Raw genomic sequence first — 57,671 nt, 5'->3', positions numbered from 1 at the left:
GGCAGCTGGAACGGGTCGATCACCGGACGTTCGGCGCGTGCCGGATGCACGCCGACGACCGCGTCGAACGACAGGGCGAGAGCAGTGAACGCCGCAATGACGATCGTTCGCTGCCTGCGCGGCGTCACAGCCCGCGGACGACGCTGTACAGACCGCACACCCACACTGCGATCGGAATGACCAGGGCGATGGTGGCATATTCGAGCAGTTCGGCCGACCGGCGCATCACCGGCGAGTACGTGCGTGTGGGCACGTATGCCCCGAAGATCGATGCCGTCACCGCACCGGCCAGTGCCACACCGAACAAGGCAAGAGCATTTTCGGGTAACGCAACGACCGCACCGACGACAAGCGCCAGCAGAATCGTCGTTCCGCCTGCGACCAGCGGGACAGCGTGTGTTACCACCGCATAGGTGCGTCCACGCAGCAGCAGGACGAGCGCACACAATCCCGCGAGCGCGACCGCAGGCCACCGCACGCCACCGTCGGAATCGGCTGCCGCCGCAACGAGCACGCCCGCCACCACGGCGACGGTGAACGCCGACAACAGGCCGGTCAGATAGCTACGCGCTCGGGCTGCGGCGACTTGCAGATCGGCGAACGAGATCGCGTCGAGTTCGGCTTCCTCGACCGTGTCCAACGGTGCTCCTGCGGTGGGAACCGGGGGAAGCGGCAACTTGGCCTGCATCATCGACACTCGGGCAGAGAGCGCAATTCCCGCCAGGCCGGTGAGAGCAGCCGCAGTGCCGATGGTCGGCTGCGGCATGGTGGTGAACAGTGTGCACACCGAAGCAGCGAACGTCATGAGTGCGAGCACGATCGCAGCGGTGAACACAGCGAACCCGGTCCCGCCGATACGAAGGGACAGCAGAGCAACAGCGCCGGCCATGGCCGAACCCAGCATCAGCTGAGCTGCACCGAACTGCCCGGGCACCAGCACAGTTCCGCCGGTGAACATCAGCGCGACGGCACATCCGCCGAAGAGGACAGCGACGGCGTACTGGTGATACACCCGCCCCAGAATCACCCCCGCAATCGCGAAGAGAATCGACGCAGTGACGGCAGCAAGCCCCTCGACGAGACTGCCGACGTGCTCGGATCCCGCCTGGATCGGCCCACGCAACACCACCGCGCACGCCAGCAACACCAGCAGACCGGTGACCACCGAACCCACTGTGCGCGCCGTACGCGCAGTCCAGTGCGGAACATCGTCACTACCCGACCGCGCAACGGAATACATGAGGTCGTCGAACAGCGGAACCGGCGCGGGCCACTCGGCCACACCCAGCACGAGCAACTCCCCGTCGCGCACCGACAGCTCGGCCAACGTCGCAGTCGGCGACAACGGTGGAAACCCGATCCGCGCGAGCGTCCACGCAACGGGCAACCCGTCCGACGCGGGATCCCCGTCGCTCGGCTCACCGCGCCCCGAACCGGGCAGGACTCCCGCTCTCATGGGTCGTTCCGCGGGCTCCACTCCCGCCGCAATCATGTCGACGATTCCCGGAACGAGAAGCGATACCGGAACGTCCACCGGCAGCGCCATGTCCACTTGCGTGGACCTGGCCAGCACCGTCACCCGACAGACTTCCTGCGCGAAGACGGCCTGTGCACCCGATGCCCGCCGACTCGCGTCCGCCGCGGCGGGTGACTGTGTCGGATCGGCAGGTGCCGTGCGTGACGGCGCAATGCCGGCCGATGGACGGCTGTCGGCGCGTGTCATGAAGATCCCCCCGGATACGTGCGATTCGCGTGCCGATGCCCGCCCCAGTGGGCATCGGTGTCCAAACCTTACGACATCGCGGCGACAAGCAATCGCCCGTCGGGATCTGCCGATGTGCGCAGCTCTCAGGCAGGAACCAGATCACTCACCTGTGCGAGCAACTCGAACGAGCGAAGCCACGATGCGCGGTCGGACACACCGGACGCGACGATCAGCTCGTCGGCCCCGGTGCGTTCGGCGAATCGATCGAGGTAGTCCTTCACCATGTCCGGAGTGCCGACCGCCGAGTACTTGGTCATCTTCGCGATCTGTTGGCCCGCAGGCGCTTCGAGGACCATGTCGGCTTCCTCGTCGGTGAAGGTCCGACCGCGGCCAAGCAGCAGGCTCACGCGACTGCGCTTGGTCCGCAGGAACTGCGCCTGTGCCTCGGCCAGCGAATCGGCCGCGATCACGTTGACACCCACGATCAGGTGCGGCTCCGACAGTTGCGCGGACGGTCGGAAGTCCCGTCGATAGATCTCGACGGCTTGTTCGAGGGCGTCGGGTGCGAAGTGCGAGGCGAAAGCAAAGGGCAGGCCGAGTGCTGCGGCGAGCTGCGCGCCGAAGAGCGACGACCCCAGGATGTACAGCGGCACCTCGGTACCTGCGCCGGGAGTCGCGCTCACTCCGGGGATCAGGGACTCGGACGACAGGTAGCCCTGCAGTTCCTGAACGTCCTGGGGAAAGCGATCGGCCGACGCGGGATCGCGCCGCATCGCCCGCATCGTCACCTGGTCGCTGCCGGGGGCGCGGCCCAGACCCAGATCGATTCGTCCCGGGTGCAGCGTTGCCAAGGTGCCGAACTGCTCGGCGATGGTCAGCGGCGCGTGATTGGGAAGCATGATCCCGCCGGATCCGAGCCGGATTCGCTCGGTGTTGGCAGCGACGTGTGCGATGAGAACCGACGTGGCCGACGACGCGATCGTCTTCATGTTGTGGTGCTCGGCGTACCAGATGCGTCGGTATCCCCAGTTCTCGGCATGCTGAGCGAGTGTGACGCTTGCATCGAAGCTGTCGCGGACTGTTTCGCCCTCGCCCACATGAGCGAGATCGAGGATGGACAGGGGTACGGACACGGTTGGGGCCAGCCTTTCGTTCGTGGAGCACGCAGCCGGAAAGCCACATCAAGGTGCAACGGCGTCGGGCAGCGTTCTATTTCTCGTCGGACCGACCGGCAGTTCGTTCTTCCGACGGACGCGACGGCAGCTGTGGACCGCTCGGTCTTCGATGCGTTAGCCTGTCGTCCTGCGGCCTCGGGGGGAGGCTGCCGCGATGCAGTTCTGGGGGCGTAGCCGTGGGGGCGGATCGATGAGTACCGTGCGTTTCGTTCGCGGTGCCCGACGGGAAGTACCTCGATCTCCTGGCGGGGAAGTCACCCTTCAGCCGCCGCCCGAGATCCCGCGCGCGGTGCCGGGCAACCTGCTGATGAAGCTGATGCCGCTGGTGATGGTTGCCGCGATGGTCGGGATGGTCGCGCTGATGTTCACCTCCGGTGCAGCGGCTAACCCGATGATGTTGATGTTCCCGGCCATGATGCTGATGTCCATGGTGGGGATGATGGCCGGCGGCGGGAAGTCGGGCGGCGCGCGCACGGCCGAGGCGAACGAGGACCGCAAGGACTACCTCCGCTATCTGGATCAGCTCCGCCGCGACGTCGCCGAGACCGAGCGCGCTCAACGCAGAGCCCTCGAATGGAGTCACCCGGCCCCCGAGACGTTGTGGTCGATCGCCGGAACCGAGCGCATGTGGGAACGGCGACTGGCGGATCCGGATTTCGCGCACGTACGCGTCGGCCGTGGGGATCAGCGGCTTGCCACTCGACTGGTTCCGCCGGAGACCGGGCCGGTGGAAGAACTCGAACCCGTCTCGGCCGTGTCTCTGCGCCGATTCGTGCGGGCGCATTCGGTGGTTGCCGCACTGCCGACTGCGGTGTCACTGCGGGGATTCGCGGCGCTGTCCATCGCGGGAGATCGAGACGACGCCCGGGCGATGGTGCGCGCGATGTTGGCCTCGCTGTGCAGCTTTCACGGACCCGACCACGTCGCTGTCGCGATCGTCTGCGGTCCGGACACCGTGCAGCAGTGGGAGTGGGCAAAGTGGCTTCCGCACACCCAGCACGACGCTCTGCGCGACGGGGCCGGGTCCGCTCGGATGATCTTCGGCAGCTTCCTCGAACTCGAGGGCGCGCTCGGCGACGTGCTGTCGATGCGAAATCGGTTTGCGCGCGGAGCTGTGCCGGTTGCAGGCGTCGTGCAGTTGGTGATCGTGGTTGACGGCGGGCTTCTGGACAACCGATCGACCGATCTCACCGACACGGGCCTCGATTCCGTCACGATCATCGATCTGTCCGGCCTGTGCCCAAGACTCGCTGCATCGCGTGGCCTTCAGCTGTTCGCCGAGAACGGATCGATCGGGGCGGTCAGCGGAACCACGGTCGAGGTGTTCGCCGTCGCGGATTCCATGAGCACCACCCAGGCGCACACCGTGGCTCGACGCCTGTCGCCGTATCGTGCGCCGTCGTCTTCGTCGGTGGTCGACGTCGTCGACGACGGCGGAGTCCCGATCTCGGGATGGAACAGCCTGGTCGGTATCGCCGATGTCGGTGCACTCGACACGGACCGCGCGTGGACGATGCGGCGCGGACGCGAGAGGCTGCGGGTACCGATCGGGGTCGCCCCCGACGGCAGCGCCGTCGAGATCGATCTGAAGGAATCCGCCGAGAACGGTATGGGACCTCACGGATTGTGTATCGGGGCAACGGGTTCCGGAAAATCGGAGTTTCTTCGCACGCTCGTGCTGGGCTTGGTGTCGACTCACTCGCCGGAACAGCTGAACCTGGTGCTCGTCGACTTCAAGGGCGGAGCGACGTTCGCGGGCCTGGAGTCGGCACCGCACGTGGCCGCGGTCATCACCAACCTGTCCGAGGACTTGGCGTTGGTGGATCGAATGCGCGACGCGTTGGCCGGCGAAATGAACCGGCGGCAGGAGTCGCTGCGCTCGGCCGGCAACTTCGCGAACGTTTCCGACTACGAGAGGGCGCGAGCCGCGGGAGCGGATCTGGCACCGATGCCCGCCCTGTTCGTGGTGGTCGACGAGTTCTCGGAATTGCTCAGTCAGCAACCGGAATTCGCCGAGCTGTTCGTCGCGATCGGCCGACTCGGACGTTCTCTGCACATGCACCTGCTGCTCGCCAGTCAGCGCCTAGAAGAGGGAAAGTTGCGCGGTCTCGACAGTCACCTGTCGTACCGAATCGGCCTGAAGACGTTCTCCGCGAACGAGTCTCGATCGGTGCTCGGAGTTCCCGACGCCTATCACCTGCCTGCGCAACCGGGTGCGGGCTACCTCAAGTGCGATTCGGCCGAGATCGTCAGGTTCGCTGCGGCGTACGTTTCCGGTCCGTACTCGCCGCCGCGTTCCGGTCCTGGCGCGCGGCCCTCGCTCGGAGGCGATATCAGGCCGAAACCCTTCACCGCCTACGCGGTACCGCTCGACTCCATCGACCTCGGGCGCATCGAGGCTGCCACTGTCCCCGAAACAGAACCCGATCCGGTCGACTCCGAGGGCACCGGTGCGACGGTGCTCGACGTGGTCGTCGGACGAATCCGGGGTCGCGGAATGCCGGCCCACGAGGTGTGGTTGCCGCCGTTGGACACCGCACCGACGTTGAACCGGTTGCTGCCCGGATCGGTTCTGACCGAGCGCATCGGTCCGCTCGCCGCCCTGCGTGCCCCGATCGGCATCATCGACCGGCCTTTCGATCAGCGCCGCGATCTGCTGACCGTCGATCTGTCCGGTGCTGCGGGCCACGTCGCCATCGTCGGTGCCCCGCAATCGGGAAAGTCGACGGCGCTTCGGTCCTTGATTCTGGCTCTCGCGATGACGCATTCACCCGCGCAGGTCCAGTTCTACTGCTTGGATTTCGGCGGCGGAACGCTGGCCGGGCTGGCCGATCTGCCGCACGTCGGATCGGTGGCCAACCGGCTCGATGTCGATCGGGTTCGGCGGACCGTGGCCGAGGTCGCCGGCATCGTTCGGCAGCGAGAGAAGACATTCCGTGATCGCGGGATCGACTCCATGGCGGAATTCCGACGTCGACGTGCAACGCAACCCGTCGACCCCGAGGATCGGTTCGGCGACGTCTTTCTCGTCATCGACGGTTGGCCGTCCATCAGGTCCGATTTCGAGAGCCTCGAACAGCAGATCGCCACCTTGACGACGCAGGGCCTCGCCTTCGGTCTGCATCTGATCCTCACCGCGTCTCGGTGGGCGGAAGTTCGGCCTGCGACCAAGGACCTGATCGGCACCAGACTGGAACTGCGGCTGGGAGATCCGTCGGATTCGGACATGGGCCGAGCCAAGGCGGCGAGCGTTCCCGAGGGGCGGCCGGGCCGGGGCATGACCAGAGACGGACTGCATCTGCTGATCGCACTTCCACGGGTGGACGACGTCTGCTCCGTCGACGACCTGTCTCGCGCAGTCGGTGAGTCGGTCGCCGCGATCGCGGCCGCATCTGCGGGAACCCCAGCGCCGCCGGTGCGGATGCTGCCGGAGCTGCTCGAACGATCCGCGGTTCTCGATCAGCTCGGTGATGCGTGGCCACGAACCCGTGGCGGTATCCCGGAGCTCGGAGTTCCCATCGGCATCGACGAGGCCGAACTGGCACCGGTCGTGGTCGATTTCGCGGAGAATCCACACTTCGTCGTGTTCGGCGACAGCGAGTGCGGCAAGACTTCTCTGTTGCGCGGAATCTGTCGATCGCTCGTCGAGGCGAACTCGTCCGACAGCGTCAAACTCATCGTCGCGGACTACCGCCGAACTCTGCTCGGCACCGTCGATTCCGAGCATCTGGCCGGGTACGCGGCCTCGCAGGCGACGCTGACGGCCATGCTCGTCGACCTCGCCGGCCGGATGTCCGATCGCATGCCAGGTGCAGACGTGACCCAGCAGCAGCTTCGCGAGCGGTCGTGGTGGAGCGGCCCCGAGGTGTTCGTCGTCGTCGACGATTACGACCTGGTCGCCACATCGTCGGGAAATCCGTTGGCCCCGTTGGTGGAACACCTTCCCCACGCGCGAGACATCGGGCTACACATCATCGTGGCGCGTCGTTCCGGCGGAGCAGGCCGGGCGCTGTTCGACCCGGTGATCGGACGGTTGCGCGATCTGGTGACGCCGGGACTGGTCATGAGCGGAAGCCGCGACGAGGGGAACCTGCTCGGGACGGTCCGTCCCAGTGCCATGCCGCCCGGACGTGGGGTATTCGTCGACCGCTCGGGCCAAGCACTCGTTCAGCTCGGACATTCGAGTTGACGAGCCCCTCGTGGCGTTATGCCGCAGTGCATCTGGGCTACACGGAGATCTCCGTCGTCGCCACGGGCGGAGCCTTCGAGGGTCCGAGAGAAAGCGTCGGATCGGCGTTCGCCACGGTGGAGGGTGGCCGTCTGGTGTTCGGCCTGAGCACGGCGGGGGACGAGATTCCGCCTCTGCTCTGCATCGACGATGCGTCGATCCCGGTGGGGAGCACGGTGTGGGACCGGGAGGCGGTACTCCACGGAATCGTGTGGTCGGCCCTGCAGGGTGCCGGGGTGCACGACCGACTCGACGTGCTCGAGATCGCGTATCCGTCGACCTGGGGTGAGCAGCGCTCGGGCATCGTTCGCGCGATGTTTGCGACCTCGGCGAACGAGGTGGTGCTCGTGGAGACGGCCGAGGCCGCCCTGTCGTGGTCGGGTGAACGCGCGCCGTCCGCCGCAGTGGTCGTCGAAGTCGGGGCTCTCGATACGTCCGTCGTCGTCCTCGACGAATCGGGGGCGCACGGCGGAGACACCGGCGCGATCCTGCCGTTCGGTACGGGCGACGACGACGGTTGGCGACGAGCGGTCGGGGAGTACGTTCGGTCGTCGGTCACGCACTGCCCCGACGAGGTGTACGTGGTGGGGGCACCCCGCGCCGGAGCGGATCTCGTCGTCGATCACCCCACGCAATGGCTGACCGGACTCGATGTCGCCAAGTCGCTGTACCGGCGAGCCGGGGCGGATCTCGTCCCGGCACCGTCGGTCCGTGCGGCGACGACGCGATCGGCGGCATGGCTCGACGACGTCACCGCACCGCCGCGGCCGCGGGAGAAGCGACGTCCACCAGTGCTCGTGGCAGTGGGCGCCGCGGCAGCGGCTATCGCAATAGTCTGCGCAGCTGTGTATTTCACCGGACAGCCTCCGAGTAGTTTCGATATTGCTGCGGCGCAACCCTTTTCGTCTGTCGAGTCCCCGGGTTCTACGCCGTCCCTCGTCGAACCGCCACTTTCAACGACGACCGCTGTGCCGACGCCGGTCGAGACGATGACGTTCGTGTCCGGGCGGGTCTCGATGCGGTTGCCGGGTACCTGGACGAAGGTGGACGACCCGGACCGCATGGTGCTGATTCCGCCGACCCCGCCCGAGCGTCGGATCGTCGTCACCGTGGCCGACCTGTTGCCGGGTTCGACACAGGAGCAGGTTGCCGACGAGCTTCGGTCGGCCATCGATGCACGTGGGCCGGATTCCACCATCGGATCTCTCGAACCCACCCGCGATTTCGGCGGCCGCGTCGGGATCGCCTACACCGAGAGACCGATCGACGACTCGACGGTGCTCTGGCGCGTGTTCGTCGAGTCGGACCTACAGGTCAGCATCGGTTGCCAGTTCGAGGGAGAGGACGCGACGGTGATCGACGCCGAATGCGGGCAGGCAACGCAGACGTTGGAGATCGTCCCGGCGTCGTGAGAGCCGCCCACAGTTTTTCGCGTACGGCCGGAACCGAATCGAGGTGTCGTTGCGTCAAAGGAGATGTAGGGGAGTGAGCGGGCCGACAGTGGCCTCTCGGTCGAGCAGCACGTGTACCGCGGGTGCATGTGAATCGAGTATCGAAGACAAGGAGTCGAAGTGGGATATCCAGGGGGACCGGAAGCTACGGGTTCGTCGAACGGCGTCACGGTCACACCGCAGGAGCTCGTCGCTGCCGGAGCCACGATCGAAGGTCTGAGCGTGTCGTTCAACGCGTCCAATTCGGCCGTCCGCTCGATCGTCGAGCAGACCGCCGAGGCGTGGGTCGGCAAGGCAGGCAAGTCCTTCCAGGACGTCATGGCCCAGTGGGACACCAGTGCGCAGAAGATGCGGAGTGCGCTCGAGCAGATCTCCGCGGACATCAAGACCAACGGCCACGGTTACTCGGACGCCGACGACGACAACGTGTCCGCCGTGAACCAGGTGGCCGGATCCCTGAACTCGGGACTGTCCTCGTTCAAGTGAACGTCGCATCCGGTGACCACACGACAATCCACACGACCACGCTCGACCAAGGAGACCGATCCGACATGAAATACGACTTCGCGCAGATCGCGGCGCTGACCGAGGCGATGAACAAGCAGGCGAACGTGACCAAGGACCTGCTCGGGGACGTGGACAGCACCGCGAAGCGGCTCTACCAGTCCTGGGAGGGTGACGCGATGACGTCCTACTACGAGCTGCAGCGTCAGTGGACCTCTGCATCCGACGAGCTCAACCTCATTCTGTCGAGCCTGGTCGCGGCCGCCCGCACCGGTGGCGAGACGATGCACGGCGTCGAGATGGCCAACAAGGCGCGGATGGCTCGCTGACCTGTCTCGACAACAGGCATCTGCCCCGGCCGAGAACATCGGTCGGGGCAGACGTCGTTTCGTCGCATGCCGGTCCGTCGCGGTGTCTACTGGTGCGGTGACGGACTTCGGAGCAGTACTGGGGGTCGAGCGGTCTCGTGCCGAGCATCGACTGGCGTCTCTTCGGGCCGAACTGGCGTCGGTGATCGAAGGATCGCGGCTGACCACCGACGACGACGAGCACGATCCCGAGGGGTCGACGATTGCGTTCGAGCGAGCGAAGATCGCGGCGCTCATCACCGACACCGAATCCGAGATTCGCGAGATCGACGCGGCGGTCTCGCGGCTCACGGCCGGGACGTACGGTTCCTGTGAGCGGTGCGGAAGCGAGATCCCGGCGATCAGGCTCGAGGCGCTGCCCGCTGCCCGTCGATGCATGCAGTGTGTGCGCCTGCGCTGACGACGTCGGCGAGCGGAGGGGTCGGCGAGCGGAGGCGTTTTGACCTGGGCGTCCGCTCCCGGTATCGTTCCCCGTTGGCGTGTATGGGCTCGCCGCGTACTGATGTGCGTATCGAGCCCTTGTCCTCGGGTCTCAACTGGCCGCCGAGGGCATCCACTCGTCTTGGCCAGCAGCGACATCATGAAGACAGGAATTTTCTGTGTCTACTTACGCCCCGAAGGCCGGGGACACCACCCAGACGTGGCATGTGATCGACGCCACGGACGTCGTGCTCGGACGCCTCGCCGTCCAGGCCGCGACTCTGCTCCGCGGTAAGCACAAGCCCACCTACGCACCCAACGTCGACGGTGGCGACTTCGTCGTCATCATCAACGCCGAGAAGGTTGCCATCAGCGGCAACAAGCTCGACGGCAAGTTCCACCACCACCACTCCGGCCATCCGGGCGGTCTGAAGTCGCGCTCGACCCGTCAGGTCCTCGAGAGCAACCCCGATCGTCTCGTGGAGAAGGCCGTCGTCGGCATGATCCCCAAGAACAAGCTCGGTAGTGCCATCGCGAGCAAGCTGAAGGTCTACGCGGGACCGAACCACCCGCATGCCGCTCAGCAGCCCGTTCCGTTCGAGATCAAGCAGGTGTCCCAGTGACGGCGCCGGAGGGAAATGACGTGACGTCGCAGGAGAACATCGAAGAGATCGCCGCCGACGAGTTCGTGGCAGTCGAAGATCCCGAGGTGGTCTCGGACATCGAAGCTGCGGCCGCTCCGGCCCCGATCGTGTTCGATCGCCCGATCCAGACCGTCGGTCGCCGTAAGGAAGCCGTCGCTCGCGTTCGGTTGTCCTCGGGCACCGGCGGATTCAAGCTCAACGGCCGCACCCTGGAGGATTACTTCCCCAACAAGGTGCACCAGCAGCTGATCAAGGCTCCGCTCGTTCTGGTGGACCGCGCAGAGTCCTTCGACATCGTCGCGCTGCTGCACGGTGGCGGACCGTCGGGACAGGCAGGCGCACTGCGTCTGGCCATCTCGCGCGCACTGATCGAACTCGCACCCGACGATCGCCCGCCGCTCAAGGCCGCGGGCTACCTCACGCGTGACGCGCGTGCAGTCGAGCGCAAGAAGTACGGCCTGAAGAAGGCCCGTAAGGCGTCGCAGTACTCCAAGCGCTGACGCGTCTTACCCGTTTCATCCTCGAGGGCAGGCATCCAGCAGTATCGGACGCCTGCCCTCGAGGCATTTCCCACCACATTCTCTCCCTCGAAGGGGTTCTTGGTTCATGGCGCGATTGTTCGGCACCGACGGAGTTCGGGGACTGGCGGGCGGGGTTCTGACCGCTGAGCTGGCGTTGAGGATCGCGCGCGCCGCAGCCGCCGTGTTGGCACCGAACGTCGACGGCGTCAGGGCTGTGGCAGTGGTCGGTCGTGATCCGCGAGTGAGCGGGGCGATGCTGAGCGCAGCCGTTTCCGCCGGACTCACCGCATCGGGGGTCGACGTGATCGACGTCGGAGTACTGCCCACACCCGCAGTCGCCTACCTCACCGCCGAATACGACGCGGCGCTCGGTGTGATGATCTCTGCATCCCACAATGCGATGCCCGACAACGGAATCAAGATCTTCGCCGCGGGCGGGCACAAGCTGGACGACGACGTCGAAGACCGGATAGAAGCTGCCCTCGATCCCGAGGGGCGCTCCCGGAACGACGCACAGCCATTCGACGCCACCGGTGCCGCGATCGGCCGTATCGAGCTCGCGCACGACGCCGCGGCGCGCTACATCGAGCATCTCGCCGGATCGGTGTCGCATCGACTCGACGGTGTGACCGTCGTGGTGGATTGCTCGCACGGTGCCGCCTCGGTCGTCGGGCCCGAGATCTACCGGCGGGCCGGCGCGACGGTCGTGGCGATCAATGCAGAACCCGACGGTCTGAACATCAACGACGGGTGCGGGTCGACGCACCTCGAGGGCTTGCAGAAGGCCGTCGTGGAGCATGGCGCCGACCTCGGTATCGCGCACGACGGAGACGCAGACCGATGCCTTGCCGTCGATGCGTCGGGTTCCGTGGTGGACGGCGACGCGATCATGACGGTACTGGCCATCGCGATGCACGACGCCGGCCACTTGACCGACGACACGTTGGTCGCGACGGTGATGAGCAACCTCGGTCTGCACATTGCGATGCGCGAGGCCGGAATCACGTTGCGTACCACAGCAGTCGGAGATCGGTACGTGCTCGAGGAGCTGCGCCGCGGCGGCTTCGCGCTCGGCGGCGAGCAGAGTGGACACGTCGTGCTGCCCGCGGTCGGAACGACCGGAGACGGGATCGCCACTGCCCTGCGACTGATGGAGCGGATGGCGCAGACCGGGCGTTCGCTCGCGGATCTGGCGTCGGCCATGCGGACATTGCCGCAGGTGCTGATCAACGTGCGCGTCTCCGACAAAGCAGCGGTGGCGTCTGCACCGTCGGTATCGGACGCCGTGGCGTCGGCCGAGCGCGAACTCGGGGAATCGGGTCGAGTTCTGTTGCGCCCCAGTGGTACCGAACAGTTGGTGCGGGTGATGGTCGAAGCGTCCGAACTCGACGTCGCGACCCGGCTCGCCGAAGAGCTGGCGGGCCGGGTCGCGTCGGTCTGACGTCTCAGGCGGTCAGTTCGCGCAGTGCGGTCAGCTGCGCGACGCGTCCTGCGGTGTTGTCGGCGAGCGGCGCGACATTGAGAGTGGTGACACCTGCTTCGGCGAAGGCTGCCACTCGCTCCTTGACGAAGCTTTCCGGTCCGATGAGGTTGACCGCGCGTGCGAGCTCGTCGGGAACTGCCGCAGCGGCCTCCTCCTTCTTGCCGGCCAGGTACAGGTCCTGGATCTTCTCGGCTTCGGCCTCGTACCCGTATCGCTGAGCCAGGGAGTTGTAGAAATTCTTGCCCTTGGCTCCCATGCCGCCGATGTACAGCGCCAGGTGTGGCTTGACCCAGGGGAGGTACTTCTCCGCATCCTCGCCGATGGCGAGGGTGGGACTGGCGAAGACCTGGAGTTCGCCTAGTGACGGGTCACGCTTGGCCTTGCCTGCGGCGAGCGAATCGCCCCACACGTCGGCGGCTTTCTCCGGGAAGTAGAAGATGGGCTGCCAGCCTTCGGCGATCTCGGCGGTGAGTTCGACGTTCTTGGGTCCGAGTGCGGCAATGACGACCGGAATGCGATCGCGCACAGGATGATTGATCAGCTTCAGTGGCTTGCCCAGGCCGGTTCCCTTGTCGGCCGGCAGCGGGATCTGGTAGTACTTGCCCTGGTGCTGCACCTTCTCGCGGCGCCAGACCTGGCGGCAGATCTCGATGACCTCGCGGGTCCTGGCGATCGGTGCGTCGTACTTGACGCCGTGGAAGCCCTCGACGACCTGCGGTCCCGATGCACCCAGTCCGAGTACGAACCGGCCATCGGAGACGTAGTCGAGACCGGCGGCGGTCATCGCGGTCAGTGACGGTGTCCTGGTGTAGATCTGGAAGATGCCGGACGCGATCTTGATCGTGCTCGTCTTGGCCGCGAGGAATCCGAGTTGGCTGACGGCGTCGAACGAGTAGGCCTCGGGCACGAAAATGATGTCGAGACCTGCCTTCTCGAGCTCGGCGACCTCGGCAACGGTCTCGTTGAAACCACCGCTGTAGTTCAGCATCGTTCCGATGTGCATGGGACTCCTCGTTCGGTGAGCAGCTGGTGCAGCCACTTCAGGTACCTGTTACGGACATTTCACATCGGGACGTTACCGCTCCCTGGGGAACCGATGTGAGTCGGCGCACGTCATAGTGAGATAGGGGCACTTCGAGGGGGGAACGGGAACGTATGAGCGACGGAGTTCGGGTGGACGCAGACCGAGTTCGCGGCGTGGCAGATGCATTGGCGGTGTCTGCGGAGGCGCTCGGCGACGCCGCCGATTCCGTTGCCGACGCAGGCTTCGGTACAGCCGGGGCCGGACGGAACTACGGTGACCTCGGCGCTGCCTACTCGCAGGCGCACCTCGGGCTCGGGCGTGCCGTCCGGGCATGGAGGTCCTCGGTCGACGACATTTCCGATGCCCTCACCACCGCGATGAACGAGTACGAGCAACAGGACGACGCCACCGCGTACGCGATCGAGTCACACCGGTGACACCTCCTCCGGCCTCGTCCGGCGACGAGGCGTCGATCGACGAGATTCTCGATGCGAACGCAGAAGGACTGCTGTATTTCGAGCGCTTCCTGCCGCTGGCCGGCCGTGTTCCGGGCGTCGACGTCCCGCAGTATCAGGACGTGTGCGCCAGGTACGACGAGCAGCGCGGACTCAACCTGGGTGCGCTCGGAGACGATGCCGACGCCGTCGGGGCGGTGTCCGCAGTACTCGCCGATCAACTCGAGGAGCAGATTCAACTTCGCCGGGTCCTGCAGTTGCGCTGGCACGGTGATGCGGGGGAGGCGGTGCAGACCTATCTGTCGGCCGAACAGGAAAAGGCTTCGCAGTTCCTCGCGTCGATCGAAGATTCTCATCAGACGATGTGTGCGGCCGTCGACGTGCTCCGTGACGCGGTGACCGAGAAGGCGGAGCTCGTCGGCGGCATCGACATCGACCTGGTGGACGGCAAGGATGTCGACCAGATCGACGCCATTCTGGTTGCGTCGGGAATCGACTGCGTCCCGGTCGATCGAGAGTCGGTGTTCCCACGATTGGCGTCTGCCTTCGAGGATCTGAACGCCAGGGCGCGCGGCGGCGATGTCTCCGACGAGTTCGCTGCCGAGGTGGCCGAACGCTGCAGGCGCTGGATCGACACCGAGTTCGTTCCGCGGGTGCAAGGTACGTGCGAGGCGGTCCTCGGAGCATGTGGAGCCACGGACACCGCTGTCCGAAGCTGTCTGGCATTGGTGGTGGACGTTCTGGGCAGTGTCCACGAGCCATCGTTCGGCGAACTCGACGAGGGCGGTTGGGCGATTGGACCTGGAGTATCAGCGCTGTGGCCGGGGCCGGACGGCTCGCCCGCAGACCCGGCTTCGGCCGAGATCGGTTCGGCACCCACCGGTTCCGGAGCCGCACCGGCGGCTGTCGGTTCGGCAGCGGTCGGGGACGCAGCGGTCGGACCGGCGGCGTCACTCCCCGGCGGCCACGCGCCCGTCGGAGCAGACGGCGTGGATCCGTCCGGATCTGTCAACGAAGACGGTCCCGTCGGTGACCAGCTGGAGGATTCTCTGGACGGGCTCGTGGATCGAGTGGTCGCCGGCATCATCGACCGCGTCGACGATGCGCTGACCGAGACGATCGACGGTCGAGATCTCGAAAGCTCCGGCGACACCGCAGACGACAACCGGGCCAGTGACGACAACACGATGGAGGCTGCTCCGGACGGGAGCGGCGACCAGAGACCCGAGTCGGCACCGCTGCCGCAGCCCGGGCAGCCGTGGCCTGCGGCCACCGACGAGCGTGGTCATCTCGAGGCCGAGCTCGATGGGCATCGGGCCCGCATCGCGCTGACGCACGACGGTGCGGTGACCCTCGAACTCGAGACTCCTGGACTCGGAACACGCTCGTTCGAGCTCGGAATCGGACCGTTCGGCCTACCCGAGATCGTCGAGGTTCCCGGTGGCACCGACGCGGTGGACGCACCGGCTTCTGCTGCAGCGTTACCGTCCGATTCGGTACCCACGGCCGAATCCGTCGCTGCAGCGGAACCCGTCCCAGCTGCCGAACCTGTGGTTGCCGCCGAACCCGTGCCCATGCCTGCGACGGAACCAGCGCCGCCATCCGAAGCCGATTCGAATGCACAGGAGCAGTGCCCAGCCGAATCACCCGACATCGAGCCGCCAGCGGTGCAGCATCCGGTAGTTGCGGACCGGCCGGTCACCGATGCGCAACCCGCCGACACAGGAACCGGTGCGGGCCTGAGTGAAGCAGGGGAGCTGTGAGCACCGACAGCGGGTGGCGTCGGGAATTGCATCGAATACGCGACGAGCATCGAATCGCGATGTCGCGGGCGGCCGAGGCGTTGAGTCGGGCCCAGGCTCCTGGAGTCGACCGAGCCGGACGGAATTCAGTCGATGTGAGCGGCGCGGACTCCGACATCGAGCCGGTGTCGGGCTCGGTGCTGCAGCCGGCTCACCTGGACCGGCGAGAACCCACTCCGCATGTCGAGACCGATCCCGACGAACGGCCGAGGTCCTGGCTGGTGTGACACCGGTCGGTGACGATCGGGACTAGCCCCGTCCGAGCAGCGCCTTGATCGACGCTGTGGCTTTGGGCTTGGGCTGCTCGTCGAGCGGAGCGTGCGGATCGACCGCCCTGGTGCCGTCGATCTCTCCTGCTGTTCCGGCCAGCTCCTCGTAGTCGGAGTCACCGGTCAGGTGGAACAGCAGGAATGCGGTCAGGACCGCGCGGGTGCGTTGCTGAGTCTTGCGGTCGGGCTTGTTGATACCGAGTGCGCCGAGGATCCGGCGGCCCTCGACGAATCCGTCCGCGGTCGAGCCGTCGATTCGTCGCAGGATGGACGGTCCGTTCCAGGCCTGGGCGAGCGCGAGCGAGTTGTCGGTGAGCGAATCCGCGTTCGAGTTGTCTCCGACGACGAGTCCCGGCACGGTGAGGCCCGCGGCGGCGTCCTCGGACGAGGGTGCCGTCGGTGCGGGGAACAGCGCGGCGACGGCCTTGATGTCGGATCGCCGGGAGGCGGCAAGAACCGCAGTGCCTGCACCCATTGCGTGGCCTGCTGTGGCGAGTTTGTCCGGATGCACGCTGATGTTGCCGGGGCCGAGACGCACGCCGGTCATGATGTCGAGCACAGTGCCCAGATCGGTGGCGAGGCCGCGATGGGACGGTACGAGACCGCGCTCGGTGTCCGGTGCCGCAACCACGATGCCCCAGGACGCAAGATGCTTCAGGGTGTCGGTGTAATGGCTGGGACGCAGCATCCAGCCGTGTGCGAAGGCCACGCCGGGCAGTCCGAAGCCCTCGGCGGGGGTGTAGACGACACCGGGTTGCCCGGCGAGGGCCAGGTCGCCTCGGAGCACCTTGTGCGGGCCGCGCTTGGAGAGAGCAGATGCCAGCTTCTTCGGTTTCGCCACGAGAGATGACGCTACCGAATCGATGCGCATCAGGGGGACACCGGACACGTCGACCCGAGCGAATGGGTCGTGCGCGCCCTGCCGAGTACCCTGGTTGTCCATGTGCGGAATCGTGGGTTACGTCGGCCACCGCCCAGCTCTGGGTGTGGTGGTCGAGGCGCTTCGGCGTATGGAATATCGGGGTTACGACTCGGCGGGCATCGCCATTCTGGACGGCGAGGGAGCGACGGCAGTCGAGCGCAAGGCCGGTCGCCTGGCGAATCTCGAGGCGGAACTGGACGACATCGGCACCGACACGTTCGTCGGCACCACCGGAATGGGTCACACCCGGTGGGCGACGCACGGCCGTCCCACCGACCGCAACGCTCACCCGCATCGGGACGCGTCAGGAACCGTTGCGGTGGTGCACAACGGAATCATCGAGAACTTCGGTCCGCTGCGTGCCGAACTGGAAGCAGTCGGCATCGAATTCCTGTCCGACACCGATACCGAGGTGGCCGTCCATCTCGTCTCGCGTGCCTACGCCGAAGGCCCGACTGCGGGCGACTTCGTGGCCAGCGCGAAAGCAGTTCTGCGTCGTCTCGAGGGTGCGTTCACCCTGGTGTTCACCCATTCCGATCACGCGGACACGATCGTCGCGGCTCGTCGCTCCACACCCCTGGTACTCGGTGTCGGCGAGGGCGAGATGTTCCTCGGGTCCGACGTCGCTGCGTTCATCGAGCACACCCGCGACGCCGTGGAACTCGGCCAGGACCAGGTCGTCGTGATCACCGCCGACGGCTACGACATCAGCGATTTCGAGGGCAACGAGGCGCAGGGGCGTCCGTTCCGAATCGACTGGGATCTGGCAGCCGCCGAGAAGGGCGGCCACGACTACTTCATGCTCAAGGAGATCCAGGAGCAGCCCGCAGCGGTGGCGGACACATTGCTCGGTCACTTCGACAACGGTCGAATCGTGCTCGACGAGCAGCGACTGTCCGATCAGGAGCTGCGCGACGTCGACAAGGTGTTCGTCGTGGCCTGCGGTAGCGCGTACCACTCCGGCCTGCTCGCCAAGTACGCGATCGAGCACTGGACCCGGCTGCCGGTCGAGGTGGAACTGGCCAGCGAATTCCGCTACCGCGACCCGGTCCTCGATCGATCGACCCTCGTGGTGGCCATCTCGCAGTCCGGCGAGACTGCGGACACTCTCGAAGCCGTTCGGCACGCCAAGGACCAGAAGGCGCGGGTTCTCGCGGTGTGCAACACCAACGGCTCGCAGATTCCGCGCGAGGCGGACGCCGTGCTCTACACGCGGGCCGGTCCGGAGATCGGCGTCGCGTCGACCAAGGCCTTTCTCGCCCAGGTGACCGCGAACTACCTCGTCGGGCTGGCGTTGGCGCAGGCTCGCGGCACCAAGTATCCCGACGAGGTTGCGCGTGAATTCGCCGAACTCGAAGCGATGCCCGAGTTGGTGCAGCGGGTGCTCGAGACGGTCGAACCGGTTCGGGCGCTCGCGCGCGAGCTCTCGACGGCCACGACCATTCTGTTCCTCGGCCGACACGTCGGATACCCGGTTGCTCTCGAAGGCGCGCTCAAGCTCAAGGAGCTGGCGTACATGCACGCGGAGGGCTTCGCGGCCGGCGAGCTCAAGCACGGTCCGATCGCGCTGATCGAGGACGGCGTTCCGGTGATCATCGTGATGCCGTCGCCGAAGGGTCGGGCGGTGTTGCACTCGAAGATGCTGAGCAACATTCGCGAGATCCAGGCGCGTGGTGCGCGAACGGTCGTCATCGCCGAAGAGGGCGACGAGGCAGTGCGGCCCTTCGCGGACAACTTGATCGAGATCCCGGCGGCCTCGACGCTGTTGCAACCGCTGCTGTCGACGATTCCTCTGCAGGTGTTCGCCGCCGAGGTCGCCCAGGCGCGCGGCTACGACGTGGACAAGCCGCGCAACCTGGCCAAGTCCGTCACCGTCGAATAGCGCTCGGCATGCGCGGCTACTACACACCCGAGCAGATTCGGAATGCGGAAGCGCCGCTGCTGAATTCCCTGCCGAACGGCGTTCTGATGCGCCGCGCCGCGTACGGACTGGCCACGGTCGTGGCGGGCGAGCTGGCTGCGCGTACGGGCGGCGTCGTGGGGCGTCGCGTGACGATTCTGGTGGGCACGGGCGACAACGGCGGTGACGGTCTGTGGGCCGGGGCGTATCTGCGTCGACGCGGTGTCTCGGTGTCGGCTCTCCTGCTCGACCCGACGCGGGTGCATGCCGAAGGTCTCGAGGCCCTGCGCTCGTCGGGCGGACGCGTGGTGACTCGGTGCGGACCTGCCGACATCGTGGTCGACGCCATCGTGGGGATTTCCGGCAAGGGTCCGCTGCGGCCCGATGCTGCTGCCGTGGTCGAGCAGATCACCGCACCGATCGTGGCAGTGGACGTTCCCAGTGGAGTCGACGCGGAGACCGGTGCCGTCTCGGGGCCGGCCGTGACGGCCGACGTGACGGTGACGTTCGGTGCCCGCAAGCCCGTTCACGTGCTGGCCGTTCCTCGTTGTGGCCGAATCGAACTCGTGGACATCGGCCTGGAGCTGCCGGCTCCGGCGATGGCGTCGTTCGAGCCGGCCGACGTGGGACGGGTGTGGCCGATCCCGACAGCCTCTGACGACAAGTACTCGCAGGGTGTGGTGGGTGTCCTGGCCGGCAGCGCCACGTTCCCCGGTGCCGCACTGCTCTGTGTGGGAGCGGCGGTCGCGGCCACGTCCGGAATGGTCCGCTATGTGGGAACTGCAGACGCAGAGGTCGTTTCGCACTATCCGGAGGTCGTTGCCGCCCCGGAACTCGACGCGGCGGGAAAGGTGCAGGCGTGGGTGGTCGGTCCCGGTTTCGGCACCGACGACGATTCGGCGGAGATCGTGCGTCGAGTTCTGGACACGGATCTGCCGGTCGTCGTCGACGCGGATGCGCTCACGATCCTCGCCCGCAACGAACGCTGGGTCGCCGGCCGCGCCGCACCGACTCTGCTGACCCCGCATGCCGGGGAATTCGCCCGCCTGACGGGATCCGACCCTGCACCCGACCGAGTGGGATCGGTTCGAGATCTCGCCGCGCGCTGGGGCGTCACCGTGCTCCTCAAGGGGAGAGCGACAATCGTCGCCGATGCGGACGGCGCCACGTTCGTCAGCGACGCCGGGGGATCGGCTGCATCGACCGCAGGCTCGGGCGACGTACTGTCGGGCATCCTCGGGGCCCTGCTCGCGTCGGGAATGACGCCGTCCACCGCGGCTGCCTGCGGAGCGAAGGTCCACGCACTGGCCGCGGCCCGTGCGGCTCACGGGTCGGACGGAGAGTTCGCGGCACCCATTTCTGCGAGTCCGCTGTGCGAGTCCATCCCCGAAGCCATCCGAACCGTGCGCTCGCTCACAGTCTGACCATGGTCGTGCGTGGCCCACTTCCGGTTCGTGATGTGTCACGAGATGTGCCACCCTGATCCGTCGTATCGGCGGCTCGGATGGCACTATCGAATGTTGTGACTATCGGCTGCGGCGACGAGAGGACCGATCCTCGGACGGGTTCGGGCGCTGTGGCGTCCGTCGACCTCGACGCCGTGGCCCACAACGTTCGCGTGCTGCAGCAGTTCGCCGGGGACGCCGCCGTGATGGCGGTGGTCAAGGCCGACGGATACAACCACGGTGCCGTCGAAGTCGCACACGCCGCAGTCGCAGCAGGGGCGCAGGAGCTCGGCGTCACCACCATCGGTGAGGCCCTCGAACTCCGCGCTGCCGGTGTAACGGTCCCGGTATTGGCGTGGTTGCACCGAACGGACTCCGATTTCGCCGCGGCGATCGCCGAGCAGGTGGGGATCGGGGTCTCCACGGCTGCCCAGCTCGACGCCGTGGTCGAAGCAGCACGCCGAGTCGGTTCCACCGCTGATCTCTCGCTCAAGATCGATACCGGGCTCAATCGCAACGGGGTCGCGGAATCGGATCTCGACGCCGTACTCGACGCCACTGCGGCCGCCGTCGCGGAGGGCGCAGTGAGATTGACCGGAATGTTCTCGCATCTGGCCTGCTCGGACGAACCGGCACACCCCGCCAACGACGCCCAGGCCGAGCGGCTTCGCGACGCGGTGCGGCGCGCCACCCGACGCGGAACGCCTCCCGCCGTCGTGCACCTGTCCAACTCGGCAGCCACGCTGACCAGACCCGATCTCGGTTTCGACCTGGTCCGCCCGGGTATTGCTCTGTACGGATTGTCGCCGGTCCCCGAGCTGGGAACGTTCGGGTTGCGCCCGGTCATGACGCTCTCGGCGCAGGTTGCGAACATCAAGAAGGTGAGCGAGGGTGAGTCTGTGTCCTACGGCTACACCTGGACCGCTCCCGCCGACACCGTGGTTGCGCTCGTCGCACTCGGATACGCAGACGGGGTCGTTCGCCGCCTCAGCGGGCGGTTCGAGGTGACCATCGCAGGTCGTCGCTATCCCTCGGTGGGACGAGTGTGCATGGATCAATTCGTCGTAGACCTCGGTGGTGACCGCTCGGGTGTCGCGGTCGGCGACGAGGCGCTACTGTTCGGATCAGGGGACAGGGGAGAGGCGCACGCTCAGGATTGGGCGGATGCGCTCGAGACAATCAGCTACGAAGTCGTCACCGGCGTTCGTGGACGCGTCCGACGACGGTTCGTCGGCGCTCGCGCAGGGGAGGCGACGATCTAGATCATGCTCGGATTGCTGGAGAGTATTGCGATTGTGGTGCGCGAGACGGCGTTCCGGTCCAACAAGGACCCGCTGGCCACCGAGAACCTGGACCTGATGGACGCCGATCGCGGCAGTATCGTAACGGCGGACGACGGTGTGCCGCTTGCGGTACGCGAAGTGGGTCCGTCGGACGCCGAGACCACCGTGATCTTCGTCCACGGCTACTGCCTGCGCACGTCGTCGTGGCATTTTCAGCGCCGCGCTCTCGAACAGCAGTGGGGCTCTGCGGTCCGCATGGTCTTCTACGACCAGCGCGGTCACGGACGTTCGGGAGTGCCGAGCCCGGAGAGTTGCACCATCGGCCAGCTCGGCCTCGATCTCGATGCGGTGATTCGCTCGGTGGTACCCAAGGGGCGCATCGTTCTGGTCGGGCACTCGATGGGCGGAATGTCGATCCTGTCCATGGCGCGGCAACGATCGGACGTGCTCCGTCAGCGAGTCATCGGCGCAGTCCTGATCTCGACGACAGCTGCCGGTCTCGCGCAGTCCGGGGTGGGTCGTAGTCTGCAGAATCCGGCGGTCGACGCGTTCCGGCTCGCGGTGCGGACGTCGCCCGGCTTCGTGCAGTTCGGTCGCGGTGCTGTGCGTGCGCTCATCTCACCGGTACTGCGCGCAGCGTCATACGGCACCAGGGTGTCTCCGCGCCTGGTGGCGTTCTCGCAGTCGATGATCGACGACACCTCCGTCGTCACGATCGTCAATTTCCTCGAGACGCTCGAGTTGCACGACGAGTCCGAGGCCCTGCTGGAATTCGAGAACATTCCGGTGTCGGTGGTGTGTGGCGACGAGGATTGGATCATTCCGTTCGCCAGCTCGGAGGCGCTGGCTCAGGCTCTGCCGCGTTCGGAGATGGTGCGGGTGCGCCAGGGTGGGCATCTGGTCCAGCTCGAATTCCCCGAACAGGTCAACGGCGCGATACAGCGGCTCGTGGCACGGGCAACGGAGGCCGCGGGCAAGAAGCGACGGTGGGGCGTTGTCTGACGAGCCGCTGACTCTACCGGTGGACGTCGAATTGGTCACTGCCGCAGACACTGCCGAGTTCGGCACCCGGCTTGCGGACGTGCTGGTCGCCGGCGATCTGGTGATTCTCGACGGCCCGCTCGGGGCCGGAAAGACCGCCATGACCAAGGGGATTGCGGCCGGACTCGGTGTGCAGGGCCGGGTCACCTCGCCGACGTTCGTCATCGCCCGCGAGCATCGGCCCGGCTCACGGCCCCATGGATTGCCGCCGGTTGCGCTGGTCCACGTCGATGCCTATCGGCTCGGGATGACGGGGCAGTCGGCGGTCGACGAACTCGATGCCCTCGACCTCGATACCGACCTCACCGATGCCGTCGTCGTGGTCGAGTGGGGCGAGGGATTGGTCGAGAAGCTGACGGACGGCCATGTGTCGGTTCGTCTGACGCGTGATCCGGACTCCGATGTTCGGCGCGTGACGGTGAGTCGGGTGCACAGCGGGGTGGATCCGCGCGAGCGGCCCTGACCGGGTACCGGGTGCGCGGCCGTATCCCCGGTGACGGGTAATCTGAAATATCGTGCTTGTACTTGCCGTCGACACCTCGACCCCCGCCGTCACCGCAGGTGTGGTGAGCCTGACCGAGTCCGCCGACGGTGCAGCGGTCACCACGCTCGCCACCCGGGTTCGGGTGGACGCGCGATCGCATGCAGAAATCCTGACACCCAACATTCTCGAATGCTTGGCAGAGGCCGGCATCACCGCGGCCGAGTTGGGGGCCGTCGTCGTCGGCGTCGGCCCCGGGCCCTACACCGGCCTACGGGTAGGAATGGCGACGGCTGCGGCATTCGGTGACGCACTCGGTCTTCCGGTGTACGGCGTCTGCAGTCTCGATGCCATCGCCGCAGATGTCTCCGAGCCCGGGTCGCTGTTGGTGGTGACCGATGCGCGCCGACGCGAAATCTATTGGGCGCGTTACGAAGCGGGAGTGCGGGTGGCGGGACCCGACGTTCTCGCCCCGGCCGAACTGGATCCCTTCGGTGTCGACGCGGTCGCCGGATCGGCACCGCATGCTGCGGCTTTCGAGCTTCCGATCCGTGATGTGCAGGCACCGTCTCCGGCCGGGTTGGTCGCGGTTTCTGCCGCCGATATCGGCAGCGGTATCGTCCCGGGCCCGCTCGTCCCGTTGTACCTGCGCCGCCCCGACGCCAAGACGCTCGACGAGCGCGCCGCAGCGAAGGCTTCGAAGTGACGGTGTCGATCGAGTCGATGACGGCGGCGGACGCTGCTCGGTGCGCGTATCTCGAGACCGTGCTGTTCCCGGGTGACGACCCGTGGGCCGAGGATGCATTCATCGCGGAACTGGCGGCGCCACACAATCACTACGTCACCGCGCGGGAAGACGGTGAGGTCGTCGGCTACGCAGGCATCTCGCTGCTGGGGCAGCCGAGCCGCGGAGCCTTCGCCGTCGGAGAGTCCGAGGTGCACACCATCGGTGTCGATCCGTTGCATCACCGCAAAGGTATCGGTGGGCAACTGCTGGGCGAATTGCTGCGCGTGGCCGACGAGCACGGTGGGCCGGTCTTTCTGGAGGTCCGCACCGACAACGAGCCCGCCATCGAGTTGTACCGACGCGAAGGGTTCGAGATCGTGGGCACCAGGGCGAAGTACTACCAACCGAGCGGGGCGGATGCCTTCACCATGCGTCGGTCCGAGAAGACAGAGGGATCAGCTCGATGATCGTTATGGGTATCGAAAGTTCCTGCGACGAAACAGGAGTCGGGATCGTCCGCTGGGGCGGAGCGGGGACCTGCGAGCTGATGGCCGACGAGGTGGCCTCCAGTGTCGACGAACATGCGCGGTACGGCGGAGTGGTGCCCGAGGTGGCGTCGCGCGCGCATCTCGAGGCCATCGTGCCGACCATGCGGCGGGCTCTGGCGGCCGCAGACATCGAGCGTCCCGACGCCGTCGCGGTGACGATCGGGCCGGGGCTGGCCGGCGCGTTGCTGGTCGGGGTTGCCGCTGCCAAGGCGTACGCCGCGGCCTGGGGTGTGCCCTTCTACGCGGTCAACCATCTCGGCGGACATGTCGCGGTCGACACACTCGAGCACGGGCCGATGCCGTCGTGCGTGGCACTGTTGGTCTCGGGTGGGCATACTCATCTGCTGCACGTCGACGATCTGTCCCGGCCGATCGCCGAGCTCGGGACCACGGTCGACGATGCAGCCGGGGAGGCCTTCGACAAGGTCGCGCGGCTGTTGGGATTGGGCTACCCGGGTGGTCCGGCCCTCGACGATGCTGCGCGCGAGGGTGATCCGGCCGCGATCGCGTTTCCCCGAGGAATGACCGGCCCACGCGACGCCCGCTACGATTTCTCGTTCTCCGGGGTCAAGACGGCTGTTGCTCGGTTCGTCGAGGCCAGGCACCGTGCAGGAGATCCGATTCCGGTCGCGGACATCGCCGCGTCCTTCCAGGAATCCGTCGCCGATGTCCTGACGATGAAGGCCGTTCGTGCGGCAACCGACGTCGACGTCGACACGATCGTGCTGGGTGGGGGTGCCACCGCCAACTCTCGCATTCGATCGCTGATCGAAAGTCGTTGTGCCGAGCAGGGTTTGACGCTGAGAATTCCGAAGCCGCGACTGTGCACCGACAACGGCGTGATGATCGCCGCACTGGGCGCGCACCTCGTCGCAGGTGGAGCAGAGCCTTCGGCGTTGACCGCGGTGACCGATCCCGGCCTGTCGGTGGCGACCAGTCAGGTACCCGGCTGAGCGTCCTGCGTGGACGCGGCGGTGGTCTCGGACGAACGGGTTGTCGACGGCACGGCCGCGGACAGAGGCTCACTCGAGGGGGCCGGTGCAGGCGGCGACCATACCGTCGGCGGTGCCGTCAGTTCCGGCGTGGGCTCCGAACCGCTGACATCGGTGGTCGGCACACTGATCGACTCGGTCGGCACCGGAGTGAACTCGGGAGTGACCTCGGCCGTGGGCTCGGGCGTCGGACTCGGAACGATCTCGGTCGTATCGCTGGGGTCCGAAGGCTCGATCGGTTCGGAGGGCCGAACCGGAATCGTGGTCACCGACGTCGGCGGTTCGATCGGGATTGCGGTGGTGACATCGGGGGACGCAGGATTCGACGTGGGGTCGATCGGCCACTCGATCGGTGGGAGGTCGGGTGCCGGACGCAGCGTCGGGGTACTGGTCGGTGGAGCGGTCGTGGTCGACCGCGACGACGATCCGGTGGCGTCGACCGAGGTTGCAGTCGGGTCGGATCGATCCCCGGAGGTGCGTCCCGTCGTCGGCGGGTTCTCGTCGGGGGACCAGCCCTCGGTGACCGGCGTACCGGCGTCGTTCGATTCGGTCGCGGATCGGGCGGCACTTCCGGCCGGTGAGACGTTGGGATCGTCGGCCGGCGTCATCGTCTGCACACCGTAGGCGAGCACCAGTCCACCGGCGACGACGGCGGCCGCGATCGCACCGGAGTAGCGGCTCATCCGGCCTGCGCTGTTGCGCGTGGCCGAGACGAGTTGGTAGCCGCCGCCGACGGCCGACGCGGCGACGGCAGCGGCGCCGACTGCTAGAACGGCGTCGGGTTCCGGCAGTCGAACGACCGGGGCGTGGAACTGATCGGTGAGCGTGGCGGCGAACCGGGGAATGTGCGCCCCTCCGCCGATCAGCACGATGGCCTCGGGTTCGTGAGTGCTCTCGGCGAACACCCCGCGGACGAACTGAGCGGCGGTGTAGAAGATCGGGGTCACGGCGGTGTCGAACGCGTCACGGGTGACCGTCAGAGGGATTCCGCTGTAACGCTCGATGCGAACTTCGTCCTCGTGGGAGAGCTGTTCCTTGATCGATCGGTACCGCGCAGACCCGATTCCGCGGTCGTCGCGGATGTCGTCCCGAAGGTTGTCACGCGTCATGTCCTGCACGAGGTTCTTGACGAGCACGTCGAGCGCGTCGCCGCCGACGGCGTCCGACCGGCCGTGCGCCAGCACCGTTTCGGCGGTCCGATCGGTGACGGTGACCGACATCCCCGAGGCTCCGAGATCGACCAGCGCGATCGTGTCGTACCGATCGATCAGGCCGGTGGGTGCCAGGTACGCGGACGCGGCTGCCGATTCCGGCACCAGTCGAACATCGCGCGTGGTGTGGGCGAGCGCCGCGCGAATACCCGCAGCGTGCTCCTCCGTGCGATAGGTGACGGCGATCGCGTCGGGGGAGCGGTGGCCGGGGATCAGAGAGGCCATGAGTTCGATGGCCGAGGTGACCAGATCACCGATGTCGGTGTTGGCTTGGCGATCGGTGGAGACGGTGCGGTACTCGACCGTGCGACTACCGTCGGTGTCGACGGTGACGAGGGCTGCGCACACGACCTCGGATCCGGTGGATATGCCCACTCCTACCCGCATGCTGCACCTCCCACCCCTGTGTACGTGTCCGGAATCGACTGCTCTGTGTGCCATGTCGCGGCACAGCTGTCGATCGTTATCGTTCGGACAGCTCCGTTATCGTAACGTTACTTCGCGCTCCGGCGCGAGCGTGATATGCCGCTCGGTCGGTTGCTCGGTGCGTGTCGATCGCCTCCTACCTGGCTTTTCGATCGCTCGACGAAGGCTGGGAAAAAGGCGAGAAACGACTGCGATGCTCGGCGTTTCGGACCCGAATTCGGCCGCTTTCGAATCTCCGCGGTCGTGCCGAACGGTGCGTGACCACTCTCGTGCGCACGCGTGCGACCACGGCGTCGCGAACCTGGCGAACCCAGCCCTTGAGTGCTGGCACTCTCGTGTATAGAGTGCTAGTTGGCACCGAGCGAAGTCCCGGCACCCGCGACGACGGGAACGAGCTCAGGCCGTGATTGTCAGAACCGCACGAGAAGTACTTACACACAGCTGTCCGGGGATCCGACCCCGGACGCGTACCCCATAACTTTGGAGGGCTCAACGTGGCGAGCGTGAAAATCAAGCCGCTCGAGGACAAGATCCTCGTCCAGGCCAACGAGGCCGAGACGACGACCGCCTCCGGTCTGGTCATCCCCGACACAGCCAAGGAGAAGCCCCAGGAGGGCACCGTCGTCGCCGTGGGCGAAGGCCGTGTCACCGAGAAGGGCAACCGCATCCCGGTCGACGTCAAAGAAGGTGACACCGTCATCTACAGCAAGTACGGCGGCACCGAGATCAAGTACGCCGGCGAGGAGTACCTGATTCTGTCGGCACGCGACGTGCTGGCTGTCATCGCCAAGTAGGCCACAACGCATCCCGCCCCGGTATCCGATTTTCGTGTCGGTCCCGGGGCGGTGTGCGTTCGATCGAGTTTCTTTACTCGAAGGAGTAACACCGAAACATGGCAAAGCAAATCCAATTCAACGAGGAAGCGCGCCGCGCACTCGAACGCGGCGTCGACAAGCTGGCCGACGCAGTCAAGGTGACGCTCGGACCGCGGGGACGCCACGTCGTCCTGTCCAAGGCATTCGGCGGTCCGACCGTCACGAACGACGGTGTCTCGATCGCTCGTGAGATCGACCTGGAAGATCCGTTCGAGAACCTCGGCGCGCAGCTGGTCAAGAGCGTCGCCACCAAGACCAACGACGTTGCAGGCGACGGAACCACCACCGCGACGGTCCTCGCGCAGGCGCTGGTGCGCGGCGGTCTGAAGAACATCGCCGCGGGTGCCAACCCGATCGCGCTCGGCACCGGCATCTCCAAGGCGGCCGACAAGGTCGCCGAGGCTCTGCTCGCCGCCGCAACCCCGGTCGAGGGCAAGCAGGCGATCGCTCAGGTCGCCACCGTGTCCTCGCGTGACCCCGAGATCGGCGAACTTGTCGGCGAGGCGCTCACCCGCGTCGGCGCAGACGGAGTCGTCACCGTCGAGGAGTCCTCGACGCTGCTCACCGAGCTCTCGGTCACCGAAGGCGTGCAGTTCGACAAGGGCTACCTCTCGCCGTACTTCGTCACCGACGTCGACGCGCAGGAAGCAGTTCTCGAGGACGCCTACGTCCTGCTGTACCGCGAGAAGATCACCTCGCTTCCGGACTTTCTGCCCCTGCTGGAGAAGGTTGCCGAGAGCGGCAAGCCGTTGCTCATCATCGCCGAGGACACCGAAGGTGAAGTTCTCTCGACGCTGGTCGTCAACTCCATCCGCAAGACGATCAAGGCCGTGGCAGTCAAGGCACCGTTCTTCGGTGATCGCCGCAAGGCGTTCCTCGACGATCTTGCCGTCGTGACGGCCGGGCAGGTCATCACCGCCGATGTGGGTCTGAGTCTGAAGGAAGCCGGCCTCGAGCTGCTCGGTCGCGCTCGTCGCGTCGTCGTCACCAAGGACGACACGACCATCGTCGACGGTGCGGGCACGCAGGACGACATCGATGCACGCGTCGGTCAGCTCCGTCGTGAGATCGAGAACACCGACTCCGAGTGGGATCGCGAGAAGCTCGAAGAGCGTCTGGCGAAGCTCTCGGGCGGTATCGCGGTCATCAAGGTCGGCGCTGCCACCGAGACCGAGCTCAAGGAACGCAAGTTCCGCGTCGACGACGCTGTGGCTGCGGCCAAGGCTGCCGTCGAAGAGGGCATCGTCCCCGGCGGTGGCTCGGCTCTGACGCAGGCAGCGTTGGCTCTGGCCGACGACCTGGGCCTGACCGGCGACGAAGCCACCGGTGTGGCCGTTGTGCGCACCGCACTCAATGCACCGCTGTTCTGGATCGCCTCCAACGCGGGCATCGACGGTTCGGTCGTCGTCAGCAAGGTGGCCGAACTGCCGAAGGGCCACGGATTCAACGCCGCGACCCTGACGTACGGCGACCTGCTGGCCGACGGCGTCGTCGATCCGGTCAAGGTGACTCGCTCCGCTGTGGTCAACGCCGCGTCGGTTGCTCGCATGATCCTGACGACCGAGAGCGCGATCGTGGAGAAGCCGGAAGAGGCCTCCGAGCCTGCTTCCGGGCACGGACACGCTCACTGACGTTCGGTGACACGAGAAAGCCCCCGACCCGAAAGGGCGGATTCTAGGGGTCCTCGCAACACCTGATGGTCAGATGCCTGTCAGTAGATCACGTAAACGCTCGGCTGGAGTTTTCCAGCCGAGCGTTTTGCGTGGACGGGAGTTGAGGCGGTGGGCAACGTTCTCGAGGTCGGTGGCGCTGTACACGGACAGGTCCGTGCCTTTGGGGAAGTACTGGCGTAGCAAGCCGTTGGTGTTCTCGTTCGATCCGCGTTGCCATGGTGAGTGTGGATCGCAGAAGTACACCGGCACCCCGGTGGCGACGCTGAACTGCTTGTGCGCTGCCATCTCGCACCCTTGGTCCCACGTCAGTGAACCGCGCAAATGCGTTGGGAGAGAACCGATCAGAGGAACCAGAACGTCCCGGACCTCCTCTGCAGTGTGCCCGCCGGGGAGGTGACCGAGAAGCAGGTACCGGGTAGAACGCTCGACCAATGTCACGATCGCCGACTCCGATCGAGTACCGACGATCAGATCACCCTCCCAGTGCCCGGGCACGGAGCGGTCGGCGACCTCCGCCGGCCGCTCGGAGATCATCACCATCGCATCGACGAATCGTGAGGTGCGCTGCTCGGGTGAGCGGTGCTGTACGCGGCGAGTACGTCCGGTGCGCAATGCGGCAGCAACTTCTCGGCGTAGTCCGCCGCGCGACTGTACGTAGATGGCCTGGTAGATCGTTTCGGTGCTCACACGCATCGCCTTGTCATCGGGGAAGTCGACAACTAGAGCGTGGCAGATTTGCTCGGGCGACCACTGCAGGGCGAGTTTGCCGGCGACGTAGGACCGGAGCGAACCCTGTGCCGCCAGCTTCGCCGGTTTCGGCCGGGCACGCGAGATAGCCCACAGCCGATGTGCCCGGTGCGGGTGGTACTCGTCGGCGATGCCGTAGGTGTCGATCTCGCGTTTGACGGTCGAGGCCGCCCGGCCGAGGCGGCGTCCGATCTCACGCAGCGAACACCCGGCTCGACGCAGGTCGGCGATGTGTTCACGGTCGGTCACCGTCAGATACCGAGGGTGCAGTGTGGACTCGATGCGGGCCAGCGACGGCCTCTGAGCAGCGGTGACGAACGTTGTCATACCGGTTTTGTAGTCGATACGTCGACCATCCGGGTGCAGGCGCGCACCACCGATCTTGCGGATGCCCCCGTCCCAGTCCTGCGCGGTCCGGAGGTGGACCCCAACCTCCCGAGCAGCCTCGCGCCGCGAGATTCCCGACGAGCGGAGTTCCTCGTATCGTCCCCGACCCGAATGCTCGGCCCGGCCGCTCTTTCCGCGCCCTTGCACACCCGCCTGACGAACCCACCCGAAGGCAGTGTTCCGGTTCACCCCGACACAGCGTGCGGCCGCGCTGACATTCCCGTCCTCACGGTCCAACGCCTCGAAAAACCGCACCTTCAACCCAGCACATGCCACGATCCCCGCAACTCCCTCAAATCGAGGGTGTTGCGGGGATCGTTAGAACCCGCCAAGGGTTGGGGGCTTTCTTGCGTGTTCGGGTGACTACACCGCGATGCGGCGGCGGTTGTGACGAGCGTGCAGTTCCCGCTCGGTCTCCGACATTCCGCCCCAGATCCCGTATGGCTCGCTGACGTTGAGAGCGTGTGTACGGCATTGTGCGAGTACGGGGCAGCTGCGGCACATTTCCTTGGCCCGCATCTCGCGCTGTGCTCGTGCCCGGCCCCGCTCGCCGTCCGGGTGGAAGAACATGGACGAATCGACGCCACGGCACAGGCCGTGCATCTGCCAATCCCAAATGTCGGCGTTCGGCCCAGGGAGGTGATTCGGCTGCGGCATGGAAACTCCTAGGGTGGTGTGGCTTCTCGGATTCGTGATCCGAATGCCGACAACGTTATGTGGGTCGACGAAATCGAGTCAATAGTTCTCTGTCGTGGGCAAATGCATAGTTATGGGGCAAAGAATTAACACAGGCGATATTTACTTCGACTCACCCGCGTGCGTGTCCTTCCTGTTGAAGAATCCGCCGACACGCGAGACGATGGGAAGCGCACCGGCTTTCCGGCTGCTTGTGCGGTGCTGCGGAGCGCAGGCGGCCCGAGTCGGGCGACAGGGCCGAGGCTGGATCCGGCAGTCCGTCGTTGTCGGTGTTTCCGCTGATCACAGCCTTGTCGATAGCGTCGAGGGCGCTCCGGCTCCATGCGTCGGGTTCTACGTCGGTTCGCTCGCTCCAGCCCACGCGAGGTGTCCGGCGCGATCGCGCGGATCGCTGGGCAAAGGCGGAGTGGGCGCGCATTCGGCAGGCGACTGGTCGGAGGTCGATTGTGTGACCGAGTGCGCCGATTAACCTATTCGCCACACAGCGTTCAGATTCTCGTCTTCGAGTCGGCCCGTGTTCACATTGTTAATTCCTTGAAAACTGCATTCTGTGTGCGCGAAACGATGCAGTGATACCCCTTTCGGACCGTTGCCGAATTCGCCCGTGCAATTTGCGTCGCGTCGAATCGGTAGGGCTCGGGCGCAGTTCGCCGCGCGCGAAGGCCCTACCCTCGAGTCCGTGCCAACAGAGCAGAGCTCGCTGTTCACCGCGACGCAGTCCGAACTCTTCGACGCTGCCTTCGGCAGCAACCCCGGCCGATTCCCGCTCCCCGCCGCCACCGATTCGCGAGAGAGCTGGTTTCGCAGTGTCGCGTTGGCAGGCCAGGGGCGGTACAGCGCCGCCGAAGTCGAGCTTCGGCGGCATCGACCCCACAGCCAGGAACTTCGGTCGCTGCACGCCTCGACCAGAGCATCGTGGTTGCGTCAGGTGGGCGAACACGAGCGAGCCCGCCGCTTCGACGGCATCGCGGTCTTTCTGGTCGGACTCGTGGGACCGCCGACATCGACGGACGCGACAGAGGCCCGTAGCGATGCGCTGACCGGCCTGGCCGCAGATGCATTGGGAAGCGGACGTTTTCATCTCGCGGACGCCCTGCTGGCCCGCAGTACGGAGCAATGGCAGGGCCGCGTCGGTCGGGGGCTGTGGCGTCCCGCACTGCGAGCGGCGTGGGTGGCGGCCGAGCTGGCGATGATGCGCGGCGACGGACCCGAGGCGGTCCGACACGCCGAGGCCGCTCGCGCTCTCGCCAACGATGCCGATTCGTTACGCCACGTCGTCAAGACCGACCTGGTGGCTGCGGCGGCACTGAGCTGTGTCGGTGAGACCTCCCGTGCCCGTGAGAGGGCCGTCCAGGTGGCCTGCGCTGCGGAGATGGCCGGTCTGCTGCCCCTGCGCTGGGCCGCCACGATGCTGTGCGAGGGAACGGGCGGGCTCGACGCGGGGATGACCTCGTCCGTCGACCTGGCCGCCGCCATCGATCGTCCGGGTGGTTCGACGGTCGGTTGACCAGGACCTGGGTCGGAGGCGGACCGAGTGGTTCGGTTGTGACCGGGTGGTGTCGCTATCCTTGGTCTCGTTCCACCACCACGTGGAAGCGCTCCCAGGCGGGTGCGTACCTGTAACGCGGGGAAATTTGTCGACGATGAACAGTGCGGGTGAGGAGTTGGACTCTTTCGTCGTTGCCGCAGCGCAAGGCGATCGACTGGCTCTGTCCCGGGTCTTGGAATTCATCCGACCACTCGTCGTTCGGTACTGCCGGGCACGGGTCGGTTCGGCTGAGCGCGGTCAGCTTTCGGCCGACGACGTGGCGCAGGAGGTCTGTTTGGCAGTCATGACCGCCTTGCCGCGATACCAGGACCAAGGTCGTCCGTTCATGGCATTCGTGTACGGCATCGCGGCTCACAAGGTCGCCGACGCCCATCGCAGCGCCTCGCGTAACAAATCGGACCCGGCCGCCGAAGTACCAGATGTCGTGTCGATGGAGCACGGACCGGAGCAACGAGCTCTCGAATCCGAGTCGAGTCGACAGATGACTGCACTGCTGGACACCTTGCCCGCCAAGCACCGCGAGATTCTGGTGCTCCGACTCGTAGTCGGATTGTCGGCCGAGGAAACAGCAGCCGCCGTCGGCAGCACTGCAGGCGCTATCCGCGTGGCTCAGCACCGAGCTATCGCAAAACTGAAGAACGAAGTTGTGAGAGCAGGTGAAATGTATGGCTAGGGACAATGGTCACGGTGGCCCCGGTGAGACGCCGCGTCGCGGAATCTCGCGTATCGGTGAGCACGTGAGCTCCACTGGACCGAAGCAGAACGATCCCTATGCCGACATCGGCGCAGACGGTGGTCCTGTGGACCTCGTCGCCGTACGTCGTGACGATGCGTTCATCGACGCGATCAGTGGTGACGGACCGATTGCCACCGATGACGCAGACGAGTACCAACTCGCCCTTCTGTTGGCCAATTGGCGAGCAGACGTGGTCACGCCGGCGATGCCGGCCGGCCCCTCCCTCGATGTGGTCGTCGCCTCGGTCGAACGCGAGAAGCTCGCCGCCGACATGGCGCGCTCGAGTTCGGCCAACCGCGGTGGACGGATGCGTTTGCTGCGTCCCATCGCCGGTGCCGCAGCCGCGATCGCCGTCGTGATGGGTGGCCTGGTGGTCATCTCGTACAACTCGACACCGGACGATCCGCTGTGGAGCGTCAAGTCGGTCGTCTTCTCCGAGCAGGCCGATTCGACTGTGGCGCAGATCGATACGACGTCCAAGCTGCAAGAGGCGGAGACTCTCCTGTCCTCCGGGGACACCACTGCCGCTCGCGCACTGCTCGACGGCGCGTCGAACAGCAGTTCCGCTGTGCTCGACGACGGTCAGCGCGCCGAGCTCGATCAGTGGCTGGCGCGTCTGCTGCAGGAACTGCAGGCACTCACGCTGCCCGCGCCTGTGCCGCCCCCGGCTCCGGTTCCTCCGGCTCCGGTCCCCAGTCCCGAGGCCTTCGTGCCGCCGGCACCGGTGGAGCAGGTCACGCCCGACACCACGGGTGTGCCGACCACTCCGGCTCCGACCACGACGACGCCCGTGGTTCCGCCCACGACGACGACTCCGAGTCCGACAACGACCACGAACGTCCTGCCGACGGTGCTCGATGCGCCCGATCAGCCGACGGCGACTGCCGGTGGTAGTAGTTCGTCGGAGAACCGCGACCGCATGTCGGTTCCCTCCGGCGGCAGCTGACCGGTTTTCGCGTCCCTCCCGAACCGCGAAGAAGCCCGACACGATGATCGTGTCGGGCTTCTTCGTGCGAAGGTGTCGAAAAAGTCAGCTGTCGAATCCGTCGCCGTGCAGGGCGTCGTTCATCGAGGCGTCCGCGAAACCGCGGCAGTAATCCCAGGTCACGTAGGCGTCGGGCACAGGGTCGTAGGCAGGCTCGTGCGGCCGGACGGTGCCGTCGACCAGGAGCTGCAGAAGGTTCGCCCGCAACATGTCCCAGTCGTGGTAGTGGTCCTGCTGGCAGTCCTCGCAGCACACGACCAGTCCGCGAATTCCGCGGTGGCCGAGCAGTGCCTCGTAGACGGCCAGGTCCGCCAGATCCTCTTCGACGGCCAGGCGCTCCTGAGGATCTAGGGGTTGGCCGGGCTCGATAGCGTCGAGGGCGGCCGACGGGTCGGCTGGGTCTCCGGCGAACGGATCCGGGGGTAGACCGGGAGGCAGTTGATCGCGCACGCCTCCACGGTACGCAGGACTGGTGGGTCTGCGCCAGCCGTTCGAATGCGACATGCCGGACGCGTCCGCCGCCGACAATGCTGCGGACCGCGATTTCGGTGCTCGAAGGCCACTCACAGCGGGAGGCATTCGCACTGGTTGTGCCCTAGCCGATACCATGGTTCACGGCGCTGAACAGATGAGTGCAAGTGCCGAAACTCCATCCGTTCTCCAATCCCGCACTGCGGTGCGCCTGCGAGCTCTCACCGGCCGCACGCCGCGCCGAAGTGCAACCAGGCTCTAGGGAGGGCCAGATTCGCATGAGTAGTCCCGGAGCCCACGTCCGCACAGGCGGCGACGATCCCAACAAGGTCGCGATGCTCGGCCTCACGTTCGACGACGTCCTGCTGCTGCCGGCCGCTTCGGATCTGATTCCGAGCTCGGTCGACACCTCCAGCCAGATCACCCGCGAGATTCGCCTGCGGGTGCCGCTGGTCAGCTCCGCCATGGACACCGTCACCGAGGCCCGGATGGCCATCGCCATGGCCCGCGCGGGCGGTATGGGCGTGCTGCACCGCAACCTGTCGCTGCAGGATCAGGCGTCGCAGGTCGAGACGGTCAAGCGCTCGGAGGCCGGGATGGTCACCGACCCCGTCACGTGCAAGCCCACCGACTCGTTGGCCGAGGTCGACGCCATGTGTGCGCGCTTCCGTATCTCCGGACTTCCCGTCACCGACGAGACCGGCGCGTTGGTCGGCATCATCACCAACCGCGACATGCGGTTCGAGGTCGATCAGAACCGGCGCGTCGCCGACGTGATGACCAAGGCACCGTTGATCACCGCGCAGGAGGGCGTCACCGCGGAAGCGGCGCTCGGCCTGCTGCGTCGCCACAAGATCGAGAAGTTGCCGATCGTGGACGGCAAGGGCGCACTCACCGGCCTGATCACCGTGAAGGACTTCGTCAAGACCGAGCAGCACCCCGATGCCACCAAGGACCGTGACGGTCGCCTGCTGGTCGGTGCCGCTGTGGGCGTCGGGCAGGATGCCTGGGCTCGGTCGATGGCACTGACCGACGCCGGGGTGGACGTCATCATCGTCGACACCGCGCACGGCCACAATTCGCAGGTACTCGAGATGGTCAGCAAGCTCAAGGCCGAGGTGGGCGACCGCGTACAGGTCGTCGGCGGCAACGTGGCCACTCGCGCGGGGGCACTCGCCCTCGTCGAGGCAGGTGCGGACGCGGTCAAGGTGGGCGTCGGACCGGGATCGATCTGCACCACCCGTGTGGTGGCAGGCGTCGGCGCCCCGCAGATCACCGCCATCCTCGAAGCCGTCGCCGCGTGCAAGCCGCACGGTGTGCCGGTCATCGCCGACGGCGGTCTGCAGTTCTCCGGTGACATCGCCAAGGCACTCGCTGCCGGTGCGTCGACCGCCATGCTCGGATCGTTGCTGGCCGGCACCGCGGAGTCCCCGGGCGAGCTGATTCTGGTGGGCGGCAAGCAGTTCAAGAGCTACCGCGGCATGGGTTCGCTCGGCGCGATGCAGGGACGAGGGGGAGCGAAGTCGTTCTCCAAGGACCGCTACTTCCAGGACGATGTGCTGGCCGAGGACAAGTTGGTGCCCGAGGGCATCGAAGGTCGCGTCCCGTACCGCGGACCGTTGAACCAGGTCATCCACCAGCTCACCGGTGGTCTGCGCGCTGCGATGGGGTACACCGGGTCCACCTCGATCGAGGATCTGCAGAACGCTCAGTTCGTGCAGATCACTGCGGCCGGGCTCAAGGAGAGCCACCCGCACGACATCACGATGACCGCAGAGGCCCCGAACTACACCACCCGATAGTCGCTTCGGCCTATCCTCGGCCGATTCGATTCGCTCTCGAAGTAGAAAGGTGCGCGCGTGCGCGACCTCGTTGAAATCGGCATGGGCAGAGAAGCCCGCCGCACCTACCAGTTGGACGACATCGACATCGTGCCGTCCCGTCGTACCCGCTCGTCGAAGGAGGTGTCGACGGCATGGCAGCTCGATGCGTACCGCTTCGACATTCCCGTTCTGGCGCATCCGACCGATGCTCTGGTCTCGCCCGAGTTCGCGATCGAGCTGGGTCGCCAGGGTGGGCTGGGGGTCATCAACGGTGAAGGACTGTGGGCACGCCACTCGGACGTGCAGGCCAAGCTCGATCAGCTGATCCACATCGCCGAGACCGATCTCGATCCCGACGCCCCGATCGCCTTCCTGCAGGAACTGCACTCCGCGCCGATTCGGCCGGATCTGCTGGCCGCAGCCGTCGGTCAGGTCCGTGACTCCGGGGTGACCGTCGCCGTTCGGGTGAGCCCGCAGAACGCTCGCTCGCTGACGCCTGCCCTGGTGGCATCGGGCCTGGATCTGCTGGTCATCCAGGGCACGATCATCTCCGCCGAGCACGTGGCTCACGGTGAGGACGAGCCGCTGAACCTCAAGACTTTCATCGCGGAGCTCGATGTTCCCGTCATCGCCGGTGGCGTGAGCGATCACCGCACCGCACTGCACCTGATGCGCACCGGCGCGGCAGGCGTCATCGTCGGTTACGGCTCGGTCGAGGGTGGCACGACCACCGGTGAGGTGCTCGGTATCGGCGTTCCGATGGCCACCGCCATCGCCGATGCGGCCGCGGCACGTCGGGACTACCTGGACGAAACCGGCGGGCGCTACGTGCACGTCATCGCCGACGGCGACATCACCACCTCCGGTGCCCTCGCCAAGGCCATCGCCTGTGGGGCCGATGCTGCGGTACTCGGAGCTCCGCTTGCCGTCGCTGCGGAGGCTCCCGGTGGAGGTTGGTACTGGCCGTCCGCCGCGGCGCACCCGTCCATGCCGCGCGGCGCGCTGCTGCCGATGTCGGCGGGGGAGCGTCCGAGCCTGGATCAGGTGCTCAACGGACCGTCACGTGAGTCGTACGGCTCGATCAACCTCGTCGGTGGACTGCGTCGGTCGATGGCGAAGTCCGGGTACTCCGATCTCAAGGAATTCCAGAAGGTGGGCCTGAACGTCAGGGCTTGATCGAGACTGCTTCAGCAGGGCGCGCACTCCTTTCACACAGGGGTGCGCGCCCTTTCTGCTGCATGTAGTCCACGTAAGTCGACCCTGGGTTGGTGATACCTCTCGTAACAGCTAGAATCGGTTGTGGCGGTAGTCACATGGGGTGTGCATACTGTTCGACAGCATCGGATGTAGCGGAGGTCACCATGGGTTCAGCTGTTCGCGCAACGGATTACGACGTCTTGATCGTCGGTTCGGGCTTCGGCGGGAGCGTCACCGCGCTTCGGTTGGTGGAGAAGGGATACCGCGTCGGCATCCTGGAAGCCGGACAACGCTTCGAGGACAAGGACTTCGCGAAGAACAGTTGGGATCTCAAGCGCTTCCTGTGGGCACCGAAGCTCGGCCTCTACGGCATCCAGCGCGTGCACCTGCTGCGCGACTGCCTCATCCTCGCCGGTGCCGGAGTCGGCGGCGGCTCGCTGAACTACGCGAACACCCTCTACAAGCCCCAGGCACCGTTCTTCGAGGACAAGCAGTGGGCGCACATCACCGACTGGAGCAGTGAGCTCTCGCCGTTCTACGACCAGGCCACCCGCATGCTCGGCGTCGTCCGCAACCCGCACATGACCCCCGCCGACGAGGTGATGAAGTCGGTTGCCGAGGACATGGGCGTCGCCGATACCTTCATCCAGACGCCGGTGGGAGTGTTCTTCGGGGAAGAACCCGGCAAGACCGTCCCGGACCCGTACTTCGGCGGTGCAGGCCCCGAGCGCACCGGATGTATCGAATGCGGCGAGTGCATGACCGGTTGCCGCCACGGAGCCAAGAACACCCTGCTGAAGAACTACCTCGGCCTGGCCGAGCGCGCAGGAGCCGAGATCGTGCCGATGACGACCGTCACCGGTCTCGTTCCCCGATCCGACGGCACCTGGGACGTCGACACCGAACGAACCGGTGCTCGGCTGCGCAAGGGGCGCAAGACCTACAGTGCGGCCAACGTGGTTCTCGCCGCGGGCACCTGGGGTACGCAGAACCTGCTGCACAAGATGAAGGACACCGGCGCGCTGCCCCGTCTTTCGGACACGCTCGGGGAACTGACGCGCACCAACTCCGAGTCGATCGTCGGGGCCGCGAAGTTGGCGGTCGATCCGAACATGGACCTCACGCACGGTGTAGCCATCACGTCCTCGTTCCACCCCAGCCCCAACACCCACATCGAACCGGTCCGCTACGGCAAGGGCTCGAACGCGATGGGCATGCTGCAGACACTGATGACCGACGGCGGCGGAAAGATCCCGCGGTGGCTCAAGTTCGTGTTCGCGATGATCGCTCATCCGATTCAGTTCGTCCGCGTCGTCAACGTTCGGCACTGGAGCGAGCGCACCATCATCGCGCTGGTGATGCAGAACCTCGACAACTCGATCACCACGTTCACCAAGCGCGGCCCCTTCGGCCGGAAGATCTCGAGCAAGCAGGGTCACGGCGAGCCCAACCCGACGTGGATCCCCGAGGGCAACGACGCCACTCGACGCATTGCCAAGAAGATCGGTGGTGTGGCAGGCGGTACCTGGGGAGAATTGTTCAACATCCCGCTCACGGCCCACTTCCTCGGTGGATGTGCGATCGCCTCGGATTCCGAGCACGGCGTCATCGATCCGTACCACCGCGTCCACGGCTACCCGACGCTCAGTGTGGTCGACGGGGCTGCCGTATCGGCCAACCTCGGAGTGAACCCGTCGCTGACGATCAGCGCGCAGGCCGAGCGTTCCGCGGCGCTGTGGCCGAACAAGGGCGAGCTGGATCTCCGTCCGGCACAGGGCCTGCCGTACCAGCGTCTCGACCCGATCGCCCCGAACTCCCCGGTCGTCCCGGTGGATGCTCCGGGAGGTCTGCGACTGCCGATCGTCGAGATTCGGTCGGGTTCCTCGGCGAGGCCCGTCGAGCATTCGGGTGTTGCATAACCACCACGACAGTCCCACTAGACTGACCCGGTGACCGACTCCTCTGCACATGATCCCGCACACGCACGCCCGGTTCTCGTCGTCGATTTCGGCGCCCAGTACGCGCAGTTGATCGCCCGCCGTGTGCGCGAGGCCAATGTGTACTCCGAGGTGATCTCGCATACCGCGACCGCCGAGGAGATCGCGGCGAAGAACCCTGTCGCGCTTGTGCTTTCGGGCGGACCCTCCAGCGTCTACGCCGAGGGTGCGCCCGAGCTCGATTCCGCGCTCCTCGACCTCGGCATCCCCGTGTTCGGCATCTGCTACGGATTCCAGGCCATGGCGCAGGCCCTCGGCGGAACCGTCGAACACACCGGAACGCGGGAGTACGGTCGCACCCAACTCAGCGTGGACGGCGGTCGTCTGCACGACGGTCTGCCCGCCACGCAGCCGGTCTGGATGAGTCACGGTGACGCCGTCACCGCGGCCCCGGAGGGCTTCACCGTCACCGCCACCAGCGCGGGCGCGCCGGTCGCAGCCTTCGAGAACGAGGGCAAGCGGATGGCGGGCGTGCAGTATCACCCCGAGGTTCTGCACTCCCCGCACGGCCAGCAGGTGCTCAGCCGGTTCCTGCACGAGACGGCGGGCATCGCTCCGGACTGGACTGCAGCCAACATCGCCGACGCTCTGGTCGACGCGGTGCAGGAGCAGGTGGGCCCCACGGGCAAGGCCATCTGTGGCCTCTCGGGCGGCGTCGACTCCGCGGTTGCGGCGGCACTGGTGCAGCGGGCGATCGGTGACCGGCTGACCTGTGTCTTCGTCGACCACGGACTGCTGCGCGCCGGCGAGCGTGAGCAGGTGCAGCAGGATTTCGTCGCCGCGACGGGTGCAAAGTTGGTCACCGTCGATGCGGTCGATACCTTCCTCGGCGCGCTCGAGGGCGTCTCCGACCCGGAGGAGAAGCGCAAGATCATCGGCCGCGAGTTCATCCGGAGCTTCGAAGGCGCTGTGGCCGAGGTGCTGGGCGAGAACGCCGAGCACGGCGACGCGGTCGAGTTCCTGGTGCAGGGCACGTTGTACCCGGACGTCGTCGAGTCCGGTGGCGGGTCCGGTACCGCGAACATCAAGAGTCACCACAACGTCGGCGGGCTGCCGGACGATTTGCAGTTCGCGCTGGTGGAGCCGCTTCGTGCTCTGTTCAAGGACGAGGTGCGTGCGGTCGGGCGAGAATTGGGATTGCCCGAGGACATCGTCGGCAGGCAGCCGTTCCCCGGACCCGGTTTGGCGATTCGCATCGTCGGCGAGATCACCCGCGACCGTCTGAACACGCTCCGTCATGCCGATTCGATTGTCCGCGAAGAGCTTACGGTCGCGGGCTTGGATCAGCAGATCTGGCAGTGCCCGGTGGTGCTGTTGGCCGACGTGCGCAGTGTCGGAGTGCAGGGCGACGGCCGTACCTACGGCCATCCGATCGTGCTGCGTCCGGTCTCGAGCGAGGACGCGATGACTGCGGACTGGACTCGTTTGCCGTACGACGTGCTGGAAACGATTTCGACTCGGGTGACCAACGAGGTTCCGGAGGTCAACCGAGTCGTTCTCGACGTCACGAGCAAGCCGCCGGGCACCATCGAGTGGGAGTAGCGGACTCAGCTCTTTCTGCTGGGGCCCAGTAGTAGCGCGAAGCCGACCACCACCGCGGCGACGACGAACACCCAGCGGAACTGGACGTCGCCGAGTGCCGCGATGGCTCCCTGGCCGATGAGGGCTGCGACCGAGACGACCATGGCGGCCAGCCCGGCGAGGAGCAGCAGTGCCGAGGGGCCGCGTCGGCTCGACGTGCGATCCTCGGTGGCTGAGTCGTCGTAGTCGCGGCCGACACGGTCCGTCTTGTTCTTCTTCACTGGTTCCCCACTTTCAGTTCGCCGAGTGCCAGATCCCCCACGATCGTCAGTACCGGATCGTCGCTGCTCGTTCCCGGACCGAACCTCGAGTCGGTAGGGCACGAACCCAACGTCGCCTCGCACTGCACGATCACGTTCATCGAATCGGGCACGGTCACCGATGCACTGCCCAGGGCCACATCGATCTCGACGGTGCGGTCCTCGGTGAGGTCGAGGCCCGTGAGGTCGAGTTCCAGCTCACCCATACCGACGTCGTAGGTGGCGTCGAGCTCGGCCACGGTGATCGGTGCGATGCGCTGCGTTCCCGACGCACTGTTGCCCACGTCCATCGGACCGACAGCTGACGCCAGGACGACGAAGCCGGCCAGGGGTGCCGCGACCACCAACAATCCGTAGCCCTTGCGCAGGAATGCACCGAGCACGAGTCCCACGGAGATGACCGCGAGCGCGACGGCTCCGACGCGGCCCGCCGAGGCCCAGTCTCCGCCGGTTGCGGCACCTACCGCCGCGGTGATGCCGGCAGCGAGCAGAGCCAGGCCGAGAAAACTTGCCGTCCAACGTGATCGACGCTTGCGTTCGATCGCCGCAGGCGGGAATGTGCCTGCCGGTTCGGGAAGATCCCAGGCGAACGGTGCCACACCGAGTGGATCCCACGACGGGGGAGTCACGGTGGGCATATCGGTCGGCGTGTCGTTCGGCTTCTCGGCGGGTGCGGTCGCCTTGCTCAGGTTCACGGTGTGCGCGTCGGCGTCGGCTTCGGTGTGCTCGACCGGCTTCGGTGTCGGAACGTAGCTCTTCGGCAGAGTCGTGTACGGGGTGTAGCTCTGGTGTTGGAACTGCGGCGGACGATACTGCGCGGCCGTCCACTGCTCGGCCGATGTGCTGGGAGAGCCGAACGGTCTCGGGGCGTATCGGTTACGGGAGAACTCCGGCGTCCGCATGTACGGCGGCGGCTCCGGGCACCGTTGGTGCAGCAACCACAGTCCACCGAGCATCGCCACCAGAGAGATCAGCCCCGAACCCCCGAGTCCGACACCCACCGGGCCGATCGTCGACACCGCGATGACCAATGCCACCGCCACGACCACCATCTTGGTTGTCGAATCGGAGCTGTTGCCGCGCCCGACCAGCGACTCCGCGCCCGACGCCGTGTCACCGGCGCGGTTCAGCACCAACCACCCCGCCAGATACAGCACGATGCCGGTACCGCCGAACAGGGTGGAGACGACGAACGCGATCCGAATCAGAACGGGGTCGACGTCGTAGCGATAGCCGATACCGGCCGCAACACCCGCCACATGCCCGCGTTGCGGCAAGCGGTGCGGACGGGTGCGCCACATCTGCTGAAGTTGATCCGAGACGGTCACGTTGCTCATGACAACCATCGTGGCCGCCACGAGCACCGAACACATCAGGGATACCCCTGATCTTCATCCCCGAAATCGGGTCCACCTCGCCGGATCCGCGAAACATCAGGGCGAACCCTGATGCGACGACCGCCGCATCCGTGCCAGGATCGAAGGCGTGCACCCTGTCGACAATCCACCCGTCGACGCCGCCCGGAACACACCGTCCCCGGCAGGCGACGCGACGGCTACCCATGGCACGCCGACCGCTGTCCCCGTCGCTCCCGTTGTCCCTGTCGCTCCCGTTGTCCCTGTCACTCCCGTTGTCCCTGTCACTCCTGCATTCCCGGTCGCTGCTGCAGGCTCCGCTCCTGCATTTCCGGTCACGCCTGCAGGCTCCGCTCCTGCCCCCTTTCAACGCCGCGGCGGCGGACGCATCGTCGGCGGCGTGGCGGGCGGGCTCGCCGACCATCTCGGCATCGACGTGTTCAAGGTTCGGGTGGCGTTCGCGCTGCTTGCCGCGTCCGCCGGTGCCGGCATCGCCGCATACGGATTGATCTGGATGTTCACGCCCGCGGGCGAGGACACTGCACATCCGAGTGCCGCCGAACGCCAGCGTGCGCTCGGGTTGGCTGCTATCGGTCTCGGCCTCGCCGTCGGTCTCGCCTGGCTGCTCAGCGGTACCGCTGCTTCGGTCATCGTGCCGGTCATCGTCGTGGTCATCGGTGCGGCCCTGGTCTGGCGCGAGTTCGACTCCGAGGGACCGCGAACAGCTCTGGGTCTGCCCAAGCATCCGACCGTGTTGAGTTGGGCGAGGGTCGTCGGCGGAGCGACGTTGATCGTGCTCGGCCTCGCCGTGGTGGTGCTCGCCCGCGTCGATCTGGCCGCACTGCGCTCGTCGCTGCTGGCGGTGGTGGTCACTCTCGTCGGCGTCGGCCTGTTGACGGTTCCCATCTGGTTGCGCACCTGGCGCGCGCTCGGTGCCGAGCGGTCTGCACGCATCCGCAACGACGAACGCGAGGAAATCGCGTCGCACCTGCACGATTCGGTGCTGCAGACACTGGCCCTGATCCAGAAGCAGTCCGACCAGCCGCAGGAGGTGATGCGGTTGGCGCGGGGGCAGGAGCGTGAACTACGCAAATGGCTGTTCGACGGCGGCGACACCGACAACTCCAGCTTGGCCGACGCGCTCAAGACCATCTCCGGTGAGGTCGAGGATCAGCACGGCGTGACGGTTCGCCCCATCACAGTCGGCGACGTGCATCTACTGCCCGACGACGTCGAATCGGGTCTGTCCCGTGAGAGCTTCACCGCGCTACTGGGTGCCACGCGAGAGGCTCTTGTCAACGCGGCCAAGCACTCCGGGGAGACCAATATCGATCTGTTCGCCGAAACCGAACCGGAACAGGTCAGCGTCTTCGTCCGCGATCGCGGTACCGGGTTCGACGAATCCGAGGTACCCGAGGATCGACGGGGACTGGCGAAGTCCATTCGGGGACGCATCGAACGTCGCGGTGGCACGGTGCAGGTACGGTCGACAGTCGGCAAGGGAACCGAAGTGCGAATCTTCATGCCCCGCAACGGCTCCTCCGTCACCACCGAATCGTCCGAATCCACCCAGCAGGAGCAGCCGACGTGACCGAACCTTTCCGCGTTTTCCTGGTCGACGACCATGCGGTGTTCCGTTCCGGTGTGCGAGCCGAGCTCGCTCGCGAGGCGGACATCGACGTCGTCGGGGAAGCCGGCGGTGTCGCCGAGGCGGTCTCGGGCATCGAATCGACGAAGCCGGACGTGGTGTTGCTCGACGTGCACATGCCCGACGGCGGCGGCGTGGCCGTGTTGAACCGCATCTCCGAGGGGCCGGTATGTCTCGCCCTGAGTGTGTCCGACGCCGCCGAGGATGTCATCGCCGTCATCCGTGCCGGGGCGAGGGGGTACGTCACCAAGACGATCTCCGGCTCGGAGCTCGCCGACGGTGTTCGACGCGTCGCCGGGGGAGATGCCGTCTTCAGCCCCCGGCTGGCCGGGTTCGTCCTCGATTCGTTCACCGGTCGCAGCGCCGCCCCGGAGCCCCCGCTGGATCCGGAACTCGATTCGCTGACGCCCCGTGAACTCGAGGTGTTGCGGCTGCTGGCGCGCGGATACACCTATCGTGAGATCGCCGAGGATCTGTTCATCTCGGTCAAGACCGTCGAGACCCATGCCTCGAATGTTCTCCGAAAGACTCAGCAGTCCAACAGGAATGCGCTCACCCGATGGGCGCACAAGCGTCGAATCGACTAGGGGGCCTACGTCGATCGGAGAAGTGTCGCCAGGATCGTCGCGTGACGGAGCAGGAACGTGTGCTCGTCGAGCTTCTTGCGTCGGAGCCACCCGGTCACTTCGCTGTTGTGTTTGCTGGCGTTGCAGGAGGGGCAGGCAGGCACGACGTTGTCGAGTGTGTACCGGCCACCGCGAGAGACCGGCGTGATGCAGTCGCGTTGCAGCGGCGCACTCGTCGCGCGACAGTAGGCGCACCCTCCCCAGGCTTCGAGAAGTTCCGCCCACTGGGAGGCGGTGAGGTCGTTGTCCACTCGGGCGAGCCGTCGTCGCCGTCGTTTCGTGTAGCGCGCCCGCGTTGCCTTCGGCAGCTCAGCGGCGGGGAGCTTGCGGCGAGGGTGCACAACGGCGACGATACTTCGGCCGCGGCAGCACTTCCGTGTTTTGCCTCCGCGCGCCGAAATTCACACCGTTGCCGAGTGTCGCCGGAGGATGAGCATGGCAGACGACACGGGCCACACCGGCCCGGACACACAGTGCTTGACCTTCGACCAACGCGAAGCCTCAGGATTTCACCATGACTGATTCGGAAGAAGAATTCCTGACCATCGGTGCGTTCGCTCGCTCGAGCGGGCTGACCCCCAGCGCCCTGCGGTTCTACGACGACTGCGCGCTGCTCGTCCCGGCCTTCATCGACGCCAAGTCCGGCTATCGCTACTACACCCGAGCACAAGCGAAGCGGGCGAACATCATTCGACAACTCCGGGAGATCGGTATGCCGCTCGACAAGGTGGCCTCCGCCCTCGACGGCGACGGAGCTGCAGCGGTCGACATCGTGGATCGGCACGTCGACGAGCTCGCTGCACGGGCGCGGGCAGCAGCCGAGGCCGCAGTGTCCATCCGCCGGTTGTTCGACGAAAAATACTGCACAGCAACGGTATCTGCCGCCGAGTTCGCGTCGGCGGTGGAACAGGTCGCGTCTGCGGCCGGGACCAGCGAGGAGTTTCCAGTGCTGCGGGGCGTGCTGGTCGAGGCGGACGGTGGCACTGTCACCCTCACCGCGACGGATCGGTACCGACTCTCCACCCGCAGCCTCGTTGCCCAGAGCTCGCCTGGTGCATCCTGGTCGCGCATTGCAGCGGTCGGCTCTCTCGGGGTTCTACCCGTGTCGGGAAACTGCGTGCTGACGGCAACCGACGACGCAATGGTGCTCGAGTCCGAAGGCGTCCAGCACACTGTGGATCTCGTCGACGGCGACTTCCCCGACTGGCGGACGATCATGGACGGTCTGGCTCCGACCGCGACGAGGGTTGTGGTGCAACGAGATTTCGTTCCCCTCGACAGCGGCACGCTGCGGATCGACGCCGGACCGGACGGCCTGAAAGTCGAGGGTGTTGCCGTCCCCGCACGGGTCACCGGTTCCGAGATGACGGTGTTCTTCGACGCGGCCGTCCTGCAGGCTGCCGTCGCATCGGCTGTCGGACCGGACCTGATGCTCGACATCGCTGCTACGGACCATCCGATGCTGGTGCGGTCGGCAGTCGACGGAGCTCTGACGACACTGGTGATGCCCGTTCTCGGCTGATCGAGTGGTTCCTGCCGTCGAAAGTCGGCCAAGTGTCGACTTTCGATGACTGGGTACCAGCTCCCACTGTCGATACCGTGAGGGTATGGACGACAAGATGCTCGGGGAGACCTCGCCGGCGGTGCTGTGGTTCTCCCGTGGTGATCGGTTCTTCCTGATCGCCGGTGCCGTGGTGATCGGTGGGTTGCTGGGATTCACGGTCCCGTATGTGGCTGAGTGGGGAGCGTCGCTCACCTGGATACCGTTCCAGGGTCCGTTGGAATTGATCGCGTCGTGGTCGCAATGGTGGGTGCGATACGTCTGCATCGGGGTGGGGATACTACTGGGGTTGGCGCTGGTGGCCGTCGCGTTCTACGAGACCGCGCGAGTGACGGTATCGACGGCGCAAGTGCGCATCACCGAGAGAGGCGAGACCGCCACGGTCTCGAAGTCTCGAGTCGGCACAGTCTTCGTGGACGGCAAGGAACTGGTTCTGCTCGACGATGCCTCGCGTCAGTTGGTGCGGGTGCCGAGCGAGGAGAAGCGTGATGCCATCGAGGCGGCGTTCGAGGAGCGGGGATACTCGGTCGCGACCGGCGATCCGTACGACGACCTCTATCGCCTGTGGGTGCCCGAAACTCCTGGCCTGGCACCGGAGGTGAACGCGGTGCTCAAAGCTCGGGATATGGCGTTGAAGAAGAAGGCCGCTTCGGATGCGCGCGAATTGCGTTCGGAGCTGGACCGACTCGGCGTGGTGGTGCGCGACAAGAAGACGAGCCAGTACTGGCGTCCCCTGGTTCGATCGTGACGGTTCGATGATGGCACTGCTGCGACGACATCGGGAACGTGCATGGGATGTCGCGGCCATCGCGTTCGCGCTGTTGTTGGTGCTGTTGGTGGCCGCAGGCACCGAGGGAATGACCACCACTCGAACGGTCGTCTCGATCGTTGTCGGTGTTCTCGGCGCAGCGTTGCTGTTGTGGCGTCGTCGGTGGCCGATCGAGATCGCCGTAGCGCTGGCGGTGTGTGCTGTTCTGACCGATGCGGTGGGCGGTGCCGAACTGGTGGCCGTCTTCACCGTGGCGTCTCGAAAGTCGTGGCGGGTCACCGCAGCTGTGGTGGTTCTGCACGTTCTGGCCTCGATGATCTGGACGACTGTGTGGGTCGAGCAGTCGATTCTGTACATCGCGACAACCAGTCTCGCCTTTCTGAGCATCCCGGCAGCGTGGGGCATCGTCGTCAAATCGCGTCGCGAGGTGATCGATTCTCTGCGTGAGCGGGCCGAGCGAGCGGAATCCGAATCGAATCTGCGCGGCGAGACCGTTCGCGGACTCGAACGCGAGCGGATCGCGCGCGAGATGCACGACGCTCTCGCACATCGGATCTCGTTGGTCAGCCTTCATGCCGGAGCGCTCGAGGTCCGGCCGGACGTCGGTCCGAACGAAGTCGAGGCGATCGCATCGACCATCAGACTCAACGCACACGGTGCTCTCGAGGATCTGCGGGAGATACTGGGAGTGCTCCGATCGGGTGTCGCGGCGTCGGCGCGTCCACAACCGGGTGTGGCGGACATCGGCGAACTGATCGAGGATTCGGAGAAGGCCGGTACTCGAGTGTCGTTCGTCGACGAGATGCCCTTGGACACAACGCTGACGCCCTCTGTTTCCCGCACCGTTCATCGGGTGATTCAGGAAGGTCTGACCAACGCCAGAAAGCATGCGCCCGGCCTACCGGTGCGCTGCGGACTTGCGCTGGTGGATGGCGATCTTCGAGTGTGGCTCGAAAACGGTCTCCGTACAGAGAGTTTCGCGGCAGTACCCGGTTCACGGTCGGGAATGATCGGTCTGAGTGAACGTGTCGCGTTGGCCGGCGGACGAATCGAGTACGGCATCGCGCGTCGCGGCGACGGAGTGGTCTACCGTCTGGAAGCGTGGTTGCCGTGCCCGAAGTAGCCGATGGTCCCGATGCGCTCACAGTGTTGCTGGTCGACGACGACGCGTTGGTTCGCGCTGGCCTGTCGCTGATCCTGAGCTCGGATCCTGGAATCACGGTGGTCGGTGAGGCGGCCGACGGTCGCAGTGGCATCGAAGCAGTGCATACGTTGTCTCCAGACGTGGTTCTGATGGACGTGCGGATGCCGGTCCTCGATGGTCTCGCGGCCACCGAAATGCTTCGCGCAGAGGGGTTCGAGGCAGCCATCGTGGTGTTGACCACCTTCGATACCGACGAGTATCTGCTGCGGGCACTGCGGGTGGGCGCGAACGGATTCCTGCTCAAGGACACACCGCCGCGGGACATCGTCGACGCGGTGCATCGCGTCGGAACCGGGGAATCGATGCTGTCGCCGACCGCCGTCGGACGCTTGGTTGCCCACTGGCGCGAGCAGGACGCTCGATCGCACGACTCCGCCACCGCGCGGGCGCGGGCCCTGCTCGATTCCCTGACCGATCGCGAAGGCGAGGTGGCGGGTGCTGTCGGGTCGGGGAAGTCCAATGCCGAGATCAGTGCCGAGTTGTACATGAGCGTCGCGACCGTGAAGACCTACGTCTCACGGATTCTGACGAAACTGGAGTGCAGCAACAGAGTTCAGATCGCGATCATCGTGCACGAGGCGCGTTGATCAGGTGCCCGATGTCGGTCACATCACAAGCATGATCACCAGAACGACAGCGACCACGACGGCGAGCACGAGTGCTGCGAGGATCGCGGTCGACGGAATCGACGTTCGGTCACCGATGACGTCCTCGATGCGCATCAGGACGTCGTCGATCGGGTTCTTCTTCTTTTTCGGCAGATCGAACGGCGGTGGCGAATACGTCGACGGAACCGGATTTGCTTGGCTCTCACCGGGTTGCACGGCCGGCAGGCCCGCGATGGTTCTTCCGAACTCTCGCGACGGACGGCGAGACTCGGAGACCGGTGTCGAGCGCCTCGCCCACGCCGGGACCACGCCGTCCGCAGACGTCAGGGGTACCCCGCGCAGCTGAGCTATGGTGCCGCGCTTGCTGATCGCGGCGACGATGATCTCGTCGCGGGCCTGCGCCATGGTGGGACGTCGGGCAGGATCGGGCTCGAGCATGTGCAGCAACGGGCCCGTGAGATCACCGCTGCGAGTGGGAGCGATGATCTGCCCCTTGGCAACTCGGTGCAGCAGTGCGATCGAATCGTGGTCGATGTCGAACGGTGGTTTTCCTTCGATGGCCGTGTACAGCGTTGCGCCGAGGGAGAACACGTCGCTGGCTGCGGTGGGATCCTGTCCGCGCGCGACCTCGGGTGCGAAATATGCCGGGGTTCCGGTGATCACGCTGTCGTCGGCTGCTTCGACGTCTCCCTTGGCTCGGGAGATACCGAAGTCGCTGATCTTGACGATGCCCAGATCCTTGCCGCGATCGGCGATCAGAATGTTGCCCGGCTTGATGTCTCGGTGCACGATCCCGGCCTCGTGCGCCTCGGTCAGGGCGTCGGCGATCTGTGCGCCGATCTGAGCGACCTCGAACGGTGGTAGCGAATCGGTGGTGCCGAGTGCCTGCGCGAGACTGCGCGAGGACAGGTATTCCATGACCAACCACGGCTCACCGTCGACGAGAGCGACGTCGTGCATCGCGATGGCGTGGGGGCTGGAGAGCCGGGCAGCGATGCGACCTTCTCGCATGGCCCGGTTGCGTACTTCCACGGCCTGCTGTGGAGTCAACCGAGTGGTGGACGTGACCTGTTTGACGGCCACCTGACGGTGCAGAAGCGTGTCGGTGGCGAGCCATACCGCGCCCATGCCTCCACCGCCGAGTTTGCCGGCCAGGCGGTATCTGCCTGCCAGGAGGTAGTCGGGCCCGACGCCCCGTCGAACACGCTGCTGATCCGTCACGTCCACAGGTTAGTTGACGATGGCGGGACGTGCCTGCAGCCGCGGAACGGAGGCATCTACCAGGGGCTTCGGCATCACCTTGACGAGTTGCCGTCCGAGCGGCTTTACTGAGTGCAGATCGAAATTGTGTTCGAATACGCCACTTCCCGCGTTCGTCGAACACCGAAGTTTCGGGTCGATTTTCTACGCCGCGAAGGGGAGTGACATGACTGTATCGGGAGCTTCCGTCACGCCGGATGTGCTCGACGGGTTGTCGCTGCCGGAGCGCGTGGCGTTGCTGCGTAGCCGGATGGCTGCCGTACCTTCCCGGGGCGAAACGGCGTCGGTGCGCATCGAGAATTCGGACCCCGTCGAGCCCATGCACCCGGAACCGTCGACGCAGCGTCCAACCCGTCAACGACCCGTTCTTCCGGTGCCGTCTGCGCTGATCGACGTGCTGCCGCACGGCGGCCTGGTGCGTGGAACGGTGGCCTCGGTGTCCGGTGCCGGCTCGCTCCTGATCGGGTTGGTGGCTGCGGTGACCGGTGCCGGTGGGCATGTCGCCGTCATCGGGCAGCCCCGTTTCGGGATTCTGGCCGCGGTGGAGATGGGCGCACAATTGAGCAAGTTGGCTCTGATTCCCGATCCCGGTCCCGACCCGGTGGAAGTGGCGGCCATTCTGCTCGACGGTGTCGACCTCGTGGTACTCGGTCTCGGCGGTCTGTCGGTATCGCCCACCCGGGCCAGGGCCGTGGTGGCCAGGGCGCGGAGCAAGGGGTCGACGCTGCTGGTGACCGATGGGCACTGGGACGGGGCAGAGCTACGACTGGACGCGTCGGTGCACGGATACGACGGCCTCGGCACGGGCCGGGAACTGGGCCGCGGCCGACTGCGCGGCGTCCGATTGTCGGTGTGCGCTCGCGGCAAGGCGATGCGGCCCCGCACCGTTCGACTCGACCTGCGTTCGGAGAACGGCCGCATCGAGTGGCATGCCGAGGAGCGCGAGCAGAATCCATTGTCGATCGCGGTCTCGACATGAGCATCGACCGTTCCAGCCGTGTTCTCGCCAGCCGTGTTCTTGCACTGTGGTGCCCCGATTGGCCCGCTGTTGCAGCAGCGGCTCAGGCCGATCTGCCTGCGACGCATCCGGTGGTCGTCACCTCGGCCAATCGGGTCGTTGCCTGCTCGGCGACGGCACGGGCCTCGGGTATCAAGCGCGGCCTGCGCCGTCGGGAAGCGCAGGCGCGGTGCCCGGATGTGCATGTCGCTCTTGCCGATACCGATCGTGATGCGCGACTGTTCGAGCCCGTGGTCTCGGCCGTCGCCGCCATCGCGCCGGGGGTGGAAGTGCTCAGGCCGGGCCTGCTGGTTCTCTCTGCCCGCGGCGTCGGACGGTATTTCGGTACCGAGCATCGGGCTGCGGAACGGTTGATCGACGAAGCGTCGGCTGCCGGTGTGGAATGTCAGATCGGTATCGCCGACGAGCTGTCAACCGCGGTCGTCGCCGCGCGGTATGCGCAGGTGGTGCCGCGCGGCGGGGGTGCAGGCTTTCTCGCGCCGTTGCCGGTGGCAGAACTCTCGGCGGAACCGAGCATGTCGGCTGCCGATCGGGGCGAGCTGGTGGATCTGTTGCGGCGCTTGGGTTTACGAACTATTGGTGACTTCGCGGCACTGTCTCCTGGGGATGTGGCGTCGCGCTTCGGTACCGATGCCGTGTTGGCGCATCGCAGTGCTCGAGGTGAGCCCGAACGTCCGCCGTCGGCCAGAGCCCTACCGCCGGACCTGGATGTGGAGTACCAGTGCGATCCGCCGATCGATCGGGTCGACGCAGCTGCGTTCGCCGGGCGCGGGTTGGCCGAGCAGTTGCACACCAAGCTCGCTGCCGCTGCCGTTGCGTGCACTCGTCTGCTGGTGCATGCCAGTACCGGTAACGGCGAGAATCTGTCGCGGATCTGGCGGTGCGCCGAGCCGTTGACGCCGGAGGGAACAGCCGACCGCGTGCGGTGGCAACTCGACGGCTGGATCACCGGGCGCAGCGAGAACAAGCCGACGTCCGCGATCACCGTGCTGCGGCTCGAACCGATCGAAGTGGTGGCGGCCGGTGAGCTGCAGCTGGGGTTGTGGGGCAGCGTCGGGGACGAGGACGAGAGGGCGCGTCGGGCGTTGGTGCGCGTGCAGGGTCTGCTCGGCGGCGAATCGGTGCTCGGTGGTGTGCTCAGCGGTGGCCGCGGGCCGGCAGAGCGGATCACGCTGCGTCCGCTCGGCGACGAACTGGTGCCGATGTCCGATCCGTCGGATCCCTGGCCGGGACGGCTACCGGAGCCTGCTCCGGCGGCAGTGATCGAGACCCGTCCGACGGTGACGCTGATGAATCGGGCGGGAACCGGAATCGGCGTCACCGATCGTGGTGTGTTCGATACGCCGCCGTCGCGATTGCGCTGGGGGACCAAGGAATGGCAGTTGACGGGTCTGGCCGGACCGTGGCCGGTGGACGAGCGATGGTGGGACAGTGGCCACGGGTCGACGGGTCCGACGGCGCGAGCTCAGGTGGTGCTCGACGACGAAAGGGCCCTGCTGCTGGTGTTCGACGAGGGTCGATGGCGGGTGGAAGGAATCTACGAATAGCGGCACCGCTACATTCGAGGGAATGCAGATGATGTCGGAGACGGTCGACCTCGATGGCGTCGATATCGCGTATCGCTCGTTCACCCCGCGGGGGCAGGCGAACTCGAATTCGGCACCGGTGATGCTGGTGCACGGCATGGGCGGCGACAGCACAACCTGGGATCGGTTCACCCGTGCACTCACCGCGCAGGGCAGCCGGGTGATCACCGTCGATCTGCGCGGACACGGCAAGAGTGCGCACACGTCCACGTACGAGTTCGATTCCTTCGGCGCAGACCTGCTGGCGTTGATCGACCATCTCGGGCTGAACGAAGTCGATCTCGTCGGCCATTCCCTCGGCGGATACGCGGTCTCACTCGTCGCTCAGCGTCGCCCGCAGCTCGTCCGCCGTCTGGTCCTCGAAGAGCTCCCGATACCGATTCGGCCGGGGGACGCTCCGCCGACACTGACCGGCAAGATGCCGTCGGTCACCGAACTCTGGCACGCAGCGACCAGCGTCGTTCTGCATCCCCGCGCGGTACTCGCCTTCGATCGCTCGATGACCACCACTGCTCTCGAACAGTTCCGTCGGCCGAATCCGCAGTGGTGGGAGTCGTTGGCCGACATCACTGCTCCGACGCTGGTGCTTCGAGGCGGTCCCGGCGGCATGGTCGATCCGATTCGGCTCGACGCGATGGTCGCCGAGATTCCGACCTGCCGCGTCGAGGCGTTTCGTACCGGACACAGCATCCATCGCGACGGATACTCGGCGTTCGAGGCCGCCGTTCTCCCGTTCCTGACGCACTAGGGTCTGCAGGCATGACACTCGGTGCGCTCGATCGCAAAATGTTGGGATGGTCGGCACTGTTTTTCGTATCCCAGGCCAACATTGCCCGACTGCTCGGCCCCGCAGCCCCGAAAGTGCTTGCCGTGCAGACGGCGTGGTCCGCTCAGCGTTATCGGCAGATCCTGGCGAGCATGGACGAGACCGAGATCGCTCGGTTCCGCAGCCACTATCTGCCCGACTTCGTGCATCCGGCGATATACGCCATCGCACTACGTGCAGGAGCGAGGAGCCTGGCGGAAAAGACCCCGCTGAGCCCTGCGGTGACGACGGCATTGGCCGTCGCGCCCGTGGCCTCCGCTGCCGGCGACTACATCGAGAACATCGTCGGATTGATACTGGTCGACAACCGCGAACAGATCACCGACACCGTCGTCCGTGCCACCACCGTGGTCAGCACCGTCAAATGGGTTCTGGCCATCGGCACTCTGACATACCTGAGTCAGGGATTCCTGCGGGCCTGGGGAAAGGCTCTGCTGCGCTGAGTTCTGCCGGTCACCAACTGGTGCCGGGGACCAATCTGCCGACGCGTCGGATCACTTTGCCGATGCGTGCGGTTGGAGTTTTCGGATCGTACCGGCGGACTCGGTAGGGCACTTTCCCGTTCTCGATCGTGACCGGCGCTTCACCTTTGGCTGCAGCGGATTCGGCGAATTTGCGGTAGTGCTGGTGCATCGTGCGGTCTTTGCCCTTCGGCGCGAACATGGCACCGAATTGTCCGAGTGTTCCCAACGGAGTGTCGATTCGCTTCGGCTTGTCGCTCAGTGCGCGAATCACGATGGCGGCAGCCTTCTCCGGTGAGAAGACCGGGCCGACGTTCTTGTCGCCCGTCGGGGTGATCATCGGCGTGTCCACCAGGGGCATGTGGATGGTGGTGTAGGTGATTCCGTCCGAGAGTGTCTCTGCGGCAGCCACATCGGTGAAGCCGTCGAGTGCTGCCTTGCTGGCCACATAGGCGGAGAAACGGGGAGGGTGTCCGAGGACCGCAGCGCTGGAGATATTGACGATGTGCCCGAAGCTGCGTTCGCGCATGTGTGGCAACAGTGCCAGCACCAGTCGTATGGCCCCGAAGTAGTTGACGGCCATGGTGCGCTCGTAGTCGTGCAACCGATCGGTGGATCGATAGAGTGCGCGGCGGATGGACCGACCGGCGCTGTTGACGAGCATGTCGACGTGATCGTGTTCGCTCAGAACGGTTTTCACGGTCTGGTCCACCGACTCGCTGTCGGTGACGTCGCACGAGTAGCCATAGGCGGTGCCGCCCGATTCGCGGATGTGCTCGACCACCTCGTCGAGTTGGTCCTGACCGCGCGCGAGCAGAATGACCACTGCGCCCTTGCGGGCAGCTGCCTCGGCGCTGGCTCGGCCGATTCCGGACGAGCCACCGGTGATGACGATGTGACGGCCGAACAGCGGCCCGCGTGGGTCGTTTCGGCGGTTGCGCTTGGGATCGAAGTTCTCCCGCCAGTGCTTCCACACGCGATCGGCGTACGTTCGCAGTGGTGGCGGTGTGATCGAGCTGCCCTGCAACGCTTTCTGTGTCGATGCCGACTCGAACACGGTGGGCAGAGTCAGGTGTTCGAGCATCACCGGTGGCACACCGACATCGCGGAGGGCGGCGTCGCGCTGTTTGCGCACGGCCCTGGATTTGGGAGAGACGACAGGAGCGACCAGCGCCCCGGGTACATCGATGATCCTCGCGCGAGATCCGGCTGCGGACGAGAACGCGGCATAGACCTCTGCCATCGACTGAGGCGTCGGATTGACCAGATGGAACACGCTGCCGGGAGAGGTGTCTCGATGTACGAGCTCGACGATGGCGTCGGCGACGTAGTCGACCGGAACGAGGTTGGTAGCGCCCATCTTCGGCACGGTGATCGGTAGGGCGGACGGCAGCTTGGCAAGTTCCGCGAAGAACGGGAAGAAGTAGTACGGGCCGTCCACCTTGTCGATGGCACCGGTCTCCGAGTGCCCGATGATCGCGGCGGGCCGATACACCCGCCAGTCCGCAGCGCTGTCGCGCACCAACTTCTCGGACTCGAACTTGGTGCGGTGATAGGCAGTCGGAAATTTCTGACCGAGGTCGAAGTCGTTCTCGGAGAACGTTCCTCGATAGTCACCCGCAACGGCGATCGACGAGATGTGGTGCAGGCGGGCCCCGGTCTTCTCGGCGAGGCCGATCACCGAGGCGGTTCCGGCAACGTTGGTCGGGGTCTGCTCGTCGCCTGCGGTCAGGTCGTAGACGGCCCCGAGGTGGAGGATGTGGTCGATGTCGGCAGGCACGTCTCGGAGTCCGAGCTCCGGTTCGGTGAGGTCGCCGACCAGCGGGTGAATTCGGTCGCCGCCGTCGAGGTGCTCTGCGAGTCGCTCGAGGCGAGCCACCGATTGGGGACGCACCAGCACGTGGATCGCAGCGAGCGCATCACGTTCGAGCAATCGGGGCAGGACGTTCTTCCCGAGAAACCCGGTACCGCCGGTTACGATGTAGTTCGCCATGCGAGCCGACCTTACTCTTAAGTAAGTTCCGGGGCTAGTGTCCGATACCGGCTTTTTCGTGCACTTTCTTCATCCAGGCCGGTGCCCACCAATTGGCCTCGCCCATGAGTTTGACCAAGGACGGAACCAGCAACATACGGATGATCGTCGCGTCGATGATCAGGGCCAAGATGACTCCGACGCCGAGGAATTTCATGATCGACAGACCCGAGATCGTGAAGGCTCCGGTGACGACGATAAGAATCAACGCCGCCGCAGTCACGATGCGTCCGGTGCGTTGAGCGCCGAAGATCACCGCTTCCTCGGTACTCGCTCCAGCCGCGCGGGCCTCGACCATGCGCGACATCAGGAACACCTCGTAGTCGGTCGACAAGCCGAAGATGACCGCGAGAATGAGAACCACGAACGTCGACTCGAGCGGTCCGGGGGTGACGCCGAGCAGGCCGGCTCCGTGGCCTTCCTGGAACACCCACGTCAGTGCGCCGAAGGTCGCGGCCAGGCTCAGTCCAGCCATCAGGACCGCCTTGATGGGCAGCACGATCGATCCGAACGCGAGGAACAGCAACACCAACGTCGAGACGACCATGATGGCGATCATCACCGGTAGCCACTTCGCGATCGCAGCGTTGCCGTCGTCGACGTTGGCTCGCCCGCCGCCCACGAGGATCTCGCTACCGTCCGGGGGAGCGATCGAGCGCAGCGCCGCCACTGCGTCGGATTGGGATTCGGCCTCGCTCAGTCCCTGGGTCGGTTC

Annotated in this window: 53 protein-coding genes (2 of these 53 running past the window's edge); 38 read left to right on the top strand and 15 right to left on the bottom strand. The window is 66.1% G+C overall.

Annotation, left to right across the window (positions count from 1 at the left end; genetic code table 11):
- From mycP to AB0366_RS20520, 3 genes are all read right to left on the bottom strand, one after another.
- On the bottom strand, positions 1-74 hold the beginning of the coding sequence (gene mycP, locus AB0366_RS20530; protein WP_366245612.1) for a type VII secretion-associated serine protease mycosin. The gene continues 1,264 nt to the left of window position 1, outside the view; the window shows 74 of its 1,338 coding nt (coding positions 1-74); it begins with the start codon at positions 72-74; its stop codon lies off the left edge, out of view.
- A 50-nt stretch (positions 75-124) separates the two neighbouring features.
- Positions 125-1,723, bottom strand: coding sequence for a type VII secretion integral membrane protein EccD (gene eccD / locus AB0366_RS20525; RefSeq protein ID WP_366245574.1), 1,599 nt, complete (start codon positions 1,721-1,723; stop codon positions 125-127).
- Between the two features lie 125 nt (positions 1,724-1,848).
- Positions 1,849-2,838, bottom strand: coding sequence for an LLM class flavin-dependent oxidoreductase (locus tag AB0366_RS20520; RefSeq protein ID WP_366245573.1), 990 nt, complete (start codon positions 2,836-2,838; stop codon positions 1,849-1,851).
- Positions 2,839-3,070: 232 nt separating this feature from the next.
- Here AB0366_RS20520 and eccCa point away from each other — a divergent pair, with 232 nt between their 5' ends.
- The 8 genes from eccCa to glmM all read left to right on the top strand — a co-directional run bounded on the left by eccCa (position 3,071) and on the right by glmM (position 12,457).
- Positions 3,071-7,069, top strand: coding sequence for a type VII secretion protein EccCa (gene eccCa, locus AB0366_RS20515; RefSeq protein WP_366245571.1), 3,999 nt, complete (start codon positions 3,071-3,073; stop codon positions 7,067-7,069).
- Entirely contained in the window at positions 7,066-8,520 is a 1,455-nt protein-coding gene (locus AB0366_RS20510) for a type VII secretion-associated protein (protein ID WP_366245569.1), read from the top strand. The genes eccCa and AB0366_RS20510 overlap by 4 nt, the downstream gene beginning before the upstream one ends.
- A 159-nt stretch (positions 8,521-8,679) precedes the next feature.
- Positions 8,680-9,045, top strand: coding sequence for a WXG100 family type VII secretion target (locus tag AB0366_RS20505; RefSeq protein ID WP_366245568.1), 366 nt, complete (start codon positions 8,680-8,682; stop codon positions 9,043-9,045).
- A 65-nt stretch (positions 9,046-9,110) separates the two neighbouring features.
- Positions 9,111-9,392 (top strand): WXG100 family type VII secretion target, encoded by a 282-nt coding sequence (locus AB0366_RS20500; protein WP_128645625.1) that lies wholly within the window; start codon positions 9,111-9,113, stop codon positions 9,390-9,392.
- A 97-nt stretch (positions 9,393-9,489) separates the two neighbouring features.
- Positions 9,490-9,831 (top strand): TraR/DksA C4-type zinc finger protein, encoded by a 342-nt coding sequence (locus AB0366_RS20495; protein WP_366245567.1) that lies wholly within the window; start codon positions 9,490-9,492, stop codon positions 9,829-9,831.
- 199 nt (positions 9,832-10,030) lie between these two features.
- Positions 10,031-10,474, top strand: a complete 444-nt coding sequence (gene rplM, locus AB0366_RS20490) for a 50S ribosomal protein L13 (RefSeq protein ID WP_366245565.1) — start codon at positions 10,031-10,033, stop codon at positions 10,472-10,474.
- Entirely contained in the window at positions 10,471-10,995 is a 525-nt protein-coding gene (gene rpsI / locus AB0366_RS20485) for a 30S ribosomal protein S9 (protein ID WP_032397516.1), read from the top strand. Before rplM ends, rpsI begins: the two co-directional genes overlap by 4 nt.
- A 106-nt stretch (positions 10,996-11,101) precedes the next feature.
- Complete coding sequence (gene glmM / locus AB0366_RS20480; protein ID WP_366245564.1) at positions 11,102-12,457, top strand: phosphoglucosamine mutase; 1,356 nt, start codon at positions 11,102-11,104, stop codon at positions 12,455-12,457.
- A 4-nt stretch (positions 12,458-12,461) separates the two neighbouring features.
- On the opposite strand, the gene AB0366_RS20475 is transcribed toward glmM, so the two are convergent.
- A complete protein-coding gene (locus AB0366_RS20475) occupies positions 12,462-13,502 on the bottom strand; it encodes an LLM class F420-dependent oxidoreductase (protein ID WP_366245563.1) in 1,041 nt (346 codons plus the stop codon).
- A gap of 152 nt (positions 13,503-13,654) precedes the next feature.
- On the opposite strand from AB0366_RS20475, the gene AB0366_RS20470 reads away from it, so the two are divergent.
- From AB0366_RS20470 to AB0366_RS20460, 3 genes are read left to right on the top strand one after another with little or no spacing between them, the layout of a single operon-like run.
- Positions 13,655-13,960 carry a type VII secretion target gene (locus tag AB0366_RS20470; protein ID WP_366245562.1) on the top strand — a complete coding sequence of 102 codons (306 nt, stop codon included), beginning with the start codon at positions 13,655-13,657 and terminating at the stop codon, positions 13,958-13,960.
- Complete coding sequence (locus AB0366_RS20465; protein WP_366245560.1) at positions 13,957-15,741, top strand: hypothetical protein; 1,785 nt, start codon at positions 13,957-13,959, stop codon at positions 15,739-15,741. The genes AB0366_RS20470 and AB0366_RS20465 overlap by 4 nt, the downstream gene beginning before the upstream one ends.
- Positions 15,738-16,007 (top strand): hypothetical protein, encoded by a 270-nt coding sequence (locus tag AB0366_RS20460; protein WP_366245558.1) that lies wholly within the window; start codon positions 15,738-15,740, stop codon positions 16,005-16,007. The genes AB0366_RS20465 and AB0366_RS20460 overlap by 4 nt, the downstream gene beginning before the upstream one ends.
- A 22-nt stretch (positions 16,008-16,029) precedes the next feature.
- Here the strand turns inward: AB0366_RS20460 and AB0366_RS20455 are convergent, their stop codons facing one another.
- Positions 16,030-16,920 (bottom strand): hypothetical protein, encoded by an 891-nt coding sequence (locus AB0366_RS20455; protein WP_366245611.1) that lies wholly within the window; start codon positions 16,918-16,920, stop codon positions 16,030-16,032.
- A gap of 70 nt (positions 16,921-16,990) precedes the next feature.
- Between AB0366_RS20455 and glmS the strand changes: the two genes are divergently transcribed.
- From glmS to tsaD, 8 genes are all read left to right on the top strand, one after another.
- Positions 16,991-18,853, top strand: a complete 1,863-nt coding sequence (gene glmS / locus AB0366_RS20450; protein WP_366245557.1) for a glutamine--fructose-6-phosphate transaminase (isomerizing) — start codon at positions 16,991-16,993, stop codon at positions 18,851-18,853.
- A gap of 8 nt (positions 18,854-18,861) precedes the next feature.
- Complete coding sequence (locus tag AB0366_RS20445) at positions 18,862-20,295, top strand: NAD(P)H-hydrate dehydratase (RefSeq protein WP_366245556.1); 1,434 nt, start codon at positions 18,862-18,864, stop codon at positions 20,293-20,295.
- Positions 20,296-20,399: 104 nt separating this feature from the next.
- Entirely contained in the window at positions 20,400-21,578 is a 1,179-nt protein-coding gene (alr, locus tag AB0366_RS20440) for an alanine racemase (RefSeq protein ID WP_366245610.1), read from the top strand.
- Between the two features lie 3 nt (positions 21,579-21,581).
- Complete coding sequence (locus AB0366_RS20435; protein ID WP_121870417.1) at positions 21,582-22,601, top strand: alpha/beta hydrolase; 1,020 nt, start codon at positions 21,582-21,584, stop codon at positions 22,599-22,601.
- On the top strand, positions 22,594-23,103 hold the full coding sequence (gene tsaE / locus AB0366_RS20430; RefSeq protein ID WP_366245555.1) for a tRNA (adenosine(37)-N6)-threonylcarbamoyltransferase complex ATPase subunit type 1 TsaE: 510 nt from the start codon (positions 22,594-22,596) through the stop codon (positions 23,101-23,103). Before AB0366_RS20435 ends, tsaE begins: the two co-directional genes overlap by 8 nt.
- 52 nt (positions 23,104-23,155) lie before the next feature.
- Entirely contained in the window at positions 23,156-23,827 is a 672-nt protein-coding gene (tsaB, locus tag AB0366_RS20425) for a tRNA (adenosine(37)-N6)-threonylcarbamoyltransferase complex dimerization subunit type 1 TsaB (RefSeq protein ID WP_366245554.1), read from the top strand.
- Entirely contained in the window at positions 23,824-24,315 is a 492-nt protein-coding gene (gene rimI, locus AB0366_RS20420; RefSeq protein WP_366245553.1) for a ribosomal protein S18-alanine N-acetyltransferase, read from the top strand. The genes tsaB and rimI overlap by 4 nt, the downstream gene beginning before the upstream one ends.
- Positions 24,312-25,349, top strand: a complete 1,038-nt coding sequence (gene tsaD, locus AB0366_RS20415; RefSeq protein ID WP_366245551.1) for a tRNA (adenosine(37)-N6)-threonylcarbamoyltransferase complex transferase subunit TsaD — start codon at positions 24,312-24,314, stop codon at positions 25,347-25,349. Before rimI ends, tsaD begins: the two co-directional genes overlap by 4 nt.
- Here the strand turns inward: tsaD and AB0366_RS20410 are convergent.
- Positions 25,334-26,986: an Hsp70 family protein gene (locus AB0366_RS20410; protein ID WP_366245550.1), complete on the bottom strand. Its 1,653-nt coding sequence runs from the start codon at positions 26,984-26,986 to the stop codon at positions 25,334-25,336. The genes tsaD and AB0366_RS20410 overlap by 16 nt on opposite strands.
- Before the next feature lie 533 nt (positions 26,987-27,519).
- On the opposite strand from AB0366_RS20410, the gene groES reads away from it, so the two are divergent.
- Together groES and groL are read left to right on the top strand one after the other, a co-directional pair.
- Positions 27,520-27,819 (top strand): co-chaperone GroES, encoded by a 300-nt coding sequence (gene groES / locus AB0366_RS20405; RefSeq protein ID WP_008718149.1) that lies wholly within the window; start codon positions 27,520-27,522, stop codon positions 27,817-27,819.
- Positions 27,820-27,917: 98 nt separating this feature from the next.
- A complete protein-coding gene (groL, locus tag AB0366_RS20400) occupies positions 27,918-29,531 on the top strand; it encodes a chaperonin GroEL (RefSeq protein WP_366245549.1) in 1,614 nt (537 codons plus the stop codon).
- Between the two features lie 69 nt (positions 29,532-29,600).
- Here groL and AB0366_RS20395 read toward each other — a convergent pair whose 3' ends face one another.
- Together AB0366_RS20395 and AB0366_RS20390 are read right to left on the bottom strand one after the other, a co-directional pair.
- Complete coding sequence (locus AB0366_RS20395) at positions 29,601-30,779, bottom strand: IS30 family transposase (RefSeq protein WP_152530502.1); 1,179 nt, start codon at positions 30,777-30,779, stop codon at positions 29,601-29,603.
- Between the two features lie 291 nt (positions 30,780-31,070).
- Positions 31,071-31,364, bottom strand: coding sequence for a WhiB family transcriptional regulator (locus AB0366_RS20390; RefSeq protein ID WP_027496361.1), 294 nt, complete (start codon positions 31,362-31,364; stop codon positions 31,071-31,073).
- A gap of 718 nt (positions 31,365-32,082) precedes the next feature.
- Here AB0366_RS20390 and AB0366_RS20385 point away from each other — a divergent pair.
- From AB0366_RS20385 to AB0366_RS20375, 3 genes are all read left to right on the top strand, one after another.
- The gene (locus AB0366_RS20385; protein ID WP_366245547.1) at positions 32,083-32,910 is read left to right on the top strand and encodes a hypothetical protein; all 828 of its coding nucleotides are present in this window, start codon (positions 32,083-32,085) and stop codon (positions 32,908-32,910) included.
- Between the two features lie 136 nt (positions 32,911-33,046).
- Positions 33,047-33,625, top strand: coding sequence for a sigma-70 family RNA polymerase sigma factor (locus AB0366_RS20380; RefSeq protein ID WP_314142411.1), 579 nt, complete (start codon positions 33,047-33,049; stop codon positions 33,623-33,625).
- Entirely contained in the window at positions 33,618-34,634 is a 1,017-nt protein-coding gene (locus AB0366_RS20375; RefSeq protein WP_366245545.1) for an anti-sigma-D factor RsdA, read from the top strand. The genes AB0366_RS20380 and AB0366_RS20375 overlap by 8 nt, the downstream gene beginning before the upstream one ends.
- An 84-nt stretch (positions 34,635-34,718) precedes the next feature.
- Here the strand turns inward: AB0366_RS20375 and AB0366_RS20370 are convergent, their stop codons facing one another.
- Positions 34,719-35,123 carry a DUF5319 domain-containing protein gene (locus tag AB0366_RS20370; protein ID WP_032378069.1) on the bottom strand — a complete coding sequence of 135 codons (405 nt, stop codon included), beginning with the start codon at positions 35,121-35,123 and terminating at the stop codon, positions 34,719-34,721.
- 299 nt (positions 35,124-35,422) lie between these two features.
- Here AB0366_RS20370 and guaB point away from each other — a divergent pair, with 299 nt between their 5' ends.
- The 4 genes from guaB (at position 35,423) to guaA (ending at position 41,703) form a co-directional block, all read left to right on the top strand.
- Entirely contained in the window at positions 35,423-36,946 is a 1,524-nt protein-coding gene (gene guaB, locus AB0366_RS20365) for an IMP dehydrogenase (protein WP_183130205.1), read from the top strand.
- A 57-nt stretch (positions 36,947-37,003) separates the two neighbouring features.
- Positions 37,004-38,143 carry a GuaB3 family IMP dehydrogenase-related protein gene (locus AB0366_RS20360; RefSeq protein ID WP_121870406.1) on the top strand — a complete coding sequence of 380 codons (1,140 nt, stop codon included), beginning with the start codon at positions 37,004-37,006 and terminating at the stop codon, positions 38,141-38,143.
- Positions 38,144-38,328: 185 nt separating this feature from the next.
- On the top strand, positions 38,329-40,083 hold the full coding sequence (locus AB0366_RS20355) for a GMC family oxidoreductase (RefSeq protein ID WP_366245544.1): 1,755 nt from the start codon (positions 38,329-38,331) through the stop codon (positions 40,081-40,083).
- A gap of 30 nt (positions 40,084-40,113) precedes the next feature.
- Positions 40,114-41,703, top strand: a complete 1,590-nt coding sequence (gene guaA, locus AB0366_RS20350) for a glutamine-hydrolyzing GMP synthase (protein ID WP_366245542.1) — start codon at positions 40,114-40,116, stop codon at positions 41,701-41,703.
- 5 nt (positions 41,704-41,708) lie between these two features.
- Here guaA and AB0366_RS20345 read toward each other — a convergent pair whose 3' ends face one another.
- The gene (locus AB0366_RS20345) at positions 41,709-41,963 is read right to left on the bottom strand and encodes a hypothetical protein (protein ID WP_121870404.1); all 255 of its coding nucleotides are present in this window, start codon (positions 41,961-41,963) and stop codon (positions 41,709-41,711) included.
- On the bottom strand, positions 41,960-43,339 hold the full coding sequence (locus tag AB0366_RS20340; protein WP_366245540.1) for a PspC domain-containing protein: 1,380 nt from the start codon (positions 43,337-43,339) through the stop codon (positions 41,960-41,962). The genes AB0366_RS20345 and AB0366_RS20340 overlap by 4 nt, the downstream gene beginning before the upstream one ends.
- Positions 43,340-43,487: 148 nt before the next feature.
- Here AB0366_RS20340 and AB0366_RS20335 point away from each other — a divergent pair, with 148 nt between their 5' ends.
- A complete protein-coding gene (locus AB0366_RS20335) occupies positions 43,488-44,948 on the top strand; it encodes a PspC domain-containing protein (protein ID WP_366245538.1) in 1,461 nt (486 codons plus the stop codon).
- Positions 44,945-45,592 (top strand): response regulator transcription factor, encoded by a 648-nt coding sequence (locus AB0366_RS20330; RefSeq protein ID WP_317801141.1) that lies wholly within the window; start codon positions 44,945-44,947, stop codon positions 45,590-45,592. The genes AB0366_RS20335 and AB0366_RS20330 overlap by 4 nt, the downstream gene beginning before the upstream one ends.
- A gap of 5 nt (positions 45,593-45,597) precedes the next feature.
- Here AB0366_RS20330 and AB0366_RS20325 read toward each other — a convergent pair whose 3' ends face one another.
- Positions 45,598-45,939, bottom strand: a complete 342-nt coding sequence (locus AB0366_RS20325) for an HNH endonuclease signature motif containing protein (RefSeq protein WP_366245608.1) — start codon at positions 45,937-45,939, stop codon at positions 45,598-45,600.
- Between the two features lie 206 nt (positions 45,940-46,145).
- Between AB0366_RS20325 and AB0366_RS20320 the strand changes: the two genes are divergently transcribed.
- From AB0366_RS20320 to AB0366_RS20305, 4 genes are all read left to right on the top strand, one after another.
- Positions 46,146-47,153, top strand: coding sequence for a MerR family transcriptional regulator (locus AB0366_RS20320; protein WP_366245536.1), 1,008 nt, complete (start codon positions 46,146-46,148; stop codon positions 47,151-47,153).
- A gap of 85 nt (positions 47,154-47,238) precedes the next feature.
- Positions 47,239-47,940, top strand: a complete 702-nt coding sequence (locus AB0366_RS20315) for a hypothetical protein (protein ID WP_366245534.1) — start codon at positions 47,239-47,241, stop codon at positions 47,938-47,940.
- A 10-nt stretch (positions 47,941-47,950) separates the two neighbouring features.
- Positions 47,951-49,084, top strand: a complete 1,134-nt coding sequence (locus tag AB0366_RS20310) for a histidine kinase (RefSeq protein ID WP_366245532.1) — start codon at positions 47,951-47,953, stop codon at positions 49,082-49,084.
- Positions 49,063-49,752 (top strand): response regulator transcription factor, encoded by a 690-nt coding sequence (locus AB0366_RS20305; protein WP_366245531.1) that lies wholly within the window; start codon positions 49,063-49,065, stop codon positions 49,750-49,752. The genes AB0366_RS20310 and AB0366_RS20305 overlap by 22 nt, the downstream gene beginning before the upstream one ends.
- A gap of 18 nt (positions 49,753-49,770) precedes the next feature.
- On the opposite strand, the gene AB0366_RS20300 is transcribed toward AB0366_RS20305, so the two are convergent.
- A complete protein-coding gene (locus AB0366_RS20300; protein ID WP_366245529.1) occupies positions 49,771-50,994 on the bottom strand; it encodes a serine/threonine-protein kinase in 1,224 nt (407 codons plus the stop codon).
- 205 nt (positions 50,995-51,199) lie between these two features.
- Here AB0366_RS20300 and AB0366_RS20295 point away from each other — a divergent pair, with 205 nt between their 5' ends.
- From AB0366_RS20295 to AB0366_RS20280, 4 genes are read left to right on the top strand one after another with little or no spacing between them, the layout of a single operon-like run.
- Positions 51,200-52,012: a hypothetical protein gene (locus AB0366_RS20295; protein ID WP_366245528.1), complete on the top strand. Its 813-nt coding sequence runs from the start codon at positions 51,200-51,202 to the stop codon at positions 52,010-52,012.
- Positions 52,009-53,598 (top strand): DNA polymerase Y family protein, encoded by a 1,590-nt coding sequence (locus tag AB0366_RS20290; RefSeq protein WP_366245527.1) that lies wholly within the window; start codon positions 52,009-52,011, stop codon positions 53,596-53,598. Before AB0366_RS20295 ends, AB0366_RS20290 begins: the two co-directional genes overlap by 4 nt.
- Before the next feature lie 28 nt (positions 53,599-53,626).
- Positions 53,627-54,385 carry an alpha/beta hydrolase gene (locus AB0366_RS20285; RefSeq protein ID WP_366245607.1) on the top strand — a complete coding sequence of 253 codons (759 nt, stop codon included), beginning with the start codon at positions 53,627-53,629 and terminating at the stop codon, positions 54,383-54,385.
- A gap of 11 nt (positions 54,386-54,396) precedes the next feature.
- On the top strand, positions 54,397-54,906 hold the full coding sequence (locus AB0366_RS20280; protein WP_366245526.1) for a hypothetical protein: 510 nt from the start codon (positions 54,397-54,399) through the stop codon (positions 54,904-54,906).
- Positions 54,907-54,916: 10 nt separating this feature from the next.
- On the opposite strand, the gene AB0366_RS20275 is transcribed toward AB0366_RS20280, so the two are convergent.
- On the bottom strand, positions 54,917-56,917 hold the full coding sequence (locus tag AB0366_RS20275; RefSeq protein WP_366245525.1) for an SDR family oxidoreductase: 2,001 nt from the start codon (positions 56,915-56,917) through the stop codon (positions 54,917-54,919).
- 34 nt (positions 56,918-56,951) lie between these two features.
- Positions 56,952-57,671 carry the final stretch of an MMPL family transporter gene (locus tag AB0366_RS20270; protein WP_366245524.1) on the bottom strand. 1,410 nt of this gene lie beyond the right edge of the window, so 720 of the gene's 2,130 nt are visible here — the last part of the coding sequence; the start codon falls outside the window, past its right edge; its stop codon occupies positions 56,952-56,954.

It is taken from the genome of Rhodococcus sp. NPDC076796 (genome assembly GCF_040702765.1).
In the GTDB taxonomy this organism is placed as follows: domain Bacteria; phylum Actinomycetota; class Actinomycetes; order Mycobacteriales; family Mycobacteriaceae; genus Rhodococcoides.
The sequence above is the reverse complement of the archived record's forward strand: the minus strand, read 5'-3'. Positions and strand labels throughout refer to the sequence as shown.

Coding starts and splice junctions, on each gene's coding strand:
- eccD (WP_366245574.1), bottom strand. CDS start 1,723: ATGACACGCGCCGACAGCCGTCCATCGGCCGGCATTGCGCCGTCACGC.
- eccCa (WP_366245571.1), top strand. CDS start 3,071: ATGAGTACCGTGCGTTTCGTTCGCGGTGCCCGACGGGAAGTACCTCGA.
- AB0366_RS20500 (WP_128645625.1), top strand. CDS start 9,111: ATGAAATACGACTTCGCGCAGATCGCGGCGCTGACCGAGGCGATGAAC.
- glmM (WP_366245564.1), top strand. CDS start 11,102: ATGGCGCGATTGTTCGGCACCGACGGAGTTCGGGGACTGGCGGGCGGG.
- AB0366_RS20475 (WP_366245563.1), bottom strand. CDS start 13,502: ATGCACATCGGAACGATGCTGAACTACAGCGGTGGTTTCAACGAGACC.
- AB0366_RS20470 (WP_366245562.1), top strand. CDS start 13,655: ATGAGCGACGGAGTTCGGGTGGACGCAGACCGAGTTCGCGGCGTGGCA.
- AB0366_RS20455 (WP_366245611.1), bottom strand. CDS start 16,920: ATGCGCATCGATTCGGTAGCGTCATCTCTCGTGGCGAAACCGAAGAAG.
- glmS (WP_366245557.1), top strand. CDS start 16,991: ATGTGCGGAATCGTGGGTTACGTCGGCCACCGCCCAGCTCTGGGTGTG.
- AB0366_RS20445 (WP_366245556.1), top strand. CDS start 18,862: ATGCGCGGCTACTACACACCCGAGCAGATTCGGAATGCGGAAGCGCCG.
- AB0366_RS20435 (WP_121870417.1), top strand. CDS start 21,582: ATGCTCGGATTGCTGGAGAGTATTGCGATTGTGGTGCGCGAGACGGCG.
- tsaD (WP_366245551.1), top strand. CDS start 24,312: ATGATCGTTATGGGTATCGAAAGTTCCTGCGACGAAACAGGAGTCGGG.
- AB0366_RS20410 (WP_366245550.1), bottom strand. CDS start 26,986: ATGCGGGTAGGAGTGGGCATATCCACCGGATCCGAGGTCGTGTGCGCA.
- groL (WP_366245549.1), top strand. CDS start 27,918: ATGGCAAAGCAAATCCAATTCAACGAGGAAGCGCGCCGCGCACTCGAA.
- AB0366_RS20390 (WP_027496361.1), bottom strand. CDS start 31,364: ATGCCGCAGCCGAATCACCTCCCTGGGCCGAACGCCGACATTTGGGAT.
- AB0366_RS20380 (WP_314142411.1), top strand. CDS start 33,047: ATGAACAGTGCGGGTGAGGAGTTGGACTCTTTCGTCGTTGCCGCAGCG.
- AB0366_RS20375 (WP_366245545.1), top strand. CDS start 33,618: ATGGCTAGGGACAATGGTCACGGTGGCCCCGGTGAGACGCCGCGTCGC.
- guaB (WP_183130205.1), top strand. CDS start 35,423: ATGAGTAGTCCCGGAGCCCACGTCCGCACAGGCGGCGACGATCCCAAC.
- AB0366_RS20355 (WP_366245544.1), top strand. CDS start 38,329: ATGGGTTCAGCTGTTCGCGCAACGGATTACGACGTCTTGATCGTCGGT.
- AB0366_RS20340 (WP_366245540.1), bottom strand. CDS start 43,339: ATGAGCAACGTGACCGTCTCGGATCAACTTCAGCAGATGTGGCGCACC.
- AB0366_RS20320 (WP_366245536.1), top strand. CDS start 46,146: ATGACTGATTCGGAAGAAGAATTCCTGACCATCGGTGCGTTCGCTCGC.
- AB0366_RS20315 (WP_366245534.1), top strand. CDS start 47,239: ATGGACGACAAGATGCTCGGGGAGACCTCGCCGGCGGTGCTGTGGTTC.
- AB0366_RS20310 (WP_366245532.1), top strand. CDS start 47,951: ATGGCACTGCTGCGACGACATCGGGAACGTGCATGGGATGTCGCGGCC.
- AB0366_RS20295 (WP_366245528.1), top strand. CDS start 51,200: ATGACTGTATCGGGAGCTTCCGTCACGCCGGATGTGCTCGACGGGTTG.
- AB0366_RS20290 (WP_366245527.1), top strand. CDS start 52,009: ATGAGCATCGACCGTTCCAGCCGTGTTCTCGCCAGCCGTGTTCTTGCA.
- AB0366_RS20285 (WP_366245607.1), top strand. CDS start 53,627: ATGATGTCGGAGACGGTCGACCTCGATGGCGTCGATATCGCGTATCGC.
- AB0366_RS20280 (WP_366245526.1), top strand. CDS start 54,397: ATGACACTCGGTGCGCTCGATCGCAAAATGTTGGGATGGTCGGCACTG.
- AB0366_RS20275 (WP_366245525.1), bottom strand. CDS start 56,917: ATGGCGAACTACATCGTAACCGGCGGTACCGGGTTTCTCGGGAAGAAC.